The following is a 45,195-nucleotide window of genomic DNA, read 5'->3' on the forward strand; positions in this document are numbered from 1 at the left end:
GGGTTGCGCTGGCCGGCGGTTGGAAAAATAATATTGCGCATGCCGGTCAACAAAATCGCCAAATCGATGGCCCAGACGCAAAAATTTCTCATTCTTCCGAGGTTCGACACACCGTCATGACGACCCCTCTCGATGCGTTCGATCGCAAGTTGCTGATGGAAGTCCAGCGCGACGCGCAGACGCCGCAAGCCGAGCTCGGCGCGCGCGTCAACCTGTCGACGGCCGCGGTGAACCGGCGGCTGCGGCGCCTCGCGGAAGATGGCGTGATCGAGCGCTACACGGCCGTCGTCGCGCCGGACAAGGTCGATCATCCGCTGACGATCGTCGTGAACGTCGAGGTCGAGAGCGAGCAGATCGACCAGCTCGACGCGATGAAGCGCGCATTCGAGCGCTGCCCGCAGATCCAGCAGTGCTACTACGTGACGGGGGAATGGGATTTCGTGCTGATCCTCGCGGTGCGCAACATGGATCAGTACAACGCGCTCACGCGCGAGCTGTTCTTCGCGAACAACAACGTGAAGCGGTTCAAGACGCTGGTGAGCATGAGCCGCGTGAAGGTCGGGCTCGACGTGCCGGTCGATGCCGGCGAGTAAATGAATGAGGCCATGAAGCGGCCGGCACATCGTTGCATGCGCCGGCCGCCTCCCATCGACGGCTACGTCAGCGACAACTGAAGCTCGCCGCCGAATTCACGTCGCCCGAGCCGTTGTAGCGCGCGACCTGCGGATACGGGCACAACGGCCGCGTGCGTCCCGCGCCCCACGACGCGGGCACGTCCGCGTTCGGCACCGCGTTCGTCGTGTCGCGCGCGGCGGCCACGATCGCGGCCGGCGCCTGCCCCTGCTCGACCCACGCGACGAGCGGCGTCAGCATGTCGAACTGGTCGGCCGCCGGCCCGCCCGAACAGTGATTCATCCCCGGCACCGGATAGAAGCGCGCGAAGTTCGACGCGTCGCCGCCGTTCGCCTGCGTGACGTTCGCATACCAGTCGCGCGTGTCGTTGAACGAGAACACCGGATCACCCGTGCCGTGATAGACGAGCAGCTTCGCGCCGCGCGCCTTCAGCGCGGCGAGGTTCGTCTCGTCGGGCGGCGTCATGAACGCCCATGACGATTGGGTATAAACCCCGTTCGTCGCGAAGATCGCCGGCGCGTCGTTGTCCATGTCGAAACCGAGCGCGAAGCCGGGCAGGTTCGCGAGCGCCGCGGCGGTTTTCGGCGGCGTCATGAACGTGAACGCCATCGCGGCCGGATCGAGCGTGACGGAATTCGACTGCTTCCACCCGGCCCAACCAGGGCCCGAGATGCCCGGATCGTACGGAAAGCTCGCGTAGAGCGCCGTGCCCGCGCTGTTGCGCGCACCGGCGAACACGTTCTCCAGCGCGGTTTTCTGCGCAGGCGTCAGGCACGACCCGGTGCGCGTGCCGTTCGCGCAGGTCGGGATGTCCGTGTCGACGCTGAAATGCGTCTGGCACGCGGCGACGTCCTGCACCATCCCGTCGGCCGCGCCATCGAGCGCATCGCATTTCTCGAGAATCTTCGCGCCGACGAACTGGCGCTCCGCATCGTTGAAACCGCTGCGGATATCCGGCAGCCCGTTCGTTCCGGTGGCCGACGCGATCTTCGCGAACTGCTGCGCGCCATACATCTCGCCGATCGCCGCCTTCGGCAGATGGAAGCCCGGATCGCCCGCGATGATGCCGTCGTAGTCGGCCGGGTTGCGCACCGCCGTGACCATCGCGTGACGGCCGCCGTTCGAGCAGCCGCCGAAATAGCTGCGATCGGGCGCCTTGCCGTACGCGAGCCGGATCACCTGCTTGGCCATCGGCGTCAGCGCGTCGACCGCGCCGTAGCCGTAATCGATCCGCGCCTGCGGATCGAGACCGAACAGCGGATTCTGCGCGGCGCTGTGCCCCGAATCCGAGCTGATCACCGCGAAACCCTGGTTCAACGCGTTGGTCAGCGGGCCGCCGCCGCCGATCTCGCCGGTCGCGGTCACGACGTTGCCGTCGAGCCCGCCGTTGGCCTGGTAGAAGAAGCGGCCGTTCCATGCTTTCGGCAAACGCATCTCGAAGCCGATCGCATAGGTCTTGCCGTCCACCGCGCTCACGCGCTCGTTCATCTTGCCGGCGATCACGCAGTGCTCGGCGACCGGCTTGCCGGCCACGGTCAGCGCGCCGGCCGCCGCGGTCGTCACCGACGTGAACGACGTGTTCGCATACGCGAGCTTCGCGGCGAGCGCGTCGCAGGTCTGCGCCATCGCGGCCGGCGTCGCGGCGCTCAGGTGCGTGGGCGCGGCGCTGACCGAATCGTCGCCGCCGCACCCGGCGAGCATCGCGGCGGCAGACAACGGCGCAATGCAAAGGAATGCAGATTTTCTGTTCAAGATAGCTCCCGTTCGGTTCGTCACGCCGGTGAATCAGAACATGTGCCGCATGCCGACCATCGCGCCGAGCTGCCCCATCCCCGCGCCGGGCGTGGTGCCGGGCCCGCCGCCGCTGACCGAGTAGCGTGCATGCGCGCTGTTCCACAGATACGACGATTGCGCATAGACGGCCGTGCGCTTGGTCAGCAGATAGGTCGCGCGCAGCGTGGCCATCGTCGCGCGCGTGTCGTGCGCGGAATTGACGATCCGGTAGCCTTCGCCGTCGACGATGAAATCGGGCTTCACCGCATACGACGCGCCGACGAAGAACAGGTCCGAATGCGCGCCCGCCGCCGCCGGCGAACCGGTCGACACGCGCCGCCCGATCCAGCCCGCGCCGATCTTCGCGCCGGCCGCTTGCGCATACGCGCTCACGTGGGTGCGCGCATCCTTGCCGCCGCTGCTGGTGAAGGGAACGGGCGCCACGCCGTCGAAGAAGTTGGCGGCCGCTGCGGTACCACCGCGCTGTTCCTCGTACGACGCCGCCGCACCGAAGTACGCGCTGTCGTACTTGAGCATCACCGACCAGTTGCGGCATTGCACCGCGTCGCCCGGCACCTGCCCCGCGCACGTGCCCTGCCCCGGCGAGTTGCCGGTGCCCGCGCCGTCGCGGCCGAACGAATACGCGGCGCCGAGCGTCACGCCGCGATACGTGCCGAGGTAGGTCACCGCATTGTCGGCGCGGCCGTTCGGCACGTACGCGTCGAACGAGCCGAGCCCGTAGATGTCGGGGCCGATGATGTCGGCGCCCTGCAGCGCGAGATAGGTCATCGTGTACTGGCGGCCGAACGCGAGCGTGCCGAAGCCGCTCTTCAGCCCGACGAACGCCTGCCGCCCGAACAGCCGGCCGCCCTGGCCGAGATCGCCGCCGCGCACGTTGAAGCCGCTTTCGAGCGTGAACACCGCCTGATAGCCGCCGCCGAGATCCTCGCTGCCGCGCAGCCCCCAGCGCGACGGCAGTTCGCCCGTCACGCCCGGCATCCGCACCACGTGATCGCCGGCCGCGTTCGCGTGCGACACGAATTCGACGCCCGTATCGATGATCCCGTACAGCGTCACGCTCGACTGCGCGTGCGCGCCCGGCGCGGCGAGCGCGCAGCACGCGCCGGCGGCCAGCAGGCCATTCCTTGTCTTCGTCTTCATTTCGTTGCGTCTCCAGACCATGTTGAATCGCGCGCTCTGACGGCGCGCATCGAAAAAACCGGGCAATGTCAGTCGCCGGCCCGCGGGCGGCGGATCAACAGCAGCGCGGCCACGGCCGCGACCAGCGTGACGGGGATGCTCGCGCCGATCACGACCGGCGCGCTGCGGCCGGCGGCCAGCAACGTCGCAGCCGCGAGCGGGCCGACGACGGAGCCGAGCCGGCCGACGGCGACCGCCGAGCCGACGCCGGTCCCGCGCATCGCGGTGGGGTAGTACATCGCGGCCAGCGCATACAGCACCGACTGGCCGCCGACGACGAACATCCCGGCCGCGAACGCAGCCGCCGCGAGCGACGCGAAGCCGGGTGCGGCCGCCAGCGCGGCGAGCGACAGCACGATGCCGACGTACATGCCGCCGACCACGCGCGACGCGCGCATCCGGTCGAGCGCCGCGCCGATGCCGAGCGCGCCGAGCCCCGCGCCGACGTTGAACGCGATCTGCACGAGGCCGACGTGCGCGCGATCGAGCCCGCGCGCGGCCATCAGCGACGGCAGCCAGTTCAGCAGGAAGTAGAGGACGATCAGCGTGCAGAAGTAGCTGACCCACAGCGCGAGCGTCGACGTCGTACGGCCATCGCCGAACAGCGTCCGGGCGACGCTGGCGCGCGCGGCCTGCGTGCCCGCGACGTCGAGATACGCGCGCGATTCCGGCAGGCACCACACGAGCAGCGGCACGAGCAGCAGCGGCCCCAGGCCGCCGACGTAGAAGATGTGGCGCCATTCGGTATCGCCCGCGAGCAGCACGCCGATCAGCGACGCGATCACGCCGCCGAACGGGATCCCGCAGTACATCGTCGCGACCGCGCTGCTGCGCGAGCGCGGCTCGACCGCTTCGGACGACAGCGCGATCAGGTTGGGCATCGCGCCGCCGAGGCCGATACCGGTCAGCACGCGCACGACGACGAGCATCGCGAAGCTCGAGACCTGCGCGGTCGCGATCGACAGCAGCCCGAACAGCACGGTCGACGCGATCAGCACGCGCTTGCGGCCGATCCGGTCGGCGAGCCGCCCGCCGAGCATCGCACCCGGCAGCAGCCCGAAGGTGCCCGCGCTGAATGCGATGCCCATCTGCGATACGGACAGCCCGAATTCGCGCGCCATCCGCGGCGCGGCGACGCCGACCGACTGCAGGTCGAGCCCTTCGAGGAGGGCGATCGCGAAACACAACGCCAGCGTGGTCGCGACCGTGGATTTTTCGGCAACGTAAGTGTTCATGTCTCCAGTCCCATGTCTTTGTAGTCGGTCGGCCGTGCAACGACCGTCGCGCGCCGCCGCCGGCCAGTGGCGGTTCGGCGCGCGAGGTGTCGAATGAAAGGTCGCCTTTATCAGGCAACCTGATTCACTGGCCGCAAGAATGCCCGCCGGTGTCGTGGCCGGCCGGTCGTTGTGCCTGCTTGTTGTTGCTGACTGCTTGCTGCTCGTTGCTGCCCGTGCGTGCGCTTACGCGTAAATCACGTCGGGATCGCGCCGCGCCGGGTCGTACAGTGCTTCGATCGCCGCCGCGCGATGCTTCTGCACGGCCGCCTGGTTCAGCGAACCCTTGTCGGTCACCTCGCCGAGATCGAGCGACGGCGGCGTGTCGATCAGCCGGATTCGCGCGACGAACGTCGACCCGCCGCTCGCGTTCCGGTTCAGCGCGGCAAGCCACGCCGCGAACGCCGCGCGCACGGCCGGCGCGCGCAGCACGTCGGTCACCGATGCATCCGCGGCGAGCCCTGCCAGCGCACGGCACGCGTCGACACGCGGAAACACCAGCAAGCCGATGTCGTCGCGATTGATCCCGGTGACGACCACGTCCTGCACGTACGGCGCGCCCGTCGACACCGCATTCGCGCGCAATGGCCCGACGCTGACGAACGTGCCGCTGCTCAGCTTGAAATCCTCGGTCAGCCGCCCGTCGAACAGCAGCCCGAGTTCCGGCCGCGCCGGATCGGCAAAGACGCCCGCGTCGCCGCTGCGGTAATAGCCTTCTTCGTCGAACACGTCGCGCGGATCGACGTCCGCGTGCCAGTAGCCGCGCATCACGTTCGGCCCCTTGAAGCGCAGTTCGTGCTTGCCGCCGCACGGCACCAGCTTCGCGTCGCAGCCGGGCGCGGGCAGCCCGATATACCCGGCGCGCATCAGCGGCCCCGTCGTAAACAGGCACGACGGCGACGCCTCCGTCATCCCGAGGCCGGCCATGATCCGGATGCGCTCGCCGCAATGCGCTTCGGTCACGCGATCGAGCCGGTCCCACGCGGCCTGCGACAGCCCCGCGCCGCCGAAGAAATACAGCTTCACGCGCGAGAAGAACGTGTCGCGCAATTCGGCATCGCGTTCGAGCGCGGCGGTCAGTTCCTCCCAGCCCTTCGGCACGTTGAAGTAGATCGTCGGCGCGATCTCGCGCAGGTTGCGCACGGTTTCGTCGAAGCGGCCGGGCACCGGGCGACCGTCGTCGATATACAGCGTGCCGCCGTTGTACAGCGCGATGCCCAGGTTGTGGCTGCCGCCGAACGTGTGATTCCACGGCAGCCAGTCGACCAGCACCGGCGGCTCGCGCGTCAGTTCCGGCATCGTCTGGCGCAACATCTGCTGGTTGCTGCACAGCATCCGGTGCGTGGTCGGCACGGCCTTCGGCTGCTTCGTCGAGCCGGACGTGAACAGGATCTTCGCGAGATGGTCGGGGCCGACCGCCTCGTGAATCGCGTCGATCGTGCGCGGGGCGGTAGCGAGCAGGCGCGACAGCGGCACCGCGCGGCCCTCGGCATCGACATCGGCATCGTGCGCGACGATCAGCGCCGCATCGGCCGGCAACGTCGCATCGAGCGCCCGCGCGAACGGCGCGCGTTCGGCGACGAACACCGCGCCCGGCCGCAGCACGCCGAGCGTGTGACGCAGCTTGCCGTAGTCGGTCGACACCAGCGAATACGCGGGCGAGATCGGCGAGTACGGCACGCCGGCCAGCATCGCCGCGAACATCAGCTGCAGATGCTCGAGGTCGTTGCCGGACAGCACCGCGAGCGGGCGCTCGGCCGACAGCCCGAGATCGACGAGGCCCTGGCCGAGCGCGCGGGCGCGTTCGAGCATCCGCGCGTACGTGATCTCGATCCAGCGGCCGTCGGCGCCGCGCCGCGCGGCCAGCACGCGGTCCGGATGCGCTTGCGCGCCGCGCACGAGGCAGTCGGTCACGCGAGTCGGATAATCGCCGAGCGGTTCGCGCGAGCGCAGGTACCAGGTACCGTCGTCGGCGCGGCGAATCTCGGCCGCGCCGACCGCGACCGCGGCCGCACGATAGCGCACGGCGCCCGTGTCGTTCATCGGGCCGCTGGCGGGCGTCTCAACATTCATCGTCGGCTCGCTCATACCGGGTAATGCCGTGGCGCGGTCTGCACGGTGATCCAGCGCAGCTCGGTGAATTCGGCGATCGACGCGCGGCTGCCGAAGCGGCCGTAGCCGCTCGCCTTCGTGCCGCCGAACGGCATCTGCGCTTCGTCGTGCACGGTCGGCCCGTTGATGTGGCAGATCCCCGATTCGATTCGGCGCGCGACCGCCATCGCGCGCGCGACGTCGCGGCTGAACACGCTCGCCGACAGCCCGAACTCGCTGTCGTTCGCGAGCGCGACCGCTTCGTCGTCGTTGTCCGCACGCAGGATCGCGACGACCGGCGCGAACGATTCCTCGCGATACAGGCGCATCTCGGGCGTCACGCCGTCGACGATCGCCGGCTGCATCGTCGCGCCTTCGACGCGGCAGCCGAGCGGCAGATGCGCACCGTGCGCACGCGCATCCTCGACCAGCGACGCCGCGCGCGTGGCGGCCGACGCATCGACCATCGTGCCGAGCGGATGGCCGGCCAGCGGATCGCCGGCAACCAGCGTGCGCGCCTTTGCGGCGAGCCGCTCGACGAGCGCATCGGCGACCGGCCGCGCGGCGATCACGCGCTCGGTCGACATGCAGATCTGCCCCTGGTTGAAGAACGCGCCGAACGCGATCGCGTCGACGGCTGCATCGAGATCCGCATCGTCGAGCACCAGCACCGGCGCCTTGCCGCCGAGTTCGAGCAGCACGGGTTTCAGGTGCGCGGCCGCGTGGCGCGCGATGATGCGGCCGACGTGCGTCGACCCGGTGAAGTTGATCCGCTTCACATGCGGATGCGCGATCATCCGTTCGACAAGCGCCGGTGCGTCGGCCGCCGCGTGCGTGATCACGTTGACCACGCCGGCGCCGAGCCCGGCGTCGTCCAGCACCGCGCCGATCAGCGCGTGCACGCCCGGGCACGCCTCGGACGCCTTCAGCACGACCGTGTTGCCGCACGCAAGCGGCATCGCCAGCGCCCGCGTGCCGAGGATCACCGGCGCGTTCCACGGCGCGATGCCGAGCACCACGCCGCACGGCACCCGCATCGCGAGCGCGAGATTGCCCGGTACGTCGGACGGAATCACGTCGCCGGCGATCTGCGTCGTCATCGACGCGGCCTCGCGCAGCATGTTCGCCGCGAGCGTCACGTTGAAGCCGATCCAGCCGGGCGTCGCGCCCGTTTCGGCGACGCCGGTCGCGATGATCTCGTCGATGCGCGCGTCCATCAGGTCGGCCGCCTTCAGCAGCAGCCGGCGGCGCTCGGTCGGCGCGAGCGCCGCCCATGCGGGGAACGCGCGGTGCGCGGCGTCGATCGCCGCGTCGGCGTCGGCGCTGCCGGCCGCCGGCGCGCGCGACGCAAGCGCGCCCGTCGCGGGGTTGAAGCGGTCGAAGGTGCGGCCGTCGCGGGCGGTGCACCACTCGCCGCCGATCAGCATCCGTCTGTCGGTCATGTCGTCTCCTGCCTTGCCTGTCTCTTGCGATTACGCCGGCGGGAAGCCGGTGGCTGCGTCCGCGCTTGTATCAGCGCTTGTAGGCTTGCAGACCCGGCTTGATCGCCTTGTCGTCGAGGAACTGCTTCAGCCCCTGTTCGCGGCCGCGCTCCGGGTCGCGCAGTTGCGCCTGGTCGAGCTTCGCATACAGGTAATCCTCGCACTGCTCCCACGTGAGTTCGCGCGAGCGCTTGAAGCCGTGCTTCGCCGCGCGCAGCACGACCGGGTTCTTGTCCATCAGCCGTGCGGCGAGCGCGATCGTCGCGTCGCGCAGCCCGGCGAGCGGCACGCTGCTGTTCACGAGGCCCATCTCCGCGGCTTCGACGCCGGTGAACGTGTCGCCGGTCATGATGTAGTGCAGCGCGCGGCGGTGTCCGACCGTGTCGGCCATCGCCTTGCTGACGAGGTTGCCGGGCGGGATGCCCCAGTTGATCTCCGACAGCCCGAACACCGCTTCGTCGGCCGCGATCGCAAGGTCGCACGCGACGAGCGGCGAGAACCCGCCGCCGAAGCACCAGCCGTTCACCATCGCGATGGTCGGCTTGCCGTACATCCGCAGGCGGCGCCACTGCCATTCCGATGCGTCGCGGCGCACCTTTTCCTGCAACGCGTCCGGGCCGCCGTCGATCTCGCGGAAATACTCCTTCAGATCCATGCCGGCCGTCCATGCGGCCCCCGCGCCGGTCAGGACGAGCACCTTCGCCTCGTCGTCGAACTCGACCGCGTCGAGCACCTGAAGCATCTCCTGGTTCAGCGTGGGACTCATCGCGTTGCGCTTCTCGGGGCGATTCAACGTCACCCACGCGATGCCGGCCTCCACTTTCACTTCAACGGTCTGCCAGCGGTTGTCGTACTTGCTCATGTCTGTTCCTGTCGTTCGTTTCCAGTGCGATTCGGTGCGCAGCCTGCGTGCTGCGGGCGACTTCATTTAATATCAGGCTACCTGATATTGCAAGCGGCACGAGCGCCGGTGTAAACCCGGAGCGGAAACCGGAGAATGCGGCGGGGAAATCAGGGAGCGGTCGGACGAGCGCGCACGGGCCGAACGGGCCCGCGTCGTGAAAATCGGGGAGGCGCTCAGCCGCGCAGGTTGCGCGAGAACAGTTCGAGCGCGCGCTGCACGTGCGCGGCGTCGTCGGCCGGGATGTCGCCCAGCATGCGGGCCTCGAGCGGGCGCAGCACGGCTTCGCATTCGCGCAGCATCGCCGCGCCTGCGTCGGTCAGCTTCAGCAGGATGATGCGGCCGTGCGACGGGTCGGCTTCGCGCGTGACGAAACCGCGGGCGGCCATCACGCTCATCACCTCGTTCGCCGATTGCGGCGTGATCCACGAGCGCTCGGCCAGTTGCGCGTTCGACGATGCGCCGCGCGCCTCGAGCACCGACAGCGCCGTGTATTGCGCGAGCGTGATGCCGAGCGGCGCGAGCGCGTCGGTCATGTGACGGCGCAGCAGCCGGTCGAGGCCGCCGATCACGTAGGTCAGACGTTGTTGCACGCGCGCTTTCGGCTTGTCGCCCGTGGCGCGGGCGGCGTCCTTCGCGGCGGGTTTCGAACGGGCGGGCTTGGTCGGGGTGGAACTCATGGCGCGTGCTGGTTGGAATTGCGAGCCATCTTACCAGCACGCGAAACGTCGTTCTGTCCGGTTGTACGCGACACGCGCGGTACGCGCGGTCGGCTGCGGCGGTCAGCCGTGCGACGCGCGCCGGCCCGCGAACCGCGCGGTCGGCAGCCCCGCGTAGCGCGTCTGCGCGACGAACACGCCGCCCGCGTGCACATCGCCGGCCAGCGCGTCATCGCTCAGGTCAACACGCGCACTCGTCACATACAGCCGGCCTTCACCGTCGATCGCAACGCAGCTCGGCTGCGCGGTCGGCACTTCAACGCGATCCGTCTCGACCCCGTCCGGCCCATAACGCACCACGCGCCTGCCGCCCCACTGCGCATTCCACAGCCCACCGTCGCGATCGACGATCGACCCGTCCGGATCGCCATTGGCATCGATCAGCCGCGCGAACGGCCGCACGTTCGCGACGTCGCCACCCGCACGGTAATCGCACACGAAAATCTCGCGCACCAGCGAATCGCAGAAATACATTTTCGAACCGTCCGGCGAGAACCCGATGCTGTTCGCGATCGCGGCCGGCGGCAACGCGAGCCGTTCGAGCGTGAGGTCGGGATTGAGGCGATAGAACCCGCCGACCGCGCGCGGCGGTTCGGCGCCTTCGTCCTTCATCCCGAACACGAATGCGCCGGCCCCGTCGCAGCGCCCGTCGTTGAGCCGCGTCGGCAAGTCGGGCTCGACGTCGACGATCCGCGTGAACGCGCCGCTGCGCAGGTCGAAGAACGCGAGATGGGTCGCGAGCCCGACGAGCAGCACGTCCGGCTCGTCGGTCAGCGCGAAGCACGCGAGCCGTTCGGGCATCGCCCACTGCGCGAGGTCCGAGCCGTCCGCGCGGCAGCGCCACAGCCGCGCGCCTTCGATGTCCACCCAATACAGCGCGTGCGTCCTGTCGCACCACGTCGCGCCTTCGCCGAGCGTGTTGCGGCTGTCGGCCAGCAGCGTCGCCGACGCGGCCGGATGAGTCTGTTGCATGCCGTCTCCCGATGTCTGATCTGTCGCGTTCGCGGGCGGCCGCGCCATCACCGAAATCAGATCTTCATCGCGCGCCGCTGGTTGCGACGATACTGGTCGAACAGCACCGCGAGCAACAGAATTCCGCCGCGTATCAGATATTGGTAAAACGTCGGCACGTTCAGCAGGCTCATCGCGTCCTGCACGGAGCCCATGATCAGCACGCCGACCAGCACGCCGGAGATCGTCGCGACGCCGCCCGTCAGCGACACGCCGCCGAGCACGCACGCGGAGATCACGCCGAGTTCGAGGCCGACCGACGTCTTCGGGTCGCCGAGGCTCATCCGCGATGCGAGCATTACACCGGCGAAGCCCGTCACGAGCCCTTGCAGCACGAACACGGCGATCTTGATGCGCATCACCGGCAGCCCCGCGAGCAGCGCCGCCTCGCCGTTGCCGCCGACGGCCAGCACGTTCTTGCCGAACACCGTCTTGCGCAGCAGGAAACCGAACACGACGAAGCCGACGATGTTGCTCCAGATCGGATACGAAATACCGAGGAACGACCCGCCGCCGAGATCGAAGAAGCGCTCTTCCGAGATCATCACCGCGTCGCCGTTCGACGTGATGAACGCGAGCCCGCGCACGACTTCCATCATCGCGAGCGTGACGATCAGCGAGTTGATCCGGTAGCGTGCGATCAGCACGCCGTTCACGAGCCCGACCGCCCCACCCGCGAGCACGCCGGCCGCGATACCGAGCACGACGCTGTGCGTCGCGGTGATCAGCGTCGACGCGACGACGCCCGAGAACGCGACGATCGACGCGACCGACAGGTCGACCTCGCCGAGCGCGAGCACGAACATCATCGTCACCGCGATCGAGCCGATCAGCGTGACCGACAGCAACAGGCCCTGGATGTTGCGCGGCGTGAGGAAGTCCGGCACGGTCATCGACAGCACCGCGAACAGCACGAGAAACACCATCACGATGCCGGAGCGGTTGATCAGCTGCCACACGCCGCCGCGTGGCCGCGCGGGCGTGGCCGCGGCCGCGGCATCCGGGGACGGGGAAGTACGTTGGGGTTGCATTGCCTGGCTCATATCAGTTCACTTGCTTTCCGGTTGAACAGCACGCCGCTAGCGCGGCAGCGCGAGCTTGATCAGCGCATCGGGCGTCGCGTGCGCCTTCGCGACCTCGCCCGCGATCCGTCCTTCCTTCATCACGACGATGCGGTCCGACACGCCGATCACCTCGGCCAGATCGCTCGACACGAGGATCACGGTGCGGCCCGCTTCCGCGAGTTCGTAGAACAGGTTGTAGATTTCCGCGCGCGCGCCGACGTCGATGCCGCGCGTCGGCTCGTCCATCAGGAACACGTCGATGCGCTCGGCCAGCCAGCGCGCGAGCACGACCTTCTGCTGGTTGCCGCCCGACAGCGCGCCGATCGGCGTGTCGCCGTCGCGGGTCTTGATCGCGAGGCGCTCGATGTATTGCTGCGCGAGCTCGCGTTCGCGCCGCCCGTCGAGCAGCACGCGCGCCGGGCTGAAATGACGGCGCGCGCTGATGTTCAGGTTGTCGGCCACCGACGCGATCGCGACGATGCCTTCCTGCTTGCGGTCTTCCGGGCACAGCGCGATGCCGGCGCGCACCGCGTCGCGCGGGCTGCCGAACGCCACCCGCTTGCCGTTCAGCTCGACGTGCCCGGCGCTCGGTCGCACCGCGCCGTACAGCAGCTTCATCAGCTCGGAGCGGCCTGCGCCGACGAGCCCGAAGAAGCCGACGATCTCGCCGCGCCGCGCGGTGAACGACACGGGCTCGGCCAGCCCAGGCCCCGCCAGCCCCTTCGCTTCGATCAGCACGTCGCCGGCCGCACGCGGCCGGTAGCCGTACACGTCCTCGATCGAACGGCCGACCATGCAGCCGATCAGCCGGTCGCGGTCGAGATCGGCGACGGAATCGAACGTGTCGATGCGGCGACCGTCGCGAAACACCGTCACGCGGTCGCACAGTTCATAGACCTCCTCCATCCGGTGCGTGACGTAGATGATCGCGCGGCCTTCCGCGCGCAGCGCGCGGATGATCCGGAACAGCTGCGTGGTTTCGCGCGCGGACAGCGAACTCGTCGGTTCGTCGAACGCGATCACGCGCGCGTCGCGCATCAGCGCCTTGCCGATCTCGATCATCTGGCGCTGGCCGATCGACAGATACTTCACCGGGATGCCCGGATCGATGTGCTCGCCGAGCCGCTCCAGCGCATCGAGCGCGCGCGCGGCGAGCGTGCGCTCGTCGACCACGCCGAGCCGGCTCGGCAATTGCCCGAGCATCAGGTTTTCCGCGACCGTCAGCTCGGGCACCAGATGCAGTTCCTGGTAGATGATCGCGATGCCGGCCTCGAGCGCCGCGCGCGTCGACGCGAAGCGCTGCGCCGTGCCGTTCAGCGTCAGCGTGCCGGCCTGCGGCTGGTTCACGCCGGACAGCACCTTCAGCAGCGTCGATTTCCCCGCGCCGTTCTCGCCCATCAGCCCGTGCACCTCGCCCGCGCGCACCGACAGCGACACCGCGTCGAGCGCCCGCACGCCCGGAAACGTCACCGTGATGCCGTCGAGCGCGAGCAGCGGGCCGTCCGGCCGCATGCCCGCTTCGGCGTCGTGGCCGGACGCGGCCGTGATCGTCTGCATCGTCATCGCGTTCTCGCCTCGCCCCGCTCAGATACCGAGTTCGGCGCGCACGGCCTGCCAGTTCGCGCGCGTCATCAGCTTGCCGCTCGTCTGCGTGTCGGCCGGCGGCGTCTTGCCGTTGCGGATCCAGTCGACGAGGTTCTGCGTGCTGTCCTTGCCGTGGTTCGTCGAGCTGACCGCGATCGTCCCGTAGAAGCCGGTCGGCTCCTTCTTCTGGAACTCGGCGAACGCCTCGCCCGCGCCGTTGATGCCGACGCCGATCACGTCGGCCGCCGGGATGTGCAGCTGTTCGGTCGCGCGCACCGCGCCGAGCACGGTTTCCTCGTTCAGCGCGTAGATCACCCATTTCTTCACGTTCGGATGGCGCGCGAGCACCGGCGCCGCCGCACTGAAGCCGCCTTCGTCGTCGGTGGTCTTCTGCGGCGCGTCGAAGATGTTTTCCTTGCGGAAGCCGTTCGCGAGCAGCGCCTGCGTCGCGCCGTCGGTGCGCAGCTTCGCGGTCGGCAGCTCGTAGTTGGTCACGCGCAGCGCGCCGACTTCTTCCGGCTTCCAGCCGCGCCGCTTCATCTCGTCGGCGATCGCCTGGCCGACCTGGTTGCCGATCTTGGTCGCCGACATCCCGAGGTGCGGCACGTTCGGCAGCGGCTTGCCGCTCGAATCGACGAGCTGGTCGTCGACCGTCACGAACTTCATGTTGTAGCGCTTCGCGCGCGACGCGATCGCCGGCCCGAGACGTACATCCGGCGCGCAGATCACGAAGCCCTGCGCGCCCTGCGAACCGAGGTTGTCGATCGCGGCCAGCACCTTCTCGCCGTCCGGCGTGCCGATCTTCACGACCGAGAAATTCTCCTTCTGGCCGAGCGCGGACGCCGCGTTCTGCTCGTTGATGAACCACGCCTGCTCCGGCATCTTCACGAGGAAGCCGATCTTCAGCGGCGCGTCGGCGTGCGCGGCGCCCTGCATGCCGAGCGGCGCGATGCAGAGCGCGGCCAGCAGCGCGCGCAGGGTATGGCGGCGAATCGTGTGAGTCGTGCGGTTCATGGGTGTCTCCTTTGTATCGGCTGATGCCGTGATGTGTGCCGTAATCAATCATTCGTCGCGCGCGCTTGTTCGTACCGAAGCGCGCGCGCAGGTTCAGCGGCCGAACGCGTCGGTCTGCACGCGCCGGCCGAACAGGAAGGCATCGGCGACGAGCCGAAGCGGCCGCACGTCGACATCGCTTTCGCCACGCGCGATCAGCGCATGGAAGTGCGCATACAGCGCCGGGTATTCGCGTTCGGGCCCGATCTCGACCGGCTCGCCCGCGATCGACAATTGCGCGCCGCCGCGGCTGATCGCGAGCACGCCGTCGGCCGTGTCGACCGCGATCTCCCATTGCTCGACGGGGCCGTGGCGCCAGTCGAATTCCGCGCGCACCGGCACGCCGTCGGTATCCGCGCAATCGAGTTCGGCCGCGATCGGCGTCTGCACGTCGCTCGGCACGATGAGCGTCGCCTCGCGCAGCACGAGTTCGCGCGGCAGGATGCGCGTGACGATCGACAGCGCGTTGATGCCCGGATCGAACACGCCGAGGCCGCCCGGCTCCCAGATCCACTGCTGCCCCGGATGCCAGCGCCGCACGTCTTCCTTCCAGCGCACCTGCACCGCGCGGATCGCGCGGTGCGCGAGCCATGCGCGCGCGGGCTCGACCGCGCTCGCGCAACGCGAATGCCAGGTCGCGAACAGCGTGAGGCCGCGCTCGCGGGCCAGCGCGTCCAGCGCGGCCACTTCGCCGAGCGTCGCGCCCGGCGGCTTCTCGAGCATCACATGCTTGCCGGCTTCGAGCGCGGCGCGCGCCTGCGCGTAGCGCACCTGCGGCGGCGCGCACAGCGACACCGCGTCGAGTTCGGGTTCGGCGGCGAGCAGCGCGCGCAGGTCGGGGTAGTTGCGTACGCCCGTGACTTCCGCGTGACGGCTCGCGCATGCGGTCAGCGCGAAGCCCGGTTCGGCGGCGATCGCCGGCAGATGCTGGTCGCGTGCGATCTTGCCGATCCCGACGACGCCCAGCGAAATCGGTTCACTCATCGTGCCTTTCTCCTTCGCGAATCGCTCAGCGCGCCCAGCGCAGCACGAGCGGATCGAGCCGGCGCGCGATCGCGAGCAATTCCGCGCGCGTGTCCGGGTGCAGTTCCGGCATCGGATGCCGCGGCCGCTCGCACGCGATCACGCCGCCTTCGCGCATCAGCGCCTTCGCGGTGAGGATCCCGGACTGGCGGTTCTCGTGATTGATCAGCGGCAGCCACGCCTGGTAATGCGCGAACGCATCGTCGTGCCGCCCTTCGCGGAACGCTTCGAGGATCGGCCGGATGCCGTCCGGGAAGCCGCCGCCCGTCATCGCGCCGGTCGCGCCCGCATGGAGGTCGGCGAGCAGCGTGATCGCTTCCTCGCCATCCCACGGCCCCTCGATCGCGTCACCGCCGAGCCGGATCAGCTCGCGCAGCTTGTTCGCCGCGCCCGGCGTCTCGATCTTGAAGTACGCGACCTGCTCGATCTCGCGCGCCATCCGGGCGAGGAACGGCGCGGACAGCGCGGTGCCGCTCGCGGGCGCATCCTGGATCATGATCGGAATGTCGATGGCATCCGACACGCGCGCATAGAAGTCGAAGATCTGCGCTTCCGGCACGCGGAACGTCGCGCCGTGATACGGCGGCATCATCATCACCATCGCGGCGCCGAGCTGCTGCGCGCGCAGGCTGCGCGCCGCGCACACCTGCGTGCTGTAGTGCGACGTCGTGACGATCACCGGCACGCGGCCGGCCACGTGCTCGAGGATCGTGCGCGTGAGCACGTCGCGTTCGTCGTCGGTGATCGCGAACTGCTCGGAGAAGTTCGCGAGGATACACAGCCCGTCCGAGCCGGCGTCGATCATGAAATCGACCGCGCGCTTCTGGCTCGCGAGGTCGAGCTCGCCGGTATCGGCAAACGTCGTCGGAACGACGGGAAAGATGCCGCGATAGCGCGGCGTGCTGCTCGATGTCATGGTTCGCGTCCTGCTTCGGCCCGGTTGTCGCCGGCCGTCATGCGTTCACGGTTTCATGAAGCGCGGGCCGGGAAGGCCCGCAACCGGCGGCGACGCAGGTCGCGCCGCCCGCCTGCTCAATGCGAATGGCTCGGCACGTCCGCGCCGCGCGTGCCGACCAGGAAGTCGAGGTCGCACCCCTCGTCCGCCTGCAGCACGTGATCGATATACAGCCGCGCGTAGCCGCCCTTGCCGAGCTGGCCGGCCACGCCCGGCGCCGCGGTCGGATCGACGTCGGACAGGCGGCGCTGCAACTCTTCATCCGGAATGTCGAGATGCAGCGTGCCGGCCTCGCAGTCCAGTTCGATCCAGTCGCCGTTGCGCACCGCGGCGAGCGGCCCGCCAGCGGCCGCTTCCGGCGCGACGTGCAGCACGACCGTGCCGTACGCGGTGCCGCTCATCCGCGCATCGGAAATCCGCACCATGTCCTTCACGCCCTGGCGCAGCAGCTTCGGCGGCAGCCCCATGTTGCCGACCTCGGCCATGCCCGGATAGCCGCGCGGCCCGCAGTTCTTCAGCACCATCACCGAGCTCGCGTCGACGTCGAGCGCTTCGTCGTTGATCGTCGCCTTGTAGTGGTCGAGGTTCTCGAACACCACCGCGCGGCCGCGATGCTTGAGCAGTTCGGGGCTCGCCGCCGACGGTTTCAGCACCGCGCCGCGCGGCGCGAGATTGCCGCGCAGGATGCAGATGCCGCCGTCCGCGATCAGCGGCCGGTCGAGCGGACGAATCACCTCGTCGTCGTAGTTCGGCGCTTCGCGCACGTTGTCCCACAGCGATTTGCCGTTGACCGTCAGCGCGTCCGGGTGCGGCAGCAGCCCGCCTTCGCCGAGCCGGCGCAGCACGGCCGGCAGCCCGCCCGCGTAATAGAACTCCTCCATCAGGAAGCGCCCCGACGGCATCAGGTCGACGATCGTCGGCGTGTCGCGGCCGATACGCATCCAGTCTTCCAGTTCGAGCGGCACGCCGATGCGGCCGGCAATCGCCTTCAGATGGATCACCGCGTTGGTCGAGCCGCCGATCGCCGCATTCGCGCGGATCGCGTTCTCGAACGCCGCACGCGTCAGGACCTTCGACAGCACGAGCCCTTCGAGCGCCATCTCGACGATGCGGATGCCCGACATGTGCGCGAGCACGTAGCGGCGCGAATCGACGGCCGGAATCGCCGCGTTGTGCGGCAGCGCGACGCCGAGCGCCTCGGCCATGCACGCCATCGTCGACGCGGTGCCCATCGTGTTGCAGGTGCCGGCCGAGCGCGACATCCCGGCTTCGGCCGACAGGAAGTGATGCAGGTCGATCTCGCCGGCCTTCAGCGCTTCGTGCAGTTGCCACACGGCCGTGCCCGAACCGATGTTCTTGCCTTCGAGCTTGCCGTTGAGCATCGGGCCGCCCGACACGACGATCGCCGGCACGTCGCAGCTTGCCGCGCCCATCAGCAGCGCGGGCGTCGTCTTGTCGCAGCCGGCGAGCAGCACGACCGCGTCGATCGGGTTGCCGCGGATCGCTTCCTCGACGTCCATCGACGCGAGGTTGCGCGTGAGCATCGCCGACGGCCGCAGGTTCGATTCGCCGTTCGAGAACACCGGGAACTCGACCGGGAAGCCGCCCGCTTCCGAAATCCCGCGCTTCACGTGCTCGGCGAGCTTGCGGAAGTGCGCGTTGCACGGCGTCAGTTCGGACCACGTATTGCAGATGCCGATGATCGGCCGGCCGTCGAATTCGTGATCGGGAATGCCCTGGTTCTTCATCCAGCTCCGGTACATGAAGCCGTTCTTGTCGTTCGTGCCGAACCATTGGGCGGAGCGCAGCCTGGGTTTTGTTGCCGACATCGTCAGTCCTGTGGTGACGGGATACCGGCGCAGTCTAGGCAGAATTTTGATAACTGGCTAATGACGTTTTTGGCGATTACGATATCGATTCCGATATCGATATAAACCCGTACGATGACCGAAGCCAGTCCGTGGGGAAACCGCGCCCGCCTGAAGACGCGCCAGTTGCTGCTGGTCGTCGCGCTCGCCGACGAAGGCAGCATCCACCGCGCGGCGGCCGCGCTGAACATGACGCAGCCGGCCGCGTCGAAGCTGCTGCGCGAACTCGAGGAATCGATCGGCGCGGTGCTGTTCGAGCGTCTGCCGCGCGGGATGCGGCCGACGCTGTACGGCGACGCGCTGATCCGCCACGCGCGCGCGGCGCTCGGCAGCCTCGACCAGGCACGCGAGGAGCTGGCCGCGCTGAAGGCCGGCCATCTCGGCCACGTGGCGGTGGGGGCGATCACGTCGCCGGCCCTGCGGCTCGTGCCGCCGGCCGTCGCCGCGGTGAAGGGCACGCATGCGGGCCTGCACGTGTCGGTCGAGATCGACACCAGCAACGTGCTGCTCGAGCATCTCGCGCAGGAAAAGATCGACATCGTGCTCGGCCGGCTGTCCGCCGAACACGACAAGCTGCGCCTGCGCTACGAGCCGCTGACCGGCGAATCGGTGGCCGCGGTCGTGCGGCCCGGCCATCCGCTGCTCGCGCAAGCGCCGCTGGCGCTCGCGGACGTACAGCGCGCCGCGTGGGTCGTGCCGCCCGCCGGCAGCGTGCTGCGGCACCGCTTCGAACTCGTGTTCCAGCGCGCGAGCCTCGCGCCGCCGGCGAACCTCGTCGAAACGTCGGCGCTGCTGTTCATCACGCAACTGCTCGAACAGAGCGACATGATCGCGGTGCTCGCCGAGGACGTGGCGCGCTACTACGCGCGGCACGGGATCGTCACGATGCTGCCGCTGGAGATGGATTGCCGGATGGACGATTTCGGGATCATCACGCGCACCGACCGGCTGCATTCGCCGGCGGTGACGGTGATGGTCGAGGCGATTCGGGCCGCGGCGCGGGAGGTTTATGGGGTCGCGCTGTGACGACGCAGCCGCGGTTTTCTACGCCGCGGCAACCTCGATCACCGGCTCGCACCGAATCGGAAAATTGACCGAATTCGCGATATAACACTTCGCATGCGCATCGTGATGCAGCTGCGCCGCGCGTTCACGATCGTCGCCGGCCCGGATCGTCACCTGCGGGCGCAGCACGATTTCAGTGAAGCGACCCGCTTCGGCGCCGTCGAGCATCGTGCCTTCCGCATGGTCGACATAGGCCAGCACGCGGATGCCGGCTTCCGAACACAGGTGCAGATACCACAGCTTGTGGCACGCCGATGCCGACGCGAGCAGCAGGTCTTCAGGGTTCCAGCGCGCCGCGTCGCCGCGAAACGCCGGGTCCGACGAGCCGGGAATATCCGGCTTGGAGCCTGCGCGGATCACATGATCGCGCCCGTACTCGCGATACCCCGACGTGCCGGTGCCACGATTGCCCGTCCACTCCACTGCGACGCGATACTGGTGTTCGCCCGATGCCATCTCGCTCTCCATTGATGTCGGTTGCCTCGACCGGGCCGGACGCCGTTGCGTGAAGCCCGCCGATGGTCGCCATTGTGGCACTGGATGGCCGTTTGGTATACCATTATTCCAAAATGACGAAACAGGCAGGCATGGAAGCCAAACTCGACTCCACGGCGGACGCGATCGCCGCGTCGCTGCGCGACATGATCATCAACGGCGAACTGGCGGCCGGCGAGCGGCTCGTCGAGCGCGATCTGGCCGAGCGCTTCGGCATCAGCCGGATTCCGATGCGCGAGGCGATCCAGCGGCTGGAACGCGAGGGCTTGCTCGACATCTTCCGGAATCGCGGCGCCGTCGTGCGCATGCTGAGCGCGTCGGACGTGCAGGAAATCTACGATCTGCGCGTGCTGCTCGAAGGCGATGCGATCTACCGCAGCGTGAAGCGGCTCGACGACGAAACGCTCGCCCGCGCCGAACTCGTGCATCGGCTGCTCGGCGATGCAACCGTGCCACGCCGGCAAGGCGAACTGAACCGCGAATTCCACGCGTTGCTGTATTCGCGCTGCGGCAACGCGCGGCAGTTGAAGTCGATCGCCGAACTGCGCGGCCAGGTCGAACGTTACGAGCGCCTGCAGGCCACGCTGCTCGCGGATACCCCGTCGTTCCAGGTCGAACACGACGATATCCTGCAGGCGTGCCTCGAACGCGATGCCCGCGGCGCCCGCGCGATGACCGTCGCGCATCTCGATTCGGCCCGGCGCATCGTGCTGCGGCTCGTCGAAGGCGGCTGAAGCCGGCGGGCTACCGCTCGCGTTTCGTCATGCCGCGCGCGGCACCGGCCCGGTCGTGCCGCGCACCGTCAGCGTCGGCAGCGACGCGACCCGCACGCGCGACGCGTCGTCGCCCTGCCCGCCCGCCTCGCGCAGCGTATTGAGCAGCTCGACTGCGAGGCCGGCCGCTTCGGCGGTGGGGATCGCGACGGTCGTCAGCGTGGGCCGCGTGTCGCGCGCGAGATGAATGTCGGTGATGCCGACGATCGACAGATCGTCGGGCACGCGCCGGCCACGATCGGCCGCCGCATGCATCGCGCCGATCGCCGGCAGGTCGTTGGTCGCGACCAGCGCGGTCAAGCGCGGGTGCGCATCGAGCAGCCGGCCCGCCGCACGCAGCCCGCCTTCGATCGAATCACGCTCGGCCGCGACGATCGACGCGTCGAGCCCCGCATCGCGCATCACGTCGACGAAGCCGTCGTAGCGCGCCGCCTGCACGCCGCTCGCCGCGCCGCCGACGATCACGCCGATTGTCTCGTGACCGAGTTCGAGCAGATGCCGCGTCGCGATCCGTCCCGCCTCGCGGAAATCGATCGCGACGCACGGCAACCCATCGGGCGGCGCGTCGGGCCGCTCCCACAGGCACAGCACGACCGGCACGCCACGCCGCGCGACGTCGAGCAGGTCCGGCAGGTGCAGGTTCGCATTGGTCACGAGAATCCCTTCGGAGATCGTGCCGGCGATCTGGTCGAGATACGCGCGCCCCTGCAACGGATCTTCGTTCGTATTGCAGACGATCAGGAACTGCCCGTTGCGGCGCACCGCGCGCTCGACCGCCAGCGCGAACTCCGGATAGAACGGGTTCGCGATGCTCGATACCATCAGCGCGACCGTCGGCGCGCGCCCTTCCGCCAGCGCCCGCGCGGCGAGGTGCGGCCGATACCCGAGCGCGTCGACCGCTTCGAGCACCCGCGCCCGCGTCGCGTCGCCGACCCGGCCGCGATCGCGCAGCACGTTCGACACCGTCGCGGCCGTCACGCCGGCGCGGCGCGCCACTTCATCCAGAGTTGCCATCGTTTGCTCACTATATGAGACGTCGATCCAGTATTTGCTTCGCTCACCGAAGCGGCGCACTATCGCCGGACACCTTGCCGCCCGACCGACGGGCGCGACTCGGCCGCGATCGCATCGCCCCTTTTTTTGATCGCGATGATTAAGCGCTTAATCAAGCAGTACGGCGCATTAGAACATGGAGCGGAGACAATGGCGAGCATCTCGATGCGACGCGTGCAGAAAGCCTACGGCGAGCACGCGCCGGTCATTCGCGACGTCGATCTGGAGATCGGCGCGCACGAGTTCTGCGTGTTTCTCGGGCCGTCCGGATGCGGGAAGTCGACCCTGTTGCGCATGATCGCCGGGCTCGAGGATCTGAGCGCGGGCGAGTTGTCGATCGACGGCCGCCGCGTCGACGACGTGCCGGCCGCCGAGCGCGGCGTCGCGATGGTGTTCCAGAGCTACGCGCTGTTTCCGCACATGACGGTGTACGAGAACATGGCGTTCGGGCTGAAGCTCGCGCGCGTGCCGAAAGCCGAGATCGACCGGAAGGTGCGCGACGCCGCGCGCATCCTGCAGCTCGACACGCTGCTCGAACGCAAGCCGAAGGCGCTGTCGGGCGGCCAGCGGCAGCGCGTCGCGATCGGCCGCGCGATCGTGCGCGAGCCCGGCGTGTTCCTGTTCGACGAACCGCTGTCCAATCTCGACGCGGCGCTGCGCGGCCAGACCCGCATCGAGATCGCGCGGCTGCACCGGCAGTTCGAACGCGCGAGCGTCGTCTACGTGACGCACGACCAGACCGAGGCGATGACGCTCGCCGACAAGATCGTGCTGCTGCACGCCGGCGCGGATACCGCGCAGCACGGCAGCATCGCGCAGGTCGGCGCGCCGCTCGACCTTTACCACCACCCGGCCAGCCGCTTCGTCGCGGGCTTCATCGGCTCGCCGCGGATGAACTTCCTGCCGGCCGTCGTGACTGCGTGCGACGCGCAGCGCACGACCGTCAAGCTGGTGCCGTCCGGCGAAACCTTCGCGCTGCCGCGTGACGGCTCGGCGCTGGGCGCCGGCGCCGCCGTGACGCTCGGCGTCCGTCCCGAACACCTGACGCTCGGCGCCGCGGCCGACGCAACGACGCTCGCGCGCGACGTCGCGCTCGTCGAACGCCTGGGCGAACAGACCTACGTGCACCTCGATTCGCCCGGCCTGCCCGACGCGACGCCGCTGATCGCGAAGGTGCCCGGCGACGCGCAGGTGCGCACCGGCGAACGCGTGCACGTGCACGCGCCGGCCGCGGCCTGCCACCTGTTTACCGAAGACGGCCGCGCGGTGCCCGCGTGCGCCGACGTCCACGTTCACCACTACGCATAAGGATCGGCATGCGCCTCGGAGTCTGCTACTACCCGGAACACTGGCCGGAATCGATGTGGGCCGACGACGCCCGCCGGATGAAAACGCTCGGCATCGAGCAGGTGCGGATCGCCGAATTCGCGTGGAGCCGCATCGAGCCGTCGCCGGGCGAATACGACTGGGGCTGGCTCGACCGTGCGGTCGACGTGCTCGGCGCGGCCGGCCTCGAGATCGTGATGTGCACGCCGACCGCGACGCCGCCGAAATGGCTGGTCGACCGTCATCCCGACATCCTCGCGATCGGCGCGGACGGCCGGCCGCGCGCGTTCGGCTCGCGCCGCCACTACGATTTCTCGTCGCCGACCTATCTCGAAGCGTCGCGCCAGATCTGCACGGCGGTCGCCGAGCGCTACGGCCGCCATCCGGCCGTGCGCTACTGGCAGACCGACAACGAGCTCGGCTGCCACCAGACCGTCGTCAGCTACTCGCCGGCCGCGCTCGTGCGCTTCCGCGAATGGCTGAAGGCGCGCTACGGCACGATCGACGCGCTGAACCGTGCATGGGGCACCGTGTTCTGGAGCATGGAGTATCGCCATTTCGACGAAGTCGACGCGCCGGTGGGCACCGTGACCGAAGCCCATCCGTCGCATCGCCTCGACTACCGACGCTTTGCGTCCGACGAGCTCGCGCGCTATCACCGGATGCAGGTCGACGTGATCCGCGCACACTCGCCGGGCCGGCCGGTCGCGCACAACTTCATGCAGTTGTTCACCGAGTTCGATCACTACGAGGTCGCCCGCGACCTCGACATCGCGACGTGGGACAGCTACCCGCTCGGCGCGCTGGAGGAGCAATGGTTCGCGCCCGACGTGAAGGCGCGCTGGCTGCGCACCGGCCATCCGGATTTCGCGTCGTTCAATCACGATCTGTATCGCGGCATGTCGAAGCTGCCATTCTGGGTGATGGAACAGCAGCCGGGGCCCGTGAACTGGGCGCAGTGGAACCCCGCGCCGCTGCCGGGCATGGTGCGGCTGTGGAGCTGGGAGGCGTTCGCGCACGGCGCCGGCTGCGTGTCCTACTTCCGCTGGCGGCAGGCGCCGTTCGCGCAGGAACAGATGCACGCGGGGCTGCACACGCCCGACGACAAGCTCGACGAAGGCGGCCGCGAAGCGCAGCGCGTCGCGCGCGAGATCGCGACCGTGCACGACGCCGGCGCGGATGCGGACGGCGCGGTGCGCGCGCCCGTTGCGCTGGTGTTCGACTACGAGGCGAAGTGGCTGTTCGAAGTGCAGCCGCAGGGCGCCGATTTCCACTACCCGCGTTTCGCGTTCGAGTACTACTCGGCGCTGCGCGCGCTCGGCCTCGACGTCGACATCGTGTCCGCGCACGCGCCACTCGACGGCTACCGCGTCGTCGTGGTGCCACCGCTGCCGATCGTGCCGGACGATTTCGCGTCACGACTCGCCGCATCGGGCGCCCATGTGGTGTTCGGACCGCGCACCGGCTCGAAAACCGTCGACCTGCAAATTCCGCCGGCGCTGCCGCCCGGCCCGCTCGCGTCGATCCTGCCGGTACGCGTGTGGCGCGTCGAATCGCTGCGGCCGAACCTGACCGAACGGATCGACGGCACGCTGCGCGACGGCTCGCCGCTCGCGGGCGCGGCGCGCCACTGGCGCGACTTCGTCGAACTGCACGACGACACGCGCAGCGTCGTGCATGCGCGCTTCGCCGACGGTCATCCCGCCTGCGTGTCGCATGGCGCGCTGCATTACTGGGCCGCGCTGTTCGACGACGCGACCACCATGCGCCTGTTCGCCGATGTCGCGGCCGAAGCGGGCCTCGCGCCGACGCCGCTGCCCGACGGCGTACGCGTGAGCCGCCGCGGCGGCCTGACCTACGTGTTCAACTACGGCAGCACGCCGCACACGATCGACGCGGTACCGCCGTCGGCGTTCGTGTTCGGCGCCGCGCAGGTCGGACCGCAGGACGTAGCCGTGTATCGAAGCCGTTCGTAACCCCTCACCGGCGCCGTGACGCGCCGGGCACGCACAACGACACACAGGACTGGAGACACCATGACACATCGCCCCCTTCGCGCCGCCGCCCGGCTCGCCACGGCCGCCGCGGTCGCCTTCGCGTCGCTCGGCACGACGGCGCCCGCCGATGCCGGCACGCTGACCATCAACATCGCGTTCAAGGGCGCGAGCCAGCGCGCGGTCTGGCAGTCGACGATCGAAGCGTTCCACAAGGCGCATCCCGACATCGACGTGAAGCCGACCTTCGTCGACGAGGAAGCGTACAAGGTGCAGCTCCCGGCGTGGCTCACCACCGTCGCGCCGGACGTCGTGAACTGGCACGCGGGCGAACGGATGGCGTACTACGCGAAGCGCGGGCTGTTCGAGGACCTGAGCGGCGACTGGACGAAGAACGGCTGGGATGCGATGTATGCGTCGACGCGCAGCGCGTCGTCCTATAACGGCAAGCAGTACGCGGCGCCGACCGTCTACTACTCGTGGGGGCTGTTCTACCGCAAGGACCTGTTCCGCAAGGTCGGCATCGCCGACGAGCCGAAGACGTGGGACCAGTTTCTCGATGCGTGCAAGAAACTGAAGGCGGCCGGCATCACGCCGATCGCGATCGGCGGCCGCGACGCGTGGACGCTCGCCGGCTGGTTCGACTATCTCGACCTGCGCCTGAACGGCAACGCGTTCCATCAGCAACTGATGGCCGGCGACGTGCCGTACACCGACCCGCGCGTGAAGAAGGTCTACACGACGTGGAAATCGCTGATCGACTCGGGCTACTTCATCGACAACGCGCTGTCCTACGATCTCGACGGCGCGCAGCCGTTCCTGTTCCAGGGCAAGGCCGCGATGATGCTGATGGGCACCTTCATCGCGGCCGGTTTCCCGCCGAACGTGAAGCCGGAAATGGGTTACTACCGCTTTCCGATCATCGACCCGAAGGTGCCGACCGCCGAGGACGGCCCGGTCGAATCGCTGCACATCCCGACCAAGGCGAAGAACAAGGCCGATGCGCACACGTTCCTCGCGTTCGTCGAAACGCCCGAGATGGGCGCGAAGCTCGCCGAAGGGCTAGGCTCGCTGTCGGCCAACAGCAAGTCGCCCGAGCCGGCCGATCCGATCTCGCGCATCGGCTTCCGGATCCTTGCCGACACGAAGGGCGGCGTCGCGCAGTTCTACGACCGCGACATGACCAAGGAAATGGCCGACGAAGGGATGAAGGGCATGCAGCAGTTCCTCGCGAATCCCGCGCAGCTCGATACGGTGCTCGCGCAACTCGAACAGACCCGCAAGCGGATCTACAAGAAGTGACCGCGTGACCCAACCGGCGGCCGCGCGCCGCCGTGTCCGTTCAGGAGGCTTGCCGTGTCCAGTCCGATCACGTCCACCCCGCCCGCCGGCACCGCACCGCCGCCGCGCGGCCCGTCCACCACCGCGTTGCCCGCGCGCCGGCCGTCGCCCGCCGTGCGGCGGCAACGGCGCGCCGCGTGGCTGTTTCTCGCGCCGGCCTGCGCAATGGTTGCCATTTATGTGATCTGGCCGATCCTGTCGACGTTGTGGCTGAGCCTGTACAACTGGGACGGGATGACCGAGCGCACCTTCGTCGGGCTCGCGAACTATGCTGAGCTGCTGCAGGCGCCGACGTTCTACACCGCGCTGCGCAACAACGTGATCTGGCTCGTGCTGTTCATGCTCGCACCGCCGCTCGGCCTCGCGCTCGCGCTGTACCTGAACCAGGCGGTCGGCGGCATCCGGCTCGTGAAGTCGCTGTTCTTCGCGCCGTTCGTGCTGTCGGGCGTGGTCGTCGGGCTGATCTTCTCGTGGTTCTACGATCCGACTTTCGGGCTGCTCGCGCTCATCGCCGGGCACGGCATCCCGGTGCTCGGCGACGCACGCTATGCGACGCTCGGCGTGGTGTTCGCGGCGCTGTGGCCGCAGACGGCGTACTGCATGATCCTGTACCTGACCGGCCTCACGTCGATCAACCCGGAACAGATCGAAGCCGCGCGGATGGAAGGCGCGCGCGGCTTCGCGCTGCTGTGGCACGTCGTGCTGCCGCAACTGCGGCCAACCACCTTCATGGCGATCGTCGTCACCGTGATCGGCGCGCTGCGCAGCTTCGACCTGATCTCGGTGATGACGGGCGGCGGCCCGTTCGAAAGCTCGACCGTGCTTGCGTATTACATGTACGACCAGGCGATCAAGTACTACCGGCTCGGCTATTCCGCGTCGATCGCGGTCGTGCTGTTCGCGATCATGCTGGTCTACATCGTGTTCCAGTTGCGCCGCATGCTGCGCAACGAACAGTGACCTTTCGGGAGCCCACTCATCATGTTTCCGACACCCGTTGCCCACTGGAAGCCGGTATCGCGCCGGCTGTACAAGCTGTCGCTGCCCGTCGCGCTCGTGATCTGGCTGCTGCCGATGATCGCGGTGTTCGTCACGTCGGTGCGCTCGACGGAGGAACTCGTCGAAGGCCACTACTGGGGCTGGCCGCGCCGCTTCGCGATGATCGAGAACTATCGCGATGCGCTGACCACGTCGCCGATGCTGCATTACTTCTGGAACAGCGTGCAGATCACCGTGCCGTCGGTCATCGGCTCGATCGCGCTCGCGGCGATGGCCGGCTTCGCGCTCGCGACCTACCGGTTTCGCGGCAATACCGCGCTGTTCGGCACGTTCGTCGCCGGCAACTTCGTGCCGGTGCAGGTGCTGATGATTCCGGTGCGCGACCTGTCGCTGCGGCTCGGCGTGTTCAATACCGTCGAAGCGCTGATCCTGTTCCACGTCGCATTTCAGACGGGGTTCTGCACGCTGTTCCTGCGCAACTTCATCAAGCAGCTGCCGTTCGAGCTGATCGAGGCGGCGCGCATCGAAGGCGCGGGCGAATGGACGGTGTTCTGGCGGATCGTGCTGCCGCTGATCCGGCCGGCGCTGGCCGCGCTCGCGATTCTCGTGTTCACGTTCGTGTGGAACGATTACTTCTGGGCGCTGTGCCTTACGCAAGGCGACGAGGCGGCGCCGATCACGGCGGGCGTCGCCGCGCTGAAAGGTCAATGGACGACTTCGTGGAACCTCGTCTCGGCCGGGTCGATTCTCGCCGCGCTGCCGTCGGTCGCGATGTTCTTCGCAATGCAGAAGCATTTCGTCGCGGGGCTCACGTTCGGCGCGACGAAAGGCTGAACGCGCGCCGCTCGCGTTTCGAATCTCCCCCTCCGCATCGTGAGGTTGCCCGCTTCGGCGGGCTTTTTTCATGCTTTGCAGATTGGGGCGATGTCGGTTGGCGACCTTGGCCCGCCATCCAGGCTCCAATGCCGCCAACCGATTAAACGCGCAGCTGACTGCCGGTTTCGACGCGCCTGGACGTCTGGGCACGACTTTGCTCGACATCGATTCGGCTACGCGTACTTGTCGCCGACCGTACTGCGAATCGGATGGGTGTCGTAGACGATGATCATTCGTTCGATGAGCCCCGCGACGTCGAACTCGAATACGTCGACGCACTCGAAGCGCGCCGCCGAGCCGTCTTTCAGGCCCCAGTCGTAGATGAAGTAACCGGTCGCACGGCGAGCGCCACTCGTGCTGACGCAGATATCGATCGGCGTAATCCTGCTTTCTCCCGACGCGGCAGCGACCTTCGAAAAGAAGGGCTCAGGCTGCATCCAGCCGAGAAATGGCGAGAAAATCCGCGCGTCCGGCGTAAATAGCGCGCAGATGGCGCCGACATCGCCTCGCTCCAGTTCCCGAAGGTAGGCGCGAACCTGTTGCGTATATAGTGATCCCGACGTTGAGCCCAAGACTATCCTCCGATCATTCGTTGACGACCCCGTTCACTCGCAAGAACAGGGCATCCGGTAGACGCACGATAGCGACGCCCCGATGACCGAACAATCGAAAAATTTGCAACCCGGGTATGCGGCGCATGCATATCCGCTGGCCGACCTGACGCGGCCGCTCCCGCCGTTGGCGGCGATTCAGTCGTTCGTCGCCGCGGCACAGCTGGGCAGCGTCAGCAAGGCGGCGGACCACCTATGCCGGACGCCAGGTGCGGTCAGCCGCCAGATACAGCAGCTGGAAACGCATTACCGATGCGCACTCTTCGTGCGCCACGTATCGGGGCTGACGTTGACGGCGGAAGGGAATGCACTGCTGACGGTCGCGGTCAACGTGCTCACGCAATTGGTTCGGCACGCGGACGTCCATGCACGGGCGACCTCGGTGCTCACGTTGAAGTTGCCTTCCACGTTCGCCGTTCGCTGGCTGCTCCCGCGGCTGCCGGACATCCAGCGCGCGATGAGCGGAACGGAGCTTCGTATCTCGACATCCGCGGACGACACGCCGGATTTCACGACGTCCGACGTCGATGCCGTCGTCGTGCGCGGCACGGGGCAATGGACCGGTATGGAGGCGATCCCGCTGTTTGCCGAGATGCTCACGCCGATGTGCGCGCCCGCCTTGGCAACCTCACTGCGATCCGTTGCCGACCTTGCGCAGGTCGAATTGCTCCATCCCGGGCCCAGCCACGCGGAATGGAAGTGCTGGCTCGATCATGTCGGGGCACGCCAGGTCGATGCGGGACGCGGACTCGTATTCGATACCCTCGAATTGACGCTCGCGGCATCGATGGAAGGACACGGCGTTGCAATCGGCGACCCGCGAATGGCAAGAGACCGGCTCCGCGCCGGATCGCTGGTGACGCCGTTCGAGGACGTGGCTCGAGACGGCCTTTCGTACTTCCTCGTCTATCCGCCCCAACGTGCGGCACAACCGAAAATTCGGGCCCTCGCCGACGTCTTGCTGCGACTTGCGCGAGAAGACCGATAGGCGAGCATCCGATACCCGGGTGGAATCGACATGCTCGAATGACCCACCCACAGTACCGGCGAATGACGGGCCTGTCAGAGATCGCCGCGCACTTCACCGGTTCCCAGCGCGCTCCGCTGGCGGTTGACCTCCGCCCACAGCGCATCGCTGTCGTCCTCGCGCAGCACGATCATGCAGTCCAGTTGATCGTCGGTCACGCCGAAGTATTCGAGGATTTCTTGGCGAACCCCATCGATGAAGTGCGCGTATTCCGGCGTTGCCTGCGCCTGAGCATGCAAGGCGTCGTACTCGGCATCGTCCACGCCGCCGCCGTGCTCGTCGATATAGCGCGTGATCCACTGGTCCCGCTCGTGGTCATAATCGGCCTCGGCGCGCATTGCTTGCACGGCCGTGTACAAATCCAGTTGGGCAAACGCGGCGATCGCCGCCGTTGTCGCCTCGTCGAATGTCGTCGTCATTCCCTCTCTCACTTCAGTCATCGCACATCGTCGGTCACGCCGGGAAGGCCGGGTCGCGGCCGGTTTCAGGTCGGCAACGAGAAAACCGGCCGCGCTGCTTCCAACCATCCGCATTCGTCCACTGCATCGGACGATTCAATCGTCTCGGCACCCCGGACAGGAAGATTCGGCCTACCTGGACGGTTTGCCCGGTTTGCCGCGCCCACCGGCGGATTTCCCGGCGGGCTTCGCCGCCCCCGCCTTCCCGGCTGGCTTGCTGCGCGGCTTCTGCACGCTGAACGGGCTGCCGATGGTGTAGTCCGGACCTTTACCGGCACCAGCGGCCGTCGCATGCTGCGCCCCCGGCTTGCGCCTGCCGTCGTTGCTCGGCGTATGCGGCTTCTTGCCCGGCGTTTGCCTCGCGACCGGCGCGGCTTGCGGCACCTTGGGCTTCTTCGGCTTTTTCGGTTTCTTGATGATCTGGCCCGTCGCGCTGGTTTCCGGCACGCGATGCTCGGCTTCGAAACCCGGCTCTTCTTCGCGCCGCAGCGTCTGCCGGATCAGCGCTTCGATCGCGGCCAGTTGCGGCGCTTCATCGGCGCACACGAGGGATACCGCCACGCCGCTGGCGCCCGCGCGGCCGGTGCGGCCGATACGGTGCACATAGTCTTGCGCGACGATCGGCAGATCGACGTTGATCACGAGCGGCAGATCGTCGATATCCAGTCCGCGCGCCGCCACATCGGTGGCGACCAGCATCTGCACTTCGCCCGCCTTGAAACGCTCCAGCGCCCGCAAACGCGCGGGTTGCGGCTTGTCGCCGTGGATCGTGTCGACCGCATAGCCGGCTTTCTCCAGCGTCACCGCCAGATAATCGACGCCATTGCGGGTCTTGACGAACACCAGCGCGTGCTCCCACTTGTTTTGCGCCACCAGATGCATGAACAGGTCCGGCTTGTTCCGCTTGTCGACCGTCACCACCCATTGCTTGATCTTGCTGGCCGTGGCGTTGGGCGCGCTGACGCTGATATCGACCGGGTTGCGCAGAATGCCCGCCGCCATCGTGCGGATCTCGTCGGAGAACGTGGCGGAGAACAGCAATGTCTGGCGCTTGGCGGGCAACGCGGCAAAGACCGCGTCGAGTTCGCGCGCGAAGCCGAGATCGAGCATGCGGTCGGCTTCGTCGAGCACCAGCGTCTGCACCTGATCGAACTGCACCGCGTTCTGGCGATTGAGGTCGAGCAAGCGGCCCGGCGTCGCCACGAGCACGTCGACGCCCTTGCGCAGCTTCATCATCTGAGGATTGATGCTCACCCCGCCGTAGGCGGCCAGAAACCGCAGATCGAGGCCCTTGCCGTATTCGACGAAGCTTTGCAGCACCTGTTCGGCCAGTTCGCGCGTGGGCACCAGCACCAGCACGCGCGCGCGGTTGCTGGATACCGCCGGGCCGTGTTGCACCAGCCGTTGCAACAGCGGCAGCGCAAAACCGGCCGTCTTGCCGGTGCCGGTCTGGGCCGCGGCCATCACGTCCTTGCCGCCGAGCACGGCGGGAATCGCCTTGGCCTGCACCGGCGTGGGTGTCTGGTAATTGAGGCCCTGCAGGTTACGCAGCAACGGCTCGATCAGGCCAAGCGAGGCAAAAGACATGGACGTATTCCGGGCGAAAACCGCAATTCTAGCGGTTACCGCGCCGGTTGCGCCCCGCCCGCGCCGCCGCGCAGCCGCACGTCCACCGCCCCGATATTCTTCTCGTGCGCGACCAGCATCAACGACAGCGCATGGTGAATGTCCGGATCGGCGAGCGTCGGCAGCAAGGTCTGCAGCTTGCGCACGACCCAGCGTTGGCCGCGATTCAGGAACGCCATCCGCTCCGCCAGATCGTCGATCGCCATCGCCTTCTCGTAGAACGCGCCGGTCGCGCGCGTCGGCACCGCGTCGAGCGACCGGATCGCGTCGACGAGCACGCTGCACCAGTGCGCCTCGTCCTGGCGGATACGGGCGATCAGCCGATGCAGCTCGGGATCGTCGGTCACCTCGGTCGCCGTCTCGGACGCGACGCGCGCACCCGCGCGCTCGGCTTCCAGCAATTCATCGAGCGTAGCCAGCAACGCGGCGCGGCGCTCGTGTTCGCGCTCGTCGACGGCGCCGGCCAGCGTCGCCGTGCCGCCTTTGTCGAGTATCGCGGCCGCGCCGGCGACGATCCGCTGCAACACGTCGCCGGCCATCTCGACCGCCTCGATCCGCCCCGCGCCCGCGCCCGCATACAGCGCCATCGCCTCGACATCGCCGGTCATCGTGCGCAGCGGCGAATCGGTGCTGAACAGATAGATCGGCCGCCCTTCCTCGTCGCCGATCACGGTCCGCGCGTCGCCGGACGGATCGCCGCGTTCGCCGCGCGTCACGCTCGACGGCAGCACGCGCACCCTCGCGCCGCGCGGCCAATTGATGTGGAAGATGTCGGTCAGCAGCGTGTCGCCTTCGTGCGCCTCGACGATGCGCTGCTTGTGATACGCATGCGCGAACGATTCGTGGGTCGCGATGAAGGCCGTGCCCATCACCGCGCCCTGCGCGCCGAGCGCCATCGCGGCCGCCACGCCCGCACCGTCGACGATCCCGCCCGCCGCGAGTACCGGCACGTTCGCGGCACCGATCACGTCGGGCAGCAACGCGGCAAGCGGCCGGTCGCCGCGGACATGGCCGCCCGCCTCGCGCCCCTGCACGATCAATGCCTGCGCCCCGGCCGCTTCGGCCGCGCGCGCATCGTCGAGCGAGCCGACCTGATGCACCACGCACACGCCCGCGTCGCGCAGGCGCCGCACGACGGCCGGCATCACGTCCCAGAACAGCGCGACGACGGGCACGCCCAGCTCGACGCATGCGTCGAGCTGGGCATCGAGCAGATCGGGCGGCGTCGACGCGGGAATCAGATTGATGCCGAACGGGCGATCGGTCGCCGCGCGTACTCGCTGCACTTCGCTGCGGATCAGCGCAACCGGCTCGCGCACCATGCCGAGAAAGCCGAACCCGCCGGCCGCGCTCACGGCGCTCGCGAGCTCCGCGCGCGCGACACCGCCCATGCCCGCGAGCACGATCGGCCAGGTGCAGCCGAGCAGGTCGCAGACGGGGCGATGCAGGATCTGGATGGCGCGGGCGTCGTGCCCGTCGCCACGCGTCGGAATCGACATGCAGCATCCTCCTGTCAGAAGCGGGATCGGTGGCGTATCACGCTCGACGGTACGCCGTACGTGTTGCATCCACGTGCACGAGCGATGCCAAGCCGCGCACCGAATATATCACATTGTGACATATTCGATCGTGAGGCCGCAGCGTCAGCGCACCAGGCGTGATTTACATCAACGTGCAGGCGAGCCACCGCCCGTTCACGTCCACCCTTCGAGCCGCAACGTCGAACGCACGAGCCGCTGCTCCTCCTGCTCGATCTCGCGCAGATAGTCTACGCACTGACGGATATGTTCGCTCGCGGCCTTGCGCGCCTGGTCGGGCAGCCGCCCCGTGACCGCGTTGTAGAGCCGCGCGTGCTGACGGTCGATCTGCTTTTTCAGCGGTTCGCGGTGATAGAGGTTGTTCACCGACGCGAACACCGAGCTGAGCAGCAGGTCGGTCAGCGACTGCAGCGTATTGACGAGCACGGGGTTGTGCGACGCCTCGCAGATCGCAAGATGAAACGCGTGGTCGAGTTTCGCGCGCGCGGCGGGATCGAGATCCTGCGCGTCGGCCGCCGTCATTTCCTCGTAGCGGCGCCGGATCAGGATGAAATCGGCCGGCGTGCCGCGCAGCGCCGCGAGCCGCGCGGCCTCGGCCTCGAGCATTCCGCGCACCTCGAACAGGTCGTACAGCGTACGCGGCTGCGAGCCGAGCAGATGCATCATCGGCGTGATCGCACGCTGCGGGGTCAGGCTCGCGACGAACGAACCCTTGCCGTGCGTCGTATCGATGATCCCGCGCGCGTGCAGCAGCTTCATGCCTTCGCGCACGGCCGTGCGCGACACGCCGAGCTTCTCGGTCAGCCGCCGCTCCGACGGCAGCGCCTGCCCGGCCTTCAGCACGCCGTCGACGATCAACTGCTCGATCCGCTCGGCGACGACGTCGGCCACGCGTCGCGCCGGCCCTTCCCGCTCCTGCATTTCCATACTGGTATGACCACTTTGGACAGATGACGCCGATTTTCGCACAAAGCCTTGTTGTCGTTGGGTTTTACCGATCATTCAAGAACGCAGGATCGATCGCTTATCAAAAACTGGTATGACCACCTTAGCGACGTCTGGACATGCCCGCGCGGGCCGCCAAGAATCCTGTCCTTCCGGCGTGTCGCGCCTCGCGCGGCCGCCCGCATGGTGGAGACGAACCAATGAGTTTCATCTACGACGAACGGATCGACGGGCCGCTGGCGACCGTCGACCGCGCCACCCTCGTCGCCGCGCTGCACGCGGCGGCGCCCGGCCTCGACGTGCTGCACGAACGCGAGGCGCTCAAGCCGTTCGAATGCGACGGGCTGGCCGCGTACCGCACGGTGCCGCTCGCGGTCGTGCTACCCGACACGGTCGACCAGGTGCGCGCGGTGTTGCGCGTCGCAGCCGCGCACGGCGTGCCGGTCGTCGCGCGCGGCGCGGGCACCGGATTGTCGGGCGGCGCGATGCCGCTCGAAAAAGGCATCCTGCTGGTGATGGCGAAGTTCAACCGGATCCTCGACATCGACCCCGATGCCGGCATCGCGCGCGTGCAGCCCGGCGTGCGCAATCTCGCGATCTCGCAAGCCGCCGCGCCGCACGGCCTCTACTATGCGCCCGACCCGTCGTCGCAGATCGCGTGCTCGATCGGCGGCAACGTCGCCGAGAACGCGGGCGGCGTCCACTGCCTGAAATACGGGCTCACGGTGCACAACATCCTGAAGGTCGAGATCCTGACGATCGACGGCGACACGCTCACGCTCGGCGCCGACGCGCTCGATGCACCGGGCTTCGACCTGCTCGCGCTGTTCACCGGCTCCGAAGGAATGCTCGGCATCGTCACCGAGGTGACGGTGAAGCTGTTGCCGAAGCCGCCGAGCGTGAAGGTGCTGATGGCGAGCTTCGACGACGTCGCCGAGGCGGGCGCCGCGGTCGCGCGGATCATCGGCGCGGGCGTGATCCCTGGCGGCCTCGAGATGATGGACAACCTCGCGATCCGCGCGGCCGAGGACTTCATCCACGCGGGCTATCCGGTCGACGCGCAGGCGATCCTGCTGTGCGAGCTCGACGGCGCGGCCAGCGACGTCGACGAGGATGCCGAACGCGTCGCCGCGCTGCTGCGCGACGCGGGCGCAAGCGAGATTCGCGTCGCGCGCGACGAAGCCGAGCGCCAGCGCTTCTGGGCCGGCCGCAAGAACGCGTTCCCGGCGGTCGGCCGGATGTCGCCCGACTACTACTGCATGGACGGCACGATCCCGCGCCGCGAGCTGCCGCGCGTGCTCGAAGGGATCGCCGCGCTGTCCGCCGAATACCGGCTGCCGGTCGCGAACGTGTTCCACGCGGGCGACGGCAACATGCACCCGCTGATCCTGTTCGATGCGAACCGGCCCGGCGAGCTCGACCGCGCGGAAGCGCTCGGCGGCAAGATCCTCGAGCTGTGCGTCGCGGCGGGCGGCAGCATCACCGGCGAGCACGGTGTCGGGCGCGAGAAGATCAACCAGATGTGCGTGCAGTTCAACGCCGACGAAATCACGTTCTTCCACGCGGTGAAGGCCGCATTCGATCCGCAGGGGCTGCTCAATCCCGGCAAGAACATCCCGACGCTGCACCGCTGCGCCGAATTCGGCGCAATGCACGTCCATCACGGCAAGCTGCCGTTTCCCGAACTGGAGCGCTTCTGATGCGACGCGACATCGAATCCATCGACGACAGCGCGGCGCTCGTCGCGCAGGTCGACGCGGCGATCCGCGATCGCCAGCCGCTGCGCATCCGCGGCGCCGGCACGAAGGCGTTCGTCGGCCGCCCGGTCGAAGGCCGCACGCTCGACGTGCGCACGCATCGCGGCATCGTGTCGTACGACCCGACCGAACTCGTGATCACCGCGCGCGCGGGCACGCCGCTCGCCGATCTGGACGCGATGCTCGACGCGGCCGGCCAGATGCTGCCGTGCGAGCCGCCGTCGTTCGGCGGCGCGGCCACCGTCGGCGGCATGTTCGCGGCGGCGCTGTCGGGCCCGCGTCGTCCGTGGGCCGGCGCGGTGCGGGACTTCGTGCTCGGCTGCCGCGTGATCACCGGCCACGCGAAGCATCTGCGCTTCGGCGGCGAAGTGATGAAGAACGTCGCGGGCTACGACGTATCGCGCCTGCTGGCCGGCAGTTTCGGTTGCCTCGGCGTCGTGACCGAAGTGTCGCTGAAGGTGCTGCCGAAGCCGCGCGCGACGTGCGATCTCGCGTTGACGCTTGCGGCAAGCGAAGCCGTGCAGCGCGTCGCCGCGTGGCGTCGCGCGGGGCTGCCGCTCGCGGGTGCGTGCCACGCGAACGGCGTGCTGCGCGTGCGGATCGAAGGCGGCGACGGCTCGGTGAAGGCCGCGCGCGACACGATCGGCGGCGACCGGATGGACGACCGCGGCGACGCATTCTGGGCGCGGCTGCGCGATCTCGCGCTGCCGTTCTTCGACGACCCGCGTCCGCTGTGGCGCGTGTCGGTGCCGGCTGCCGCGCCGCTCGACGCGTGGCCGGGCGCGCAGCTCGTCGACTGGGGCGGCGCGCAGCGCTGGCTGAAAAGCGACGCGGCGCCGGCCGACGTGCAGCGCCTGGCCGCGCAATGGGGCGGCCACGCGACCTGCTTCACGCCGGGCACGACACCTGAGCCGTTCCAGCCGCTGCCGCCCGCGCTGCTGCGCGTACACCGGCAGCTCAAGGCGCAGCTCGACCCGCACGCGATCTTCAATCCCGGCCGGCTCTACGCCGACTTCTGACGCGAACCCGATCCCGACCCGCCGATGCAAACCAATCTCAGCGAAGCAAGCAAGGCCCTCGCCCGGGCCGACGAAGCGGAAGCGATCCTGCGCGCGTGCGTGCACTGCGGCTTCTGCAATGCGACCTGCCCGACCTATCAGGTGCTCGGCAACGAGCTCGACGGGCCGCGCGGCCGCATCTACCTGATCAAGCAGTTGCTCGAAGGCGAGCCGTGCGGCGAACGCACGCAACGGCATCTCGACCGCTGCCTGACGTGCCGCAACTGCGAGACGACCTGCCCGTCCGGCGTGCGCTATCACACGCTGCTCGACATCGGCCGCGCGGAAGCCGAAAAGCGCGTGCAACGGCCGGCGCGCGAACGCCTGCTGCGCGCCGGGTTGCGTCACGTGGTGCCGCGCCCGGCGACGTTCGCCGCGCTGCTGAAGGCCGGCCGCGCGCTGCGCCCGCTGCTGCCCGGCACGCTGCGGGACAAGATCCCGACCGCCGTGCCCGCCGCCGCGCCGCGCCCGGCCGTGCGTCATGCACGGCGCGTGCTGATGCTCGAGGGCTGCGTGCAGCCGTCGCTGTCGCCGAACACCAATGCGGCCGCCGCGCGCGTGCTCGACCGGCTCGGCATCAGCGTGAGCCCCGCGCGCGAAGCCGGCTGCTGCGGCGCGACCGAATATCACCTGAACGCGCAGGATGCGGGCCTTCAGCGCGCGCGCCGCAACATCGACGCATGGTGGCCCGCGATCGAGGCCGGTGCGGAGGCGATCGTGCTGACCGCGAGCGGCTGCGGCGCGTTCGTGAAGGAATACGGCGACCTGCTGCGCTCCGACCCCGTCTATGCGGAGAAGGCGCGGCGCGTCAGCGCGCTCGCGCGCGATCTGGCCGAAGTGATCGCGGCCGAGCCGCTCGAGGCACTCGCCGATGCGACGCCACGGCGCGTCGCGGTCCATTGCCCGTGCACGCTGCAGCACGCGCAGCGCCTCGGCGGTGCGGTCGAGCGCATCCTGACGCGGCTGGGCTTCGATCTGACGAATGTCGCCGACGGCCATCTGTGCTGCGGCTCGGCCGGCACGTATGCGCTGACGCAACCCGACCTCGCGACGACACTACGCGACAACAAGCTCGATGCGCTCGAAGCGGCGCAGCCGGACCTGATTGTCACCGCCAACGTCGGCTGCCAGACTCATCTGAACGGCGCGGGCCGCACGCCCGTGCGCCACTGGATCGAGCTCGTCGACAACCGGCTGGTCACCTGACCACCGCTTCCGGAGGAAACCCATGCAAATGAAACCCGAACTCGAACTGGCCGATGCCGAGCGCATGCTCGCCGCGGCGCGCGCGGAAGCGGAACGCCACGGCTGGGCCGTGTCGATCGCCGTCGTCGACGACGGCGGCCACCTGCTCGCGTTCGCTCGGCTGAACGGCGCATCGCCGGCCAGCAGCACCCTCGCGCAGGACAAGGCCCGCGCGGCGGCGCTCGGCCGTCGCGAGACGAAGGCGTATGAGGATATGATCAACGGTGGCCGCACCGCGTTTCTGAGCGCGCCGCTGACGGGCTTGCTCGAAGGCGGCGTGCCGGTCACGGTCGGCGGCCGGATTGCAGGCGCGATCGGTGTGTCTGGCGTAAAGTCCGAACAGGACGCGCAGATCGCCCGCGCCGGTACACAGAGCGTCGCGGAATAACCAGCCAAACCGCGCGCATTTTCCCCGGGAGGATTCACGATGATCGACCAAGCAGGACTGCAAGTCGCGCCAGCGCTGAGCCAGTTCATTGAAAACGAAGCGCTGCCGGGCACCGGCATCGACAAGGCCGCGTTCTGGAGCGGTTTCTCGGCCCTGGTGCACGACCTCGCGCCGCGCAACCGCGAGCTGCTCGCCGAACGCGACCGCCTGCAGCAGGAACTCGACGCGTGGCATCGCGCGCACCCCGGCCCGGTTCGCGACCATGCCGCGTATCGCGCATTCCTCGAACGAATCGGCTACCTCGTGCCGGTCCCGTCGAACGTCGCGGCAGCCACCGCGAACGTCGACAGCGAGATCGCCACGCAGGCCGGCCCGCAGCTCGTCGTGCCGCTGTCGAACGCACGCTATGCGCTGAACGCCGCGAACGCGCGCTGGGGCAGCCTGTACGACGCGCTGTACGGCACCGACGCACTGCCCGAAGACGGCGGCGCCGAACGCACGTCGGCCTACAACCCGACGCGCGGCCAGCGCGTGATCGACTACGCGCGCAACGTGCTCGACACCGCGGCGCCGCTCGCGAGCGGCTCGCACCGCGACGCGCTGCGCTACCGCGTGCAGGACGGCCAGCTCGCGGTCGAAACCGCGCAGGGCAACGTCGCGCTCGCGCAGCCCGCGCAGTTCGTCGGCTACCAAGGCGCGGCCGATGCGCCGTCCGCGATCCTGCTGAAGCACAACGGCCTGCACCTCGAGATCCAGATCGACGCGTCGACGCCGATCGGCCGCGCCGATCTCGCGAACGTGAAGGACGTCGTGCTCGAAGCCGCGGTCAGCACGATCATCGACTGCGAGGATTCGGTCGCGGCGGTCGACGCCGACGACAAGGTCCAGCTCTACCGCAACTGGCTCGGCCTGATGCAGGGCACGCTGGTCGAGGAAGTCGCGAAGGGCGGCAAGACCTTCACGCGCCGCCTGAACGCCGATCGCGAGTACACGACGCCCGCCGGCGGCACGCTGTCGCTGCATGGCCGCTCGCTGCTGTTCGTGCGCAACGTCGGCCACCTGATGACCAACGGCGCGGTGCTCGACCGCGACGGCAACGAGATTCCGGAAGGGATTCTCGACGGTGTCGTCACGGTGCTGTGCGCGCTGCACGACCTGAAGGCGAAGCGCAATTCGCGCACGGGCTCGATCTACATCGTGAAGCCGAAGATGCACGGCCCGGTGGAAGTCGCGTTCGCCGACACGCTGTTCGCGCGCATCGAGGATCTGTACGGCCTGCCGCGCAACACGCTGAAGATGGGCATCATGGACGAGGAGCGCCGCACCAGCGTGAACCTCGCCGCATGTATCGCCGCCGCCGCCGCGCGCGTGGCGTTCATCAACACCGGCTTCCTCGACCGCACCGGCGACGAGATGCACACCGCGATGGAAGCGGGCCCGATGATCCGCAAGGGCGACATGAAGTCGTCGGCGTGGATCCAGTCGTACGAGCGCAACAACGTGCTCGCGGGCCTGTCGGCCGGCCTGCGCGGCCGCGCGCAGATCGGCAAGGGCATGTGGGCGATGCCGGACCTGATGCATGCGATGCTCGAGCAGAAGATCGCGCATCCGCGCGCCGGCGCGAACACCGCATGGGTGCCGTCGCCGACCGCCGCGACGCTGCACGCGCTGCACTACCACCTCGTCGACGTGCAGGCCGTCCAGCAGGAACTCGAGAAGACGCCGTACGCGAGCGAGCGCGACGCACTGCTCGAAGGGTTGCTGACCGTGCCGGTCGTCGAGCGTGCCGCGTGGAGCGAGGCGGAAATCCTGAGCGAGGTCGAGAACAACGCGCAGGGCATCCTCGGCTACGTCGTGCGCTGGGTCGAACAGGGCGTCGGCTGCTCGAAGGTGCCGGACATCCACGACGTCGGCCTGATGGAAGATCGCGCGACGCTGCGCATTTCGAGCCAGCACATCGCGAACTGGCTGCGCCACGGCGTGATCACCGAGGCATTCGTGCTCGACGTGTTCAAGCGGATGGCGCGCGTCGTCGACCAGCAGAACGCCGGCGATCCGAACTATCGCCCGATGGCGCCCGGCTACCACCAGTCGACCGCGTTCCAGGCCGCGTGCGCGCTCGCGCTGCAAGGTACGTCGCAGCCGAGCGGTTATACCGAGCCGCTGCTGCATCAGTTCCGGCTCGCGTTCAAGGCGCAACAGCGCGGCGCATGAACCTGCGCATGCGGGTTCGTCCCGCATGCCGTACGCCGGCCTCGCGAAACGGGCAGCCTCGCGGCTGCCCGTTTTCATATTCGCGTTCACCCGGGCGTTGAAACCGATAATCGGCGCCTGTCGCCCGCCAACCATTAATCCGCCGGTATCCGCAACCGTCGGCGCGACCTCCCCGCTCCCCCGCAGAGCCTTGCGCCGCAACGCTGCGCCCGATATTGGCAAGCCCGGGATTACACCGTAATTTGACCCCGATCAACAGGATGCGACATTTTCCGCGCACGCAAACACGCGCGTTATACTCCGTGGAATTCGCATCACGCAATTCGTCAGATCGTCGAATTGCAGTCAATGTTTACCTGTGAATATAGGGTTTATCCGGTCGCGATTGTCGATAATCGGCGGCCGTTTTTTCCGCTGAACGAAAGGCTGGCACGGGCAGAGGGCTGCGCACCGGATCGCCACCGGTAGTCATACGAACAATCGCATCGACCCGCCGCCCGGCGACGATGCCCCCGATCCACGGACCATGGCCGAAACCGACTACGCAATGCCCAGCGAATCCGGCCTGACGAGCCGTGTCGCCGCTCATCTGCGCCGGTTCCTGCTGCCGCACCTGATCTTCTATACGGGGCTGCTGATCGCGCTGATCCTGCTGCTCCTGTGCGGAATCGTGCTGTACGAAGGCCGCATCGACGCGCGCGACCGTTCGCGCAGCATGCAGCAGAATCTCGCGCTGATGGCGTCGTGGGACATCGAACGCAACATCGAGATCTATTCGCTGTCGCTGCAGGCGGTCGTCGAAGGCGCGAACGACCCCGACGTCACCAAGCTGCCGATGCCGCTGCGCCGCCAGGTGCTGTTCGACCGCGCGACGACGGCCAAGTACCTCGGCGGCATCTACGTGCTCGACGCAAAGGGCGACATCGCGGTCGACGGCAAGAGCGACGTGCCGCGCAAGGCCAACTTCGCGAACGAACCGTACTTCACCGTGCCCCGCGACCACCCCGAGATCGGCCTGTACGTGAGCCCCCCGTATCATTCGCGGCTGCGCGGCGGCTCGCCGAGCATCGCGCTCAGCCGGCGAATCACGCGGCCCGACGGGTCGTTCGGCGGCGTCGCGGTGATGTCGATCCGGCTCGAATATTTCCAGAATCTGTTCTCGCGCCTGTCGCTCGGCGATCGCGGCTCGGTTGCCCTGATCAACACGGACGGCAAGATGGTCGCGCGCGAGCCCTACGACCCCAGGATTGTCGGCCGCGACATCAGTCGCGCGAGCACGTTCCGGCATTTCATGACCGCCAGCGAAGGCAGCTTCGCCGATACCGCGTCGATCGACGGCGTGCGACGCCTGTACGTGTTCCGGCACCTCGACGGCCTGCCGCTGATCGTCATGGTCGCGCGCTCGGAAGCGGACACCTACGCCGCGTGGTACGACCGTGCGATCCCGATCGGCTCCGCGATGGTCGTGCTCGCGATCGGCTTCGTCGGCCTGTCGCTGCTGCTCGACGTGCAATTGCGCAAGCGTCATCGCGCGGAAACCGAGCTGCAGGCGCTCGCGCGCACCGACGGCCTGACGGGCCTCGACAACCGCCGGATGCTCGACGTCACGCTCGCGCGCGAATGGCGGCGTGCCGCGCGCTCGCAACATGCGCTGTCGCTGCTGTTCATCGACGTCGATTACTTCAAGCGCTACAACGACACGCAGGGCCACCAGGCCGGCGACGACGCCCTCGCCGCGGTCGGCCACTGCATCGCCGGCTGCCTGCGCCGCCCGGCCGACTATGCGGCGCGCTATGGCGGCGAGGAATTCGTCGTGGTGCTGCCGGACATCGACTCGGACGGCGCGGTGACGATCGCCGAAACGATCCGCACGGGCGTCCTCGATCTCGGCATCCGCCACGACGCCGGCACGGTCGGCCGGCTGACGGTGAGCATCGGCGTGACGACCAGCTATCCCGAACGCGACGACAACATCCAGGCCGCGCTGAAGCTGGCCGACGATGCGCTGTACCGGGCGAAGGAAGGCGGGCGCAACCGCATCGTCGTACAGGCGGCCACGCCGCCCGACGATCGCCAGTCGCGGCGGGCCTGAGCGTACGGGCAGCGGCGGGGGCGCCGCCGTCCGCAGGCAAAATCACCGACAATATCGGCTCGATACGCCACCGCGCCACCGCGCAGCCGACGTCCCCGGCCGGGCCGCGCCTGGCTGGCCGCACCACGGCCGCGCCGGTTCGCGGCCGCTTCGCACCACCATGAGACTCAAGGCAAAGATCTTCCTTCTGGCCATCGTGCCGTTCCTGCTCGCGATCGCCGGCATCGGCTTCGGCGTGCGCCAGCAGGCGACGTCGCTCGCGCGCACGCAGCACGCGACGATCCAGGCCGCGTACCTGTCGAGCAAGGAAGTCGAGCTGAAACACTACGTCGAGCTCGCGACGAGCGCGATCATGCCGCTCTACGACGCGAGCGGCCGCAATGCGCGCGACGACGCGCTGCTGCGCACGCAGGCGCTCGCGATGCTGCAAAAGATGGATTTCGGCCCGGACGGCTATTTCTTCGTGTACGACCTGCACGGCAATTCGCTGATGCATCCGCGCGAGCCCGAGCGCGTCGGCCACAACTTCTGGTCGATGCGCGACCCGCAGGGCGCGCTGACCATCCAGAAGCTGATCGGCGCGGCGTCGCAGGGCGGCGGCTACGTGCGCTATGCATGGCAGCGGCCGTCGACGGGCCGCGTCGCGCCGAAGCTCGGCTACGTCGTCGCGCTCGAGCGCTGGGGCTGGATGGTCGGCACCGGCATCTATCTCGACGACGTCGACACCGCGCTGCAGCGCATCGACGCGCGCGCGTCCGCGAACATCGAGCGCACGATGAGCTGGCTCACCGCGATCGCGCTCACCGGCGCGGCGGCGATCGCCGTGTGCGCGCTGGTGCTGAACGTCAGCGAGTCGCGCAGCGCCGACGCGAAACTCAAGCAGCTCGCGCAGCGCGTCGTCGAATCGCAGGAGCAGGAGCGCGCGCGGCTGTCACGCGAACTGCACGACGGGATCAGCCAGATGATGGTGTCCGCGAAGCTGATGCTCGAATCCGCGCTCGCGCGCTTCGAGCGCGGCACGTCGCGCGTGCCCGAAGCCGAGCAGGCGCTCGCGTCGGGTGTCGGGCGGCTCGGCGATACGCTGCGCGAAGTCCGGCGCATCTCGCATGCGCTGCGGCCGTCGATGCTCGACGATCTCGGCCTCGCGGCCGCGCTCGAGCAACTCGTGCGCGAGCTCGGCGCCGAGAGCGGCATCGACATCGGCTATACGCAGGTCGCGCACAGCGGCACGCAGCCATTGCCCGAAGCCGTCAACACCGCGCTGTTCCGGATCGCGCAGGAAGCGCTGAGCAATATCGTGCATCATGCGCGGGCGTCGCGCGCGGCCGTCACGCTCGACGTCGGCGCGCAAACCGTCACGCTGACGATTGCCGACAACGGCTGCGGCTTCGACGCCGAACGCTCGCAGGCCGACGCGCGCCGCGGCATCGGCCTGCGCAACATGCGCGAGCGCCTCGACGCGCTCGGCGGCACGCTGACGATCACGTCGCAAGTGGGCCACACGATCGTCGCCGCACGCGTGCCGCTGCGCAGCGCGGCGTGACGACGCGCCCCATTACAGCAACCATCTTGAGACAGCCCATGTCATGCGCAATTGAAATCCGGCTGCCAACGCTCGCCAGTGCGAGCGATGGCGTTGAGCGTGATGAGCAGCTTGCGCATGCATGCGACGAGGGCGACCTTC

The 45,195-nt window shown here is 68.5% G+C and carries 37 protein-coding genes and 1 pseudogene; 16 read left to right on the top strand and 22 right to left on the bottom strand.

The window, feature by feature from the left end; genetic code table 11:
* Window positions 1-116 precede the first annotated feature (116 nt).
* Entirely contained in the window at window positions 117-593 is a 477-nt protein-coding gene (locus tag H0X91_RS28165) for an Lrp/AsnC family transcriptional regulator (protein WP_006485043.1), read from the top strand.
* A gap of 67 nt (window positions 594-660) precedes the next feature.
* On the opposite strand, the gene H0X91_RS28170 is transcribed toward H0X91_RS28165, so the two are convergent.
* The 14 genes from H0X91_RS28170 to H0X91_RS28235 form a co-directional block, all read right to left on the bottom strand.
* Window positions 661-2,385 carry a tannase/feruloyl esterase family alpha/beta hydrolase gene (locus H0X91_RS28170; RefSeq protein ID WP_196433546.1) on the bottom strand — a complete coding sequence of 575 codons (1,725 nt, stop codon included), beginning with the start codon at window positions 2,383-2,385 and terminating at the stop codon, window positions 661-663.
* Between the two features lie 33 nt (window positions 2,386-2,418).
* A complete protein-coding gene (locus H0X91_RS28175) occupies window positions 2,419-3,567 on the bottom strand; it encodes a porin (protein ID WP_034178491.1) in 1,149 nt (382 codons plus the stop codon).
* Between the two features lie 68 nt (window positions 3,568-3,635).
* A complete protein-coding gene (gene mhpT, locus H0X91_RS28180) occupies window positions 3,636-4,841 on the bottom strand; it encodes a 3-(3-hydroxy-phenyl)propionate transporter MhpT (RefSeq protein WP_006494303.1) in 1,206 nt (401 codons plus the stop codon).
* A gap of 225 nt (window positions 4,842-5,066) precedes the next feature.
* Window positions 5,067-6,968 carry a feruloyl-CoA synthase gene (locus H0X91_RS28185; protein ID WP_112750803.1) on the bottom strand — a complete coding sequence of 634 codons (1,902 nt, stop codon included), beginning with the start codon at window positions 6,966-6,968 and terminating at the stop codon, window positions 5,067-5,069.
* Window positions 6,965-8,413 carry an aldehyde dehydrogenase gene (locus H0X91_RS28190; RefSeq protein ID WP_196433547.1) on the bottom strand — a complete coding sequence of 483 codons (1,449 nt, stop codon included), beginning with the start codon at window positions 8,411-8,413 and terminating at the stop codon, window positions 6,965-6,967. Before H0X91_RS28190 ends, H0X91_RS28185 begins: the two co-directional genes overlap by 4 nt.
* Before the next feature lie 70 nt (window positions 8,414-8,483).
* Complete coding sequence (locus H0X91_RS28195; protein ID WP_006494300.1) at window positions 8,484-9,314, bottom strand: p-hydroxycinnamoyl CoA hydratase/lyase; 831 nt, start codon at window positions 9,312-9,314, stop codon at window positions 8,484-8,486.
* Window positions 9,315-9,529: 215 nt separating this feature from the next.
* Window positions 9,530-10,033 carry a MarR family winged helix-turn-helix transcriptional regulator gene (locus H0X91_RS28200; RefSeq protein WP_034203131.1) on the bottom strand — a complete coding sequence of 168 codons (504 nt, stop codon included), beginning with the start codon at window positions 10,031-10,033 and terminating at the stop codon, window positions 9,530-9,532.
* A 102-nt stretch (window positions 10,034-10,135) separates the two neighbouring features.
* On the bottom strand, window positions 10,136-11,044 hold the full coding sequence (locus tag H0X91_RS28205) for an SMP-30/gluconolactonase/LRE family protein (protein ID WP_048988851.1): 909 nt from the start codon (window positions 11,042-11,044) through the stop codon (window positions 10,136-10,138).
* Between the two features lie 56 nt (window positions 11,045-11,100).
* Window positions 11,101-12,126 (bottom strand): L-arabinose ABC transporter permease AraH, encoded by a 1,026-nt coding sequence (gene araH, locus H0X91_RS28210; RefSeq protein WP_006485094.1) that lies wholly within the window; start codon window positions 12,124-12,126, stop codon window positions 11,101-11,103.
* Between the two features lie 36 nt (window positions 12,127-12,162).
* Entirely contained in the window at window positions 12,163-13,710 is a 1,548-nt protein-coding gene (araG, locus tag H0X91_RS28215; protein ID WP_058902440.1) for an L-arabinose ABC transporter ATP-binding protein AraG, read from the bottom strand.
* Window positions 13,711-13,731: 21 nt separating this feature from the next.
* A complete protein-coding gene (locus H0X91_RS28220; RefSeq protein WP_006485098.1) occupies window positions 13,732-14,745 on the bottom strand; it encodes an arabinose ABC transporter substrate-binding protein in 1,014 nt (337 codons plus the stop codon).
* 93 nt (window positions 14,746-14,838) lie between these two features.
* Window positions 14,839-15,768 carry a Gfo/Idh/MocA family protein gene (locus tag H0X91_RS28225; RefSeq protein WP_048988857.1) on the bottom strand — a complete coding sequence of 310 codons (930 nt, stop codon included), beginning with the start codon at window positions 15,766-15,768 and terminating at the stop codon, window positions 14,839-14,841.
* A gap of 25 nt (window positions 15,769-15,793) precedes the next feature.
* Window positions 15,794-16,723 (bottom strand): dihydrodipicolinate synthase family protein, encoded by a 930-nt coding sequence (locus H0X91_RS28230; protein WP_058902441.1) that lies wholly within the window; start codon window positions 16,721-16,723, stop codon window positions 15,794-15,796.
* A gap of 116 nt (window positions 16,724-16,839) precedes the next feature.
* Window positions 16,840-18,591 carry an IlvD/Edd family dehydratase gene (locus H0X91_RS28235; RefSeq protein ID WP_006485093.1) on the bottom strand — a complete coding sequence of 584 codons (1,752 nt, stop codon included), beginning with the start codon at window positions 18,589-18,591 and terminating at the stop codon, window positions 16,840-16,842.
* 114 nt (window positions 18,592-18,705) lie between these two features.
* On the opposite strand from H0X91_RS28235, the gene H0X91_RS28240 reads away from it, so the two are divergent.
* Complete coding sequence (locus tag H0X91_RS28240; RefSeq protein WP_006485089.1) at window positions 18,706-19,656, top strand: LysR family transcriptional regulator; 951 nt, start codon at window positions 18,706-18,708, stop codon at window positions 19,654-19,656.
* 18 nt (window positions 19,657-19,674) lie between these two features.
* Here the strand turns inward: H0X91_RS28240 and H0X91_RS28245 are convergent, their stop codons facing one another.
* Window positions 19,675-20,151, bottom strand: coding sequence for an OsmC family protein (locus tag H0X91_RS28245; protein ID WP_006485099.1), 477 nt, complete (start codon window positions 20,149-20,151; stop codon window positions 19,675-19,677).
* A 131-nt stretch (window positions 20,152-20,282) separates the two neighbouring features.
* On the opposite strand from H0X91_RS28245, the gene H0X91_RS28250 reads away from it, so the two are divergent.
* Entirely contained in the window at window positions 20,283-20,924 is a 642-nt protein-coding gene (locus H0X91_RS28250; protein ID WP_171983973.1) for a GntR family transcriptional regulator, read from the top strand.
* Window positions 20,925-20,951: 27 nt separating this feature from the next.
* On the opposite strand, the gene H0X91_RS28255 is transcribed toward H0X91_RS28250, so the two are convergent.
* Window positions 20,952-21,977, bottom strand: coding sequence for a LacI family DNA-binding transcriptional regulator (locus H0X91_RS28255; protein ID WP_048988860.1), 1,026 nt, complete (start codon window positions 21,975-21,977; stop codon window positions 20,952-20,954).
* A 189-nt stretch (window positions 21,978-22,166) separates the two neighbouring features.
* On the opposite strand from H0X91_RS28255, the gene H0X91_RS28260 reads away from it, so the two are divergent.
* Genes H0X91_RS28260 through H0X91_RS28280 form a run of 5 tightly spaced genes read left to right on the top strand, consistent with a single transcriptional unit; the run spans window position 22,167 to window position 28,510 of the window.
* Window positions 22,167-23,324, top strand: a complete 1,158-nt coding sequence (locus H0X91_RS28260) for an ABC transporter ATP-binding protein (RefSeq protein ID WP_058902443.1) — start codon at window positions 22,167-22,169, stop codon at window positions 23,322-23,324.
* Between the two features lie 8 nt (window positions 23,325-23,332).
* Window positions 23,333-25,318, top strand: a complete 1,986-nt coding sequence (locus H0X91_RS28265; RefSeq protein ID WP_077189863.1) for a beta-galactosidase — start codon at window positions 23,333-23,335, stop codon at window positions 25,316-25,318.
* Between the two features lie 60 nt (window positions 25,319-25,378).
* Window positions 25,379-26,638, top strand: a complete 1,260-nt coding sequence (locus H0X91_RS28270; RefSeq protein ID WP_006494289.1) for an ABC transporter substrate-binding protein — start codon at window positions 25,379-25,381, stop codon at window positions 26,636-26,638.
* Window positions 26,639-26,692: 54 nt separating this feature from the next.
* The gene (locus H0X91_RS28275) at window positions 26,693-27,637 is read left to right on the top strand and encodes a carbohydrate ABC transporter permease (protein WP_006494288.1); all 945 of its coding nucleotides are present in this window, start codon (window positions 26,693-26,695) and stop codon (window positions 27,635-27,637) included.
* Between the two features lie 21 nt (window positions 27,638-27,658).
* Window positions 27,659-28,510, top strand: coding sequence for a carbohydrate ABC transporter permease (locus H0X91_RS28280; RefSeq protein ID WP_006482683.1), 852 nt, complete (start codon window positions 27,659-27,661; stop codon window positions 28,508-28,510).
* A gap of 215 nt (window positions 28,511-28,725) precedes the next feature.
* Here H0X91_RS28280 and H0X91_RS28285 read toward each other — a convergent pair whose 3' ends face one another.
* On the bottom strand, window positions 28,726-29,124 hold the full coding sequence (locus tag H0X91_RS28285; RefSeq protein ID WP_171983974.1) for a nuclear transport factor 2 family protein: 399 nt from the start codon (window positions 29,122-29,124) through the stop codon (window positions 28,726-28,728).
* Window positions 29,125-29,206: 82 nt separating this feature from the next.
* Here H0X91_RS28285 and H0X91_RS28290 point away from each other — a divergent pair, with 82 nt between their 5' ends.
* A complete protein-coding gene (locus H0X91_RS28290) occupies window positions 29,207-30,151 on the top strand; it encodes a LysR substrate-binding domain-containing protein (RefSeq protein ID WP_196433548.1) in 945 nt (314 codons plus the stop codon).
* 74 nt (window positions 30,152-30,225) lie between these two features.
* On the opposite strand, the gene H0X91_RS28295 is transcribed toward H0X91_RS28290, so the two are convergent.
* From H0X91_RS28295 to glcC, 4 genes are all read right to left on the bottom strand, one after another.
* The gene (locus H0X91_RS28295) at window positions 30,226-30,609 is read right to left on the bottom strand and encodes a hypothetical protein (protein ID WP_006493972.1); all 384 of its coding nucleotides are present in this window, start codon (window positions 30,607-30,609) and stop codon (window positions 30,226-30,228) included.
* A gap of 171 nt (window positions 30,610-30,780) precedes the next feature.
* Window positions 30,781-32,235, bottom strand: coding sequence for a DEAD/DEAH box helicase (locus tag H0X91_RS28300; protein ID WP_196433549.1), 1,455 nt, complete (start codon window positions 32,233-32,235; stop codon window positions 30,781-30,783).
* Window positions 32,236-32,270: 35 nt separating this feature from the next.
* Entirely contained in the window at window positions 32,271-33,773 is a 1,503-nt protein-coding gene (locus H0X91_RS28305; RefSeq protein WP_062885075.1) for a nitronate monooxygenase, read from the bottom strand.
* A 195-nt stretch (window positions 33,774-33,968) separates the two neighbouring features.
* Window positions 33,969-34,739, bottom strand: a complete 771-nt coding sequence (glcC, locus tag H0X91_RS28310) for a transcriptional regulator GlcC (protein WP_006483542.1) — start codon at window positions 34,737-34,739, stop codon at window positions 33,969-33,971.
* 218 nt (window positions 34,740-34,957) lie between these two features.
* Between glcC and glcD the strand changes: the two genes are divergently transcribed.
* The 7 genes from glcD (at window position 34,958) to H0X91_RS28345 (ending at window position 45,054) form a co-directional block, all read left to right on the top strand.
* The gene (gene glcD, locus H0X91_RS28315) at window positions 34,958-36,457 is read left to right on the top strand and encodes a glycolate oxidase subunit GlcD (RefSeq protein WP_006483541.1); all 1,500 of its coding nucleotides are present in this window, start codon (window positions 34,958-34,960) and stop codon (window positions 36,455-36,457) included.
* A complete protein-coding gene (gene glcE, locus H0X91_RS28320; RefSeq protein WP_048988870.1) occupies window positions 36,457-37,533 on the top strand; it encodes a glycolate oxidase subunit GlcE in 1,077 nt (358 codons plus the stop codon). The genes glcD and glcE overlap by 1 nt, the downstream gene beginning before the upstream one ends.
* A 24-nt stretch (window positions 37,534-37,557) precedes the next feature.
* The gene (gene glcF / locus H0X91_RS28325; protein WP_196433550.1) at window positions 37,558-38,778 is read left to right on the top strand and encodes a glycolate oxidase subunit GlcF; all 1,221 of its coding nucleotides are present in this window, start codon (window positions 37,558-37,560) and stop codon (window positions 38,776-38,778) included.
* Between the two features lie 22 nt (window positions 38,779-38,800).
* Entirely contained in the window at window positions 38,801-39,205 is a 405-nt protein-coding gene (locus H0X91_RS28330) for a GlcG/HbpS family heme-binding protein (RefSeq protein ID WP_058902450.1), read from the top strand.
* A 39-nt stretch (window positions 39,206-39,244) separates the two neighbouring features.
* A complete protein-coding gene (locus H0X91_RS28335) occupies window positions 39,245-41,419 on the top strand; it encodes a malate synthase G (protein WP_196433551.1) in 2,175 nt (724 codons plus the stop codon).
* Between the two features lie 526 nt (window positions 41,420-41,945).
* On the top strand, window positions 41,946-43,511 hold the full coding sequence (locus tag H0X91_RS28340; protein ID WP_059722224.1) for a sensor domain-containing diguanylate cyclase: 1,566 nt from the start codon (window positions 41,946-41,948) through the stop codon (window positions 43,509-43,511).
* Between the two features lie 160 nt (window positions 43,512-43,671).
* Complete coding sequence (locus tag H0X91_RS28345) at window positions 43,672-45,054, top strand: cache domain-containing protein (protein WP_006496242.1); 1,383 nt, start codon at window positions 43,672-43,674, stop codon at window positions 45,052-45,054.
* 41 nt (window positions 45,055-45,095) lie between these two features.
* Here H0X91_RS28345 and H0X91_RS35460 read toward each other — a convergent pair.
* Window positions 45,096-45,195, bottom strand: a pseudogene (locus tag H0X91_RS35460) (IS110 family transposase); the annotation flags it as partial.

This window comes from Burkholderia sp. 9777_1386 (assembly GCF_015712265.1).
GTDB classification, from domain to species: Bacteria; Pseudomonadota; Gammaproteobacteria; order Burkholderiales; family Burkholderiaceae; genus Burkholderia; species Burkholderia cenocepacia.

What these genes read in the sequence shown, in the direction of transcription:
- H0X91_RS28165 (WP_006485043.1), top strand. Translation starts at nt 117, where the DNA reads ATGACGACCCCTCTCGATGCGTTCGATCGCAAGTTGCTGATGGAAGTC.
- H0X91_RS28175 (WP_034178491.1), bottom strand. Translation starts at nt 3,567, where the DNA reads ATGAAGACGAAGACAAGGAATGGCCTGCTGGCCGCCGGCGCGTGCTGC.
- mhpT (WP_006494303.1), bottom strand. Translation starts at nt 4,841, where the DNA reads ATGAACACTTACGTTGCCGAAAAATCCACGGTCGCGACCACGCTGGCG.
- H0X91_RS28185 (WP_112750803.1), bottom strand. Translation starts at nt 6,968, where the DNA reads ATGAGCGAGCCGACGATGAATGTTGAGACGCCCGCCAGCGGCCCGATG.
- H0X91_RS28190 (WP_196433547.1), bottom strand. Translation starts at nt 8,413, where the DNA reads ATGACCGACAGACGGATGCTGATCGGCGGCGAGTGGTGCACCGCCCGC.
- H0X91_RS28195 (WP_006494300.1), bottom strand. Translation starts at nt 9,314, where the DNA reads ATGAGCAAGTACGACAACCGCTGGCAGACCGTTGAAGTGAAAGTGGAG.
- H0X91_RS28200 (WP_034203131.1), bottom strand. Translation starts at nt 10,033, where the DNA reads ATGAGTTCCACCCCGACCAAGCCCGCCCGTTCGAAACCCGCCGCGAAG.
- H0X91_RS28205 (WP_048988851.1), bottom strand. Translation starts at nt 11,044, where the DNA reads ATGCAACAGACTCATCCGGCCGCGTCGGCGACGCTGCTGGCCGACAGC.
- araH (WP_006485094.1), bottom strand. Translation starts at nt 12,126, where the DNA reads ATGAGCCAGGCAATGCAACCCCAACGTACTTCCCCGTCCCCGGATGCC.
- araG (WP_058902440.1), bottom strand. Translation starts at nt 13,710, where the DNA reads ATGACGATGCAGACGATCACGGCCGCGTCCGGCCACGACGCCGAAGCG.
- H0X91_RS28220 (WP_006485098.1), bottom strand. Translation starts at nt 14,745, where the DNA reads ATGAACCGCACGACTCACACGATTCGCCGCCATACCCTGCGCGCGCTG.
- H0X91_RS28225 (WP_048988857.1), bottom strand. Translation starts at nt 15,768, where the DNA reads ATGAGTGAACCGATTTCGCTGGGCGTCGTCGGGATCGGCAAGATCGCA.
- H0X91_RS28230 (WP_058902441.1), bottom strand. Translation starts at nt 16,723, where the DNA reads ATGACATCGAGCAGCACGCCGCGCTATCGCGGCATCTTTCCCGTCGTT.
- H0X91_RS28235 (WP_006485093.1), bottom strand. Translation starts at nt 18,591, where the DNA reads ATGTCGGCAACAAAACCCAGGCTGCGCTCCGCCCAATGGTTCGGCACG.
- H0X91_RS28240 (WP_006485089.1), top strand. Translation starts at nt 18,706, where the DNA reads ATGACCGAAGCCAGTCCGTGGGGAAACCGCGCCCGCCTGAAGACGCGC.
- H0X91_RS28245 (WP_006485099.1), bottom strand. Translation starts at nt 20,151, where the DNA reads ATGGCATCGGGCGAACACCAGTATCGCGTCGCAGTGGAGTGGACGGGC.
- H0X91_RS28250 (WP_171983973.1), top strand. Translation starts at nt 20,283, where the DNA reads ATGGAAGCCAAACTCGACTCCACGGCGGACGCGATCGCCGCGTCGCTG.
- H0X91_RS28255 (WP_048988860.1), bottom strand. Translation starts at nt 21,977, where the DNA reads ATGGCAACTCTGGATGAAGTGGCGCGCCGCGCCGGCGTGACGGCCGCG.
- H0X91_RS28260 (WP_058902443.1), top strand. Translation starts at nt 22,167, where the DNA reads ATGGCGAGCATCTCGATGCGACGCGTGCAGAAAGCCTACGGCGAGCAC.
- H0X91_RS28265 (WP_077189863.1), top strand. Translation starts at nt 23,333, where the DNA reads ATGCGCCTCGGAGTCTGCTACTACCCGGAACACTGGCCGGAATCGATG.
- H0X91_RS28270 (WP_006494289.1), top strand. Translation starts at nt 25,379, where the DNA reads ATGACACATCGCCCCCTTCGCGCCGCCGCCCGGCTCGCCACGGCCGCC.
- H0X91_RS28280 (WP_006482683.1), top strand. Translation starts at nt 27,659, where the DNA reads ATGTTTCCGACACCCGTTGCCCACTGGAAGCCGGTATCGCGCCGGCTG.
- H0X91_RS28290 (WP_196433548.1), top strand. Translation starts at nt 29,207, where the DNA reads ATGACCGAACAATCGAAAAATTTGCAACCCGGGTATGCGGCGCATGCA.
- H0X91_RS28295 (WP_006493972.1), bottom strand. Translation starts at nt 30,609, where the DNA reads ATGACGACGACATTCGACGAGGCGACAACGGCGGCGATCGCCGCGTTT.
- H0X91_RS28300 (WP_196433549.1), bottom strand. Translation starts at nt 32,235, where the DNA reads ATGTCTTTTGCCTCGCTTGGCCTGATCGAGCCGTTGCTGCGTAACCTG.
- H0X91_RS28305 (WP_062885075.1), bottom strand. Translation starts at nt 33,773, where the DNA reads ATGTCGATTCCGACGCGTGGCGACGGGCACGACGCCCGCGCCATCCAG.
- glcC (WP_006483542.1), bottom strand. Translation starts at nt 34,739, where the DNA reads ATGGAAATGCAGGAGCGGGAAGGGCCGGCGCGACGCGTGGCCGACGTC.
- glcD (WP_006483541.1), top strand. Translation starts at nt 34,958, where the DNA reads ATGAGTTTCATCTACGACGAACGGATCGACGGGCCGCTGGCGACCGTC.
- glcE (WP_048988870.1), top strand. Translation starts at nt 36,457, where the DNA reads ATGCGACGCGACATCGAATCCATCGACGACAGCGCGGCGCTCGTCGCG.
- glcF (WP_196433550.1), top strand. Translation starts at nt 37,558, where the DNA reads ATGCAAACCAATCTCAGCGAAGCAAGCAAGGCCCTCGCCCGGGCCGAC.
- H0X91_RS28330 (WP_058902450.1), top strand. Translation starts at nt 38,801, where the DNA reads ATGCAAATGAAACCCGAACTCGAACTGGCCGATGCCGAGCGCATGCTC.
- H0X91_RS28335 (WP_196433551.1), top strand. Translation starts at nt 39,245, where the DNA reads ATGATCGACCAAGCAGGACTGCAAGTCGCGCCAGCGCTGAGCCAGTTC.
- H0X91_RS28340 (WP_059722224.1), top strand. Translation starts at nt 41,946, where the DNA reads ATGGCCGAAACCGACTACGCAATGCCCAGCGAATCCGGCCTGACGAGC.
- H0X91_RS28345 (WP_006496242.1), top strand. Translation starts at nt 43,672, where the DNA reads ATGAGACTCAAGGCAAAGATCTTCCTTCTGGCCATCGTGCCGTTCCTG.